37 protein-coding genes and 1 pseudogene are annotated in these 41,988 nt (G+C 68.0%); 24 read left to right on the top strand and 14 right to left on the bottom strand.

Going from position 1 to position 41,988, the window contains the following annotated elements:
• Positions 1–957, bottom strand: a 957-nt coding sequence (locus tag JL37_RS24305) for a tripartite tricarboxylate transporter substrate binding protein (RefSeq protein ID WP_043547550.1), incomplete at its 3' end; no start/stop codon positions are given.
• 127 nt (positions 958–1,084) lie between these two features.
• Between JL37_RS24305 and JL37_RS24310 the strand changes: the two genes are divergently transcribed.
• On the top strand, positions 1,085–1,786 hold the full coding sequence (locus JL37_RS24310; RefSeq protein ID WP_043547551.1) for a GntR family transcriptional regulator: 702 nt from the start codon (positions 1,085–1,087) through the stop codon (positions 1,784–1,786).
• Positions 1,787–1,806: 20 nt separating this feature from the next.
• On the opposite strand, the gene JL37_RS24315 is transcribed toward JL37_RS24310, so the two are convergent.
• The gene (locus JL37_RS24315) at positions 1,807–3,090 is read right to left on the bottom strand and encodes an MFS transporter (protein WP_043547552.1); all 1,284 of its coding nucleotides are present in this window, start codon (positions 3,088–3,090) and stop codon (positions 1,807–1,809) included.
• A 102-nt stretch (positions 3,091–3,192) separates the two neighbouring features.
• Here JL37_RS24315 and JL37_RS24320 point away from each other — a divergent pair, with 102 nt between their 5' ends.
• Both JL37_RS24320 and JL37_RS24325 read left to right on the top strand, forming a co-directional pair.
• Positions 3,193–3,834: a TetR/AcrR family transcriptional regulator gene (locus JL37_RS24320; protein ID WP_043547553.1), complete on the top strand. Its 642-nt coding sequence runs from the start codon at positions 3,193–3,195 to the stop codon at positions 3,832–3,834.
• A gap of 174 nt (positions 3,835–4,008) precedes the next feature.
• Positions 4,009–4,230, top strand: a complete 222-nt coding sequence (locus JL37_RS24325; RefSeq protein WP_043547554.1) for a hypothetical protein — start codon at positions 4,009–4,011, stop codon at positions 4,228–4,230.
• Positions 4,231–4,294: 64 nt separating this feature from the next.
• Here the strand turns inward: JL37_RS24325 and JL37_RS24330 are convergent, their stop codons facing one another.
• A complete protein-coding gene (locus tag JL37_RS24330; RefSeq protein ID WP_043547555.1) occupies positions 4,295–5,200 on the bottom strand; it encodes a LysR family transcriptional regulator in 906 nt (301 codons plus the stop codon).
• Positions 5,201–5,365: 165 nt separating this feature from the next.
• Here JL37_RS24330 and JL37_RS24335 point away from each other — a divergent pair, with 165 nt between their 5' ends.
• Positions 5,366–6,343 carry a LysR family transcriptional regulator gene (locus JL37_RS24335; RefSeq protein ID WP_081955193.1) on the top strand — a complete coding sequence of 326 codons (978 nt, stop codon included), beginning with the start codon at positions 5,366–5,368 and terminating at the stop codon, positions 6,341–6,343.
• Here JL37_RS24335 and JL37_RS24340 read toward each other — a convergent pair.
• Positions 6,316–7,605 (bottom strand): Nramp family divalent metal transporter, encoded by a 1,290-nt coding sequence (locus JL37_RS24340; RefSeq protein ID WP_043547557.1) that lies wholly within the window; start codon positions 7,603–7,605, stop codon positions 6,316–6,318. The two genes, JL37_RS24335 and JL37_RS24340, sit on opposite strands and share 28 nt — an antisense overlap.
• Positions 7,606–7,736: 131 nt before the next feature.
• Complete coding sequence (locus JL37_RS24345; RefSeq protein ID WP_043547559.1) at positions 7,737–8,162, bottom strand: OsmC family protein; 426 nt, start codon at positions 8,160–8,162, stop codon at positions 7,737–7,739.
• A 268-nt stretch (positions 8,163–8,430) separates the two neighbouring features.
• Here JL37_RS24345 and JL37_RS24350 point away from each other — a divergent pair, with 268 nt between their 5' ends.
• From JL37_RS24350 to JL37_RS24375, 6 genes are all read left to right on the top strand, one after another.
• Complete coding sequence (locus JL37_RS24350) at positions 8,431–9,585, top strand: ABC transporter substrate-binding protein (RefSeq protein WP_043547560.1); 1,155 nt, start codon at positions 8,431–8,433, stop codon at positions 9,583–9,585.
• A 188-nt stretch (positions 9,586–9,773) separates the two neighbouring features.
• Positions 9,774–10,697: an ectoine/hydroxyectoine ABC transporter substrate-binding protein EhuB gene (gene ehuB / locus JL37_RS24355; protein WP_052097582.1), complete on the top strand. Its 924-nt coding sequence runs from the start codon at positions 9,774–9,776 to the stop codon at positions 10,695–10,697.
• A 10-nt stretch (positions 10,698–10,707) separates the two neighbouring features.
• Positions 10,708–11,361 carry an ectoine/hydroxyectoine ABC transporter permease subunit EhuC gene (gene ehuC, locus JL37_RS24360; RefSeq protein ID WP_043547561.1) on the top strand — a complete coding sequence of 218 codons (654 nt, stop codon included), beginning with the start codon at positions 10,708–10,710 and terminating at the stop codon, positions 11,359–11,361.
• Positions 11,358–12,029: an ectoine/hydroxyectoine ABC transporter permease subunit EhuD gene (gene ehuD, locus JL37_RS24365; RefSeq protein ID WP_043547562.1), complete on the top strand. Its 672-nt coding sequence runs from the start codon at positions 11,358–11,360 to the stop codon at positions 12,027–12,029. Before ehuC ends, ehuD begins: the two co-directional genes overlap by 4 nt.
• The gene (gene ehuA / locus JL37_RS24370) at positions 12,026–12,796 is read left to right on the top strand and encodes an ectoine/hydroxyectoine ABC transporter ATP-binding protein EhuA (protein WP_043547563.1); all 771 of its coding nucleotides are present in this window, start codon (positions 12,026–12,028) and stop codon (positions 12,794–12,796) included. Before ehuD ends, ehuA begins: the two co-directional genes overlap by 4 nt.
• A gap of 112 nt (positions 12,797–12,908) precedes the next feature.
• A complete protein-coding gene (locus JL37_RS24375) occupies positions 12,909–14,021 on the top strand; it encodes an NADH:flavin oxidoreductase/NADH oxidase (protein WP_043548159.1) in 1,113 nt (370 codons plus the stop codon).
• 73 nt (positions 14,022–14,094) lie between these two features.
• On the opposite strand, the gene JL37_RS24380 is transcribed toward JL37_RS24375, so the two are convergent.
• The 3 genes from JL37_RS24380 to JL37_RS24390 form a co-directional block, all read right to left on the bottom strand.
• Positions 14,095–14,745, bottom strand: coding sequence for a dUTPase (locus JL37_RS24380; RefSeq protein ID WP_043547564.1), 651 nt, complete (start codon positions 14,743–14,745; stop codon positions 14,095–14,097).
• Positions 14,746–14,853: 108 nt separating this feature from the next.
• A complete protein-coding gene (locus tag JL37_RS24385; RefSeq protein WP_043547566.1) occupies positions 14,854–15,402 on the bottom strand; it encodes a hypothetical protein in 549 nt (182 codons plus the stop codon).
• A 13-nt stretch (positions 15,403–15,415) separates the two neighbouring features.
• The gene (locus JL37_RS24390) at positions 15,416–16,054 is read right to left on the bottom strand and encodes a DedA family protein (RefSeq protein ID WP_043547567.1); all 639 of its coding nucleotides are present in this window, start codon (positions 16,052–16,054) and stop codon (positions 15,416–15,418) included.
• A gap of 106 nt (positions 16,055–16,160) precedes the next feature.
• On the opposite strand from JL37_RS24390, the gene JL37_RS24395 reads away from it, so the two are divergent.
• From JL37_RS24395 to JL37_RS24420, 6 genes are all read left to right on the top strand, one after another.
• On the top strand, positions 16,161–17,201 hold the full coding sequence (locus tag JL37_RS24395; protein ID WP_043547568.1) for a metal-dependent hydrolase: 1,041 nt from the start codon (positions 16,161–16,163) through the stop codon (positions 17,199–17,201).
• Positions 17,202–17,607: 406 nt separating this feature from the next.
• The gene (locus JL37_RS24400) at positions 17,608–18,219 is read left to right on the top strand and encodes a fimbrial protein (RefSeq protein WP_043547569.1); all 612 of its coding nucleotides are present in this window, start codon (positions 17,608–17,610) and stop codon (positions 18,217–18,219) included.
• Between the two features lie 25 nt (positions 18,220–18,244).
• Positions 18,245–18,991: a fimbria/pilus periplasmic chaperone gene (locus JL37_RS24405; protein WP_043547570.1), complete on the top strand. Its 747-nt coding sequence runs from the start codon at positions 18,245–18,247 to the stop codon at positions 18,989–18,991.
• A gap of 44 nt (positions 18,992–19,035) precedes the next feature.
• The gene (locus JL37_RS24410; RefSeq protein ID WP_231570425.1) at positions 19,036–21,681 is read left to right on the top strand and encodes a fimbria/pilus outer membrane usher protein; all 2,646 of its coding nucleotides are present in this window, start codon (positions 19,036–19,038) and stop codon (positions 21,679–21,681) included.
• Positions 21,678–22,415 (top strand): molecular chaperone, encoded by a 738-nt coding sequence (locus JL37_RS24415; RefSeq protein ID WP_081955224.1) that lies wholly within the window; start codon positions 21,678–21,680, stop codon positions 22,413–22,415. The genes JL37_RS24410 and JL37_RS24415 overlap by 4 nt, the downstream gene beginning before the upstream one ends.
• 56 nt (positions 22,416–22,471) lie before the next feature.
• Entirely contained in the window at positions 22,472–23,692 is a 1,221-nt protein-coding gene (locus JL37_RS24420; RefSeq protein ID WP_043547571.1) for a fimbrial protein, read from the top strand.
• 267 nt (positions 23,693–23,959) lie between these two features.
• Here JL37_RS24420 and JL37_RS24425 read toward each other — a convergent pair whose 3' ends face one another.
• On the bottom strand, positions 23,960–27,217 hold the full coding sequence (locus JL37_RS24425; RefSeq protein ID WP_043547572.1) for a filamentous hemagglutinin N-terminal domain-containing protein: 3,258 nt from the start codon (positions 27,215–27,217) through the stop codon (positions 23,960–23,962).
• 71 nt (positions 27,218–27,288) lie between these two features.
• The gene (locus JL37_RS24430) at positions 27,289–29,043 is read right to left on the bottom strand and encodes a ShlB/FhaC/HecB family hemolysin secretion/activation protein (protein ID WP_231570426.1); all 1,755 of its coding nucleotides are present in this window, start codon (positions 29,041–29,043) and stop codon (positions 27,289–27,291) included.
• A 415-nt stretch (positions 29,044–29,458) separates the two neighbouring features.
• Between JL37_RS24430 and JL37_RS24435 the strand changes: the two genes are divergently transcribed.
• From JL37_RS24435 to JL37_RS24460, 6 genes are all read left to right on the top strand, one after another.
• Positions 29,459–30,115, top strand: a complete 657-nt coding sequence (locus tag JL37_RS24435) for a response regulator (protein ID WP_043547573.1) — start codon at positions 29,459–29,461, stop codon at positions 30,113–30,115.
• A gap of 140 nt (positions 30,116–30,255) precedes the next feature.
• Positions 30,256–31,023: an IclR family transcriptional regulator gene (locus JL37_RS24440; RefSeq protein WP_043547575.1), complete on the top strand. Its 768-nt coding sequence runs from the start codon at positions 30,256–30,258 to the stop codon at positions 31,021–31,023.
• A 31-nt stretch (positions 31,024–31,054) separates the two neighbouring features.
• Complete coding sequence (pepE, locus tag JL37_RS24445; RefSeq protein WP_043547576.1) at positions 31,055–31,759, top strand: dipeptidase PepE; 705 nt, start codon at positions 31,055–31,057, stop codon at positions 31,757–31,759.
• Entirely contained in the window at positions 31,756–32,685 is a 930-nt protein-coding gene (locus JL37_RS24450; RefSeq protein ID WP_043547577.1) for a DUF1177 domain-containing protein, read from the top strand. Before pepE ends, JL37_RS24450 begins: the two co-directional genes overlap by 4 nt.
• A complete protein-coding gene (locus JL37_RS24455; RefSeq protein WP_043547578.1) occupies positions 32,682–33,371 on the top strand; it encodes an AroM family protein in 690 nt (229 codons plus the stop codon). The genes JL37_RS24450 and JL37_RS24455 overlap by 4 nt, the downstream gene beginning before the upstream one ends.
• Before the next feature lie 119 nt (positions 33,372–33,490).
• Positions 33,491–34,477, top strand: coding sequence for a tripartite tricarboxylate transporter substrate binding protein (locus JL37_RS24460; RefSeq protein WP_043548170.1), 987 nt, complete (start codon positions 33,491–33,493; stop codon positions 34,475–34,477).
• Positions 34,478–35,114: 637 nt separating this feature from the next.
• Here the strand turns inward: JL37_RS24460 and coaBC are convergent.
• The 4 genes from coaBC to JL37_RS24480 all read right to left on the bottom strand — a co-directional run bounded on the left by coaBC (position 35,115) and on the right by JL37_RS24480 (position 40,817).
• Positions 35,115–36,314, bottom strand: coding sequence for a bifunctional phosphopantothenoylcysteine decarboxylase/phosphopantothenate--cysteine ligase CoaBC (gene coaBC / locus JL37_RS24465; RefSeq protein WP_043547579.1), 1,200 nt, complete (start codon positions 36,312–36,314; stop codon positions 35,115–35,117).
• Between the two features lie 156 nt (positions 36,315–36,470).
• Positions 36,471–36,998, bottom strand: a complete 528-nt coding sequence (lspA, locus tag JL37_RS24470) for a signal peptidase II (protein ID WP_043547580.1) — start codon at positions 36,996–36,998, stop codon at positions 36,471–36,473.
• A gap of 2 nt (positions 36,999–37,000) precedes the next feature.
• Positions 37,001–39,862: an isoleucine--tRNA ligase gene (ileS, locus tag JL37_RS24475; protein WP_043547581.1), complete on the bottom strand. Its 2,862-nt coding sequence runs from the start codon at positions 39,860–39,862 to the stop codon at positions 37,001–37,003.
• On the bottom strand, positions 39,852–40,817 hold the full coding sequence (locus tag JL37_RS24480; RefSeq protein WP_043547582.1) for a bifunctional riboflavin kinase/FAD synthetase: 966 nt from the start codon (positions 40,815–40,817) through the stop codon (positions 39,852–39,854). Before JL37_RS24480 ends, ileS begins: the two co-directional genes overlap by 11 nt.
• 124 nt (positions 40,818–40,941) lie before the next feature.
• Between JL37_RS24480 and purN the strand changes: the two genes are divergently transcribed.
• Together purN and JL37_RS30770 are read left to right on the top strand one after the other, a co-directional pair.
• Entirely contained in the window at positions 40,942–41,607 is a 666-nt protein-coding gene (gene purN / locus JL37_RS24485; RefSeq protein WP_043547583.1) for a phosphoribosylglycinamide formyltransferase, read from the top strand.
• Positions 41,608–41,662: 55 nt separating this feature from the next.
• Positions 41,663–41,988, top strand: a pseudogene (locus JL37_RS30770) (hypothetical protein); the annotation flags it as partial.

Raw genomic sequence — 41,988 nt, forward strand, 5'->3', positions numbered from 1 at the left:
GTACTTGCTCCATTCATCCCGCACGTAGCTGGCGAAGGCTGCCGGGGTCTGCGGGCCGCCTCCCAGATCCATGCCCTGGTCGGCCAGCTTGGCCGCGATCCCGGGGTCGGCCAGCGTCTGGCTCAGCGCGCGGTCGAGCTTGTCCAGCACGGGTTTGGGCAGCTTGGCGGGCGCGAGCACCGCATACCACTGCACGATGTCCAGGCCCTTGATGCCGGACTCGGCCAGCGTGGGCACATCGGGCAGCCGCTTGCTGCGTTCCGGGCTGGTGACCGCCAGGGGGCGCAGCTTGCCCGCCTGTATCTGGTTGATGGCGCCGGGCAGGGTGTCGAAGTTCATGTCGACGCTGCCGCCCAGCAGGTCGGTCATCGCCTGGCCGCTGCCCTTGTAGGGCACGTGCTCCATGCTGACCCCCGCGATCTGCGAAAAGCGGGCCGCGCTCAGGTGCTGCGGGCTGCCCATGCCGGAAGACGCGTACAGCAGCTGCTTGGGCTTGGCGCGGGCATCGTCCACCAGGTTCTGGACGGTGGCGTAGGAGTGCTTCGACGGGTTGACGACCAGCACGTTCGGCACCGAGCCGATGTAACGCACCGCCGTGAAATCCTTGATCGGGTCGATATTGGACTGCACGACGTACGGGGCGGCGACCGTGGACTGCATGTTCGCCAGCAGCAGGGTGTAGCCGTCCGGGTCGGCCTTGGCCACATAGTCGGCCGCGATCAGGCCGGATGCGCCGGGCTTGTTCTCGACCACGACCTGCTGGCCCAGCAGGGTGGACAGCCGGGCGGAAAGAATGCGGGCCGAGACGTCGGTGCCGCCGCCCGGCACGAAGCCGACGATGAGGCGTAGCGGCCGTTCCGGCCATTTGGTAGCGTCCTGCGCCAGGGCGGAGCTGGCGGCGGCCAGGCCGGCGGTCAGCGCCAGGGCGCCGGCCCAGGCGCGAGCGTGCTTGTTCATGAAGGTCTCCTTGGTGGTGGGTGCCTGCCCGCGTGTTGCTTGCTCTATGATTGGGTCAGGTTGGTATGCCTTTGGTGTCTGGTATACCAGATACAAAAATAGTCGAATTAGCGAGTGCGAACAACTCATGGCTAACCCTGAAGTCCTGGATCAATCCGTCCCCGATTTGGCCATCAATCACCCCACGCTGCCGGCGGTGGTCGCCGAGAGGCTGCGGCAGCTCATCATCGACGGCACGTTCAAGCCGGGCACCTGGCTGAACGAGCGTGACCTTTGCGAGCAACTGAAGATTTCGCGCACGCCCTTGCGCGAGGCCTACCGGATGCTGGCCTCGGACGGCCTGCTGGCCTTGCAGCCCAAGCGCGGCGCGATGGTGGTCGAGCTATCCGCGGACGACGTCGAGAACATTTTCGATGTGCTGTCGGTGCTGGAAGGGCTGGCGGTGCGCGCGGCGGCCGAGCGCGCGACGGATGCCGAGCTGGCGCACATCGCGCAGCTGCACGCGCAGATGCGCGAAAACTATGAAAAGCGGGATATCCGCGCGTATTTCGCCGCGAGCATGGGCACGCATATCGCGATCAACCGCGCCGCGCACAATCCGGCGCTCACGCACGCCTACGACAGGCTGAACCTGCAGGTGCAGGCGCTGCGCTACAAGTCCAATTTCGACAGCGACGAATGGACGGCGGCAGTGGCCGACCACGAGGCCTTCGTGCAGGCGCTGATGCAGCGCGACGGCGAGCGCGCCGAAGCGCTCATCCGCAAGCACGTGGGCAGCAAGAAAACCTACAACCTGCGCGTGCGGCACGCGGCGGCCCGCGGAAGCTGAGCTCCCCGCGGGCGCGCCGCTCAGGCGGGCTGGGGCGCCGCGCGCTTTCTGCCTATCATCAGCGCGATGACGGCGGCGGCCAGGCCGGTCGCGCCCGAGATGACGAAGGCCATCAGATAGCTGCCCTGCGCTTCGCGGATCGCGCCCGCCATCCAGGCGGCGCTCGCGGCGCCGAGCTGATGGCCCGCCACGATCCAGCCGAACACGATGGAGGCGTCGCGCTCGCCGAACGCCTCGGTGGTCAGGCGCAGGGTGGGCGGCACGGTGGCGATCCAGTCCAGGCCGAAGAAGATGGCGAAGATCGACAGGCTGTAGAACGAAAAATCGGAGTAGGGCAGGTAGATCAGCGACAGCCCGCGCAGCCCGTAGTAGACGAAGAGCAGCTTGCGCGGATCGTAGCGGTCCGTTAGCCAGCCCGAGGCCGTGGTGCCGATCAGGTCGAAAATTCCCATCAGCGCCAGCAGGCCCGCCGCCTGCACTTCGGGCATGCCGTGGTCTCCGCAAAGCGCGATGAGGTGCGTGCCGACCAGGCCGTTGGTGGTGAAGCCGCAGACGAAGAAGGTGGCGAACAGGAACCAGAACGTGCGGGTCCTGGAGGCTCGTGCCAGGGCGCCGAAAGTGGCGGCCAGCAGGCCGGTGCGCGGCGCGGCGGGCGCGGCCGGGGCATGCGGATCGCTGCCGAACGGCGTCAATCCCACGCTGGCCGGACGGTCGGGCACCAGCCACCAGGCCAGCGGCACCAGCGCGGCCGCCGCGGCGGCCACCGCCCACACCACCCGGGTCCAGTCGCCGGAAGAGGCCAGGGCCGCCAGCGCCGGCAGGAACACCAGCGTGCCGGTCGCGGAACTGGCGGTCAACAGCCCCATCATCACGCCGCGGTGACGGGTGAACCAGCGGTTGACGACGGTGGCGCCCAGCACCACGGCGACCGCGCCCGAGCCGATGCCCGAGAACACGCCCCATGTCATGAGCAGGTGCCAGGGCTCGGTCATGTAGGCGCTTGCCGCGCTGGACGCGGCCATCAGGGCAAGGGCGCTGATCAGCACGCGCCGCAGGCCGAAACGCTCCATCGCCGCGGCCGCGAACGGCCCGACCATGCCATAGAGGAAGATGCCGAGGGCGGCGGAGAACGAGATCGTGCTGCGGCTCCAGCCGAAGGCTTCTTCCAGCGGGACCAGCAGAACGCTGGGCGAAGAGCGCAGCCCGGCCGATACCAGGAGCGACAGGAAAACCACCGCGACGACCACAAAAGCGTACTTCTGGCCGGCGCGCCGGAACGGCATGGGAGGGTGGGGTATACTCATGTTACTGACCGGTACGTAATTGGGTTTGCGAATAGTACGTACCGGTCAGTAACGTCGTCAAGCGATTTCTTGCCGTTTTCGTCATCCGGAAAGGAGCCTCCTATGGCCAGCAAAATCTCTAGCGCGCAACGGCCGGCCTCCAAGCCGCCGCTGGCGGCCGAGCGCATCCGCAAGACCGCCCGGGAAATGTTCTACCGGGACGGCATCCGAGCGGTGGGGGTGGACGCCATCGTCAGCCAGGCGGGGGTGACCAAGCCCAGCCTGTACCGCAGTTTCTCGTCCAAGGACGAGCTGGCGGCGGCATATCTGCGCGACTACGACGCCGAGTTCTGGGCGCGCTTCGATGCCGCGTGCGAGGCGCATCCGGGCGACCCTCGCGCCCAAGTCCTCGACTACCTGTCCGGGCTGGGCGCGCGCGCGGTGCAAAACGGGTACCGCGGCTGCGGGCTGACCAATGCAGCGGTGGAGTATCCCGAAGCCGGGCATCCCGCCCGCGCCGTGGCGGTGGAGCACAAGGTGGAACTGCGGCGACGCCTGGCCGCCATGGCGGCGGAAATGGGGGCTGCGGACCCCGCGGCGCTGGGCGATGGCCTGCTGCTGCTGTTCGAGGGCGCCTTCGTCTCCAGCCAGCTTTTCGGCGAGGGCGGGCCCGCCGGCCGGGTTGCGCAGATGGCGGACAAGCTGATCCAGGCGCACCTGGATGCATCGGCCGGACCTGCCGCCACGGACTCGCAGCGGGACTGAGGCCCGGCCTGCACAAAGCCGGTGCGCGCCGCAGTGCGTGCCTGCACCATTTTTGGTGTTTGTACCCATTGCGCAACGCACAAAAAAATGCTTGAAGATTTTTATTGCGGCGCAGCAAGCACAGGTCTAAGATGGACTCGTGTTGTTCCACATCGCTTTCTCAAGGAGAGAACCATGAGCGATACCGCGCTGAAGAATGCCCGCATGTCGGATGAGCTGGAACGTACCCTGATCCGCGACGCGATCGTTGCGGAAAGCCTGTCCGGCCATGCAGCCGGTTCGCGCTGGCTGCGCCTGAAAGTGCGTCTGTCCGCTTTCGGCGGCGCGGTGGGCGAAGTGCTGCACGACATGGACGCCGGCCGCCGCCAGCATCCAGTGGTCTCGGCCTACCATTGAGGGGCCTTTCGGCGATGCGGACCGCATCGCGAGCAAAAGCGCCGGCCATGCAGCCGGCGCTTTTTCATTGCGCCGGCATTCTCTCGTCCAGGATTTCGCGCAGGCCGGCAATGAATTGGCGCGCCGCCGGCGTCAGGTCGCTGCCGCGGCGGTGTATGACGCATACCTGCAGGACCGGCAGCGCGTCTTCAGGGTAGAGCAGGCGGATGCCCAGCTTGCCGAACACCGCCTTTGCCAGCGGCTCGATGAACAGCCCGATGTGATCCGTCTGTGACACCAGGGCAAGCGCTGCGCTGAGCGAATCCCCCTGCACGACGCGGGGCGGCACCGGCAAGCCCAGCGACGCGAACAGCCGGGTCGTGGCCGACAGCGGATCGCCGCCATCGCCGGGCAGGGCCCATTCCGCATTGAGCAATTCACGGATCGAGCGCCGGTTGCGCAAAGGGTGTTGCTTGCGCATGCCGACCACCAGCCGCACGGGAAACAGCGGCAGGCAGACGAACTCGTCCCGCAGCACCTCCGGATCCGCGTGCATGACCGCGAAATCGACTTGCGGCTCGCGCAGGCGCGCAAGTATGCCGGCCGGGCCCGCTTCGCTCACATGCAGGGACACGCCGGGGCGCCGTTCACGCAGCCGTTGGAACGCGGGCACGAACAGCGTCTGCGCGAACGCCGCGCTGACCGCCATGCGAACCTGGCCGGCATTGCCGTCGCGCAACTGCGCGACCTCCTCGCGCGCGCGCCGCAGATCATCGAGCAATAGGCGCGCGCGGGGCAGCAGGGCTGCGCCGCAGTCGGTGAGCTGGATGCCTTTGACGCTGCGTTCCACCAGCGCCGCGTCCAGCTCGCGTTCCAGCTCCCGCACGATCTTGGTCACGGCAGGCGCCGAAATTCCCAGGCTGCGCGCGGCTGCCCGGATGCTGCGCTGGGTGGCGACGGCGACAAAGGCGTGCAATTGGTTCGGCTTCATGGTCGAGTGCGCTTCTTGTGTAAACCTAATGGAAACGATGATAAGAGAATTTTGTCTTTTTGGTTTACATGATCATCCCTAGAATGCGCTTGAGAGCGTATGCGCCGGCGCCGCGCGATTGGCGGCGCCGGCGGAACACGCGCCCGGTGGGATATTGGAATGGGTATGGATCTTTTGGCGGCGATGCGCATTTACGTCCGCGTCGTCGAACGCGAGACGATGTCGGGCGCCGCCCGCGACCTGGGCATGGGCCAGCCCGCGGTCAGCGAACGCATCGAGAAGCTGGAGCGCTTCCTGGGCGCCACCTTGCTGTTGCGCACGGGACGCACCCTCAAATGCACGGAAGCGGGCAGGGTGTTCTACGAGCGGAGCCAGGGCCTGCTGGCGGGCGCCGCCGAGGCCGCCGAGGCCGTCTGGTCCGCGAACCAGGAGATCGGCGGCACGTTGCGGATTGCCGCCGCCCACTGCTACGGCGAGAAGGTCGTGGTGCCTACGATCATCGCCGCGCGGGTCGAGCATCCGGGCCTGCTGGTGGAGCTGGTCCTCAACGACGATGTCATGGATCCGGCGGTGGAAGGCGTCGATCTCTCCATCCGGCTTGGCAGGGCCGGCGACGGGCGTTACCTCGCATTTCCGCTGGGCGCGGTGGACAGCGTGCTGGTCGCGGCGCCGGAGTATCTGGATCGGTGCGGCCCGGTAGCAACTGCGCAGGAGCTGGCCGGGCATTCGTTCATCCGCGTCAAGGACGCCTTCCCGAACGACGTCCTGCCCATGGTGGACGTCGCGACAGGGGGCAGCAGGCAGGCATCGATCCGTACAGCGGTCACCACCACGCATTGGCGCGCGATGTACGACATCATCCTGGGCGCGGGCGGGATAGGCGTCGTCCAGCAGCCGGCCTGCGCTGCCGAACTGGCGTCCGGCAGGCTGGTGCGGCTGCTGCCGGAGCACGGCCTGCTGCCATTGCCGGTAACCGCGCTGGCGCCGGCGCAACGGCCGCTGCCGCGCAAGACCCGGGCCATGATCGCCATGCTGCGCCAAGCCATCGCGCCACGCCCGGGCGGCGCGTCCGCCACGGCGCCGGGCCGCCGCAGCGCCGCCCGTCCGGCCAGGGGTCAGACCAACATGTCAGCCACCAGGTAGCCGTCCAGCAGCAGGATGCCGACCGTGGCCGCAACGGCGGCCCAGGCCCAGCCGCCGCGCAGCGCGTACTGGCCCATCAGGCTCTTGCGGCGGGCCAGCAGCACCAGCGGCCCCAGCGCGAAGGGCAGGGCCAGGCTCAGGATCACTTGGCTCAGCACCAGCAGCCCATCCGGGTCCTCCCCGCCCGTGAAGGCCAGCAGGCAGGCGGCCGCGCCGCCCGCGACCAGGCGCGTCATCAGCGCGCGCCGGCGGTCGGACCAGCCGCGGCGGACCTGGAACCCATTGGACAGAATGCGGCCCGCCAGCACGCCCGTAAGCGTGGAGCTTTGCCCCGCCGCGTACAGCGCCACCGCGAACACGATGGCCGCGCCGGCCCCCAGCGTGCGGCCGATCACCGCATGGGCGTCGTCCAGGCTGGACACGATCAGGCCGGAGCCCGACAGGGACGCCGCCGCCACGATCATGATCGCCGCGTTGATCAGCATGGCCACGCCCAGCGACACAATGGTGTCGTTGCGCGCCACCCGCATGGCGAGGCCGCGGGCGGCCGGCGGCAGTTGCCGCGCGCGCTGCGCGAGCGAGCCGGAATGCAGGTAAAGATTATGCGGCATGAGGGTTGCGCCCAGGATGCCCAGCGCGATCAGGAAGCCCTGCGGATCGCGCAGCGCGTGGCCCGTGCGCGTGACGCCGTGCGCCACCTCGGTCCAGGCCGGATTCGCCTTGAACAGCAGGAACACGAACGACATCGCGACAACGGACAGCAGCAGGGCGATGACGCGTTCGTGCCGGTCGGCGTTGCCGCGCGCGAGCGCTAGCACGGCGAAGGTGCCGACGCCGGTGACGGCGACGCCTGCGATCAGCGGCAGGCCGAATAGCAGCCTCAGCGCGATGGCGCCGCCGACGAGTTCGGCCAGCGCGGTGGCCAGGATGGCGGCTTCGCCGGCCAGCCAGGCCGCCTTCGACAGGCGGGGGGAGAGATGGCGCGCCGTGAGCGTGGCGAGGTCCTGGCCGGTGGCCAGCGCCAGGCGCGACACCAGGACCTGGAAACCGAGCGCCAGGAAGGCGGACACGATGACGACCATCAGCAGGCCATAGCCGAAGCCGCTGCCGCCCGCGATGTCCGTGGCCCAGTTGCCCGGATCGATATATCCCACGGCCACCAGCAGGCCGGATCCGATCATGCGGCGCAGGTTGGCCGACACCTGGACGTCTTGCGCCGGAACGGCATTGCCGCCCGATATCGCGTAGATGAAACGTGTCATGATCGCTCCTGAGAATGATTCGCATTGTCTAGAAGCGATCGACCCCCGTCAAATTGATTTTGGGCAAACAGGGGATAGCGCGGCCCAATGGCGCCGCCCTTGCCGGACGGGCCATGGGCCGGGAAGGGGGATCAGGACTTGAGCTTGGCGTCCATGGAGATCTTGGCGTTGAGCACCTTGGATACCGGGCAGCCCTTTTCCGCCTTGCGGGCGGCGTCCTCGAAGGCCTGGGCGCTGGCGCCGGGTATGACGGCTTCCACGGTCAGGTGGACGGCCGTGATCGAAAAGCCGTCTTCCACCTTGTCCAGCGTGACTTCGGCCTTGGTGTCCAGGCTCTGCGCGACCATGCCGGCTTCCGCCAGGATGTTGGACAGCGCCATGGTGAAGCAGCCGGCGTGCGCAGCGCCCAGCAGTTCCTCGGGATTGGTGCCGGGGGTGTCGCCGAAGCGGGTATTGAAACCGTAGGGCTGGTCCTTGAGCGCGCCGCTTTGCGTGGAGATCGTGCCCTTGCCGGTCTTCAGGTCGCCCGACCAGGCGGCGGTTGCGGTTTTCTTCATGCTTGACTCCTGTAGGGGCCCGCGCCCGTCGCGAGCGGGTCCGGTGGTGGGGGGAGCGGGCCGCGGGAGGAGCGGCCCGCATTGCCTTCGGGGGCATCGTCGATGATACGGCGGACGCGTGCCGCCAGCGAGGAAACCGCGCGCTCGTATCGGCAAGCCGATGTAACGGCAGGGCGGCGGGGCCTCCGATTGCGGCGCGTCCAAGAGTTGCGGCACGACATGAGGCAGAATATGGGCATCCCCTTCACATCCTCTGAGAACCGTAGTCATGTCTCTCGATCTTCTCCGCTGCGCCTGCGCTGTCGCGCTGGCCGTTCCCGTCTTTTCCGCCCAGGCCGAAGTCGTCATCGGCGTGGACGTGTCCACGACCGGTCCGGCCGCCTCGATCGGCATCCAGACCAACAACGCGATCCGCCTGTGGCCCGCGACGCTGGGCGGCGAGCCGGCCCGCTATGTGGTGCTGGACGACGGCACCGACGTCAGCCGCGCGGTGAAGAACATGCGCAAGCTCACCTCCGAGGACAAGGTCGACGCCATCGTCGGGCCCAACACGACCGCCGCCGCGCTGGCCGGCCTGGACGTGCTGGCCGAGACCAAGACGCCCATGATCGCGCTGGCGGCTTCCAGCGTCATCGTCGAGCCGCTGTCGGATCCGAAGCGCGCCTGGGCGTTCAAGATGCCGCAGAACGATTCCCTGATGGCGACCGTCCTGGTCGAAGACATGAAGAAGAAGGGCCTGAAGAACGTGGCCTTCATCGGCTTTGCGGATTCCTACGGCGACAGCTGGTGGAAGGAGTTCAGCGCCGCCGCCGGATCCGAACTGAAGATCGTCGCGCAGGAGCGCTTCCAGCGTACCGATGCCTCCGTGGTGGGGCAGGTGCTGAAGGTCATCGCAGCCAAGCCGGACGCGGTGCTGATCGCGGGCTCGGGCACGCCCTCGGCGCTGCCGCAGAAAACATTGCTGGAGCGCGGCTATACCGGCGCCGTCTACCAGACCCACGGCATCGGCACGCTGGAATTCCTGCAGGTGGGCGGCGCGGACGTGGAAGGCACGTTGTTCCCCACGGGGCCCGGCGTGGTCGCCCGCGAGCTGCCTGACGACAACCCGGTCAAGAAGGTTGCCGTGGCGTTCGCCGACAAGTACGAAGCCCAGTACGGCAAGCACACGCTGACGCAGTTCGCGGGGGATGCCTATGGCGCCTGGATGCTGCTGGACTCGGCCGTGGCCCGCGCGCTGAAAACGGGCGCCAAGCCGGGCACCCCGGAATTCCGCGCCGCGTTGCGCGACGCGCTGGAGAACACCCGGGACCTGGTCGTGCCCAATGGGGTGTTGAACATCTCCAAGGACAACCACCAGGGTTTCGATGAGCGCGCCCGCGTCATGGGCATTGTCAAGAATGGGCGGTTCTCGTACGCCCAATGAAGGCGCGAAGGCGGGGTCATGCCCGCCAACCCTTGGTAACGTGTCTTAACGCCCCATAGGGCCGGACGAACGGAAAGCAGGCCGCGGCCTGCTTTTTTTCGGTCATATCATTAGTGCCGAAATGATTTATTGTCGTATCATTTTTAGTGAATCCATGTACCTAGAAATAAATTAGGGAGAAATAATCCATGAATCCGTCCTTGACCCTGACCCGATCCCGACGCTTCCTGCTGGCGCTGAGCCTGGGCGTGCTGGCCGCATGTTCCGATTCGGGATCGGACAAGCCCGCCCCGGCCGCGGCCAACGCGCCGGCGGGCGATTCCACCCTGGAAGCCGCCAAGGCGGCGGGCAAGATACGCATCGGCTACGCCAACGAGGCGCCATTCGCCTACATGGACAGCAAGGAAGCCAAGGTCACGGGCGAATCCGTGGAGATTGCCCGCGTCGTGCTCAAGCGCATGGGCATCAACGAGGTGGAGGGCGTCCTGACCGAGTTCGGCTCCCTCATCCCAGGCCTGCAGGCCAAGCGTTTCGACATCATTGCGGCGGGCATGTACGTCACGCCCGAACGCTGCCAGCAGGTCGCGTTCTCCGATCCCACCTATGGCGTGGGCCAGTCGTTCCTGGTCAAGCAGGGCAATCCCAAGAACCTGCACAGCTATGAAGACGTGGTGAAGAATCCCGAGGCCAAGCTGGGCGTGGTGGTGGGCGCGATCGAGGCCGAGTACGCCTCCAAATCCAAGGTGCCGGCAGGCCAGGTGGTGGTGTTTCCGGACGCGGTCAGCGCCTTGTCCGGCGTGCAGGCCGGGCGCGCCGATGCGTATGCGGCCACCGCCCTCACGGTCAACGACCTGATGGGCAAGACCAGCCAGGCCAGCGGCCTGGAGAAGGCCGAGCCGTTCACCGATCCGGTCATCGACGGCAAGAGCGTGCGCGGCTACGGCGCCTACGCGTTCCGCTCCGATGACAAGGCCTTCGCCGACGCGTTCAACGCCGAGCTCGCCAAGTTCATCGGCACGGAAGAACACCAGAAGCTGGTGGCGCCGTTCGGCTTCACGCCGCAGGAACTGCCCAAGGGAGTCACCGCCGCCCAGCTGTGCGCCGGCAAGTAAGGGGGCGCGGATGCAGCTGATATCGGAGCATTTCGCCGAGCTGGCGCCGCCGCTGCTCGAAGGCCTGGGCGTTACGCTGCAGGTCCTGGCGGGCGCGGTGGTGCTGGCCGTTCCGCTGGCGCTGGCGGCGGGCATCTGCCGCCTGTCCTCGGTGCGTCCCGTGCGCTGGATCGCGTCGATCTATGTGGAGGTGTTCCGCGGCACGTCGGCGCTGGTGCAGCTTTTCTGGTTCTATTTCGTGCTGCCGCTGTTCGGGGTGCAATTGCCGGCCATGCTGGTGGGTATCGTGGTGCTGGCGCTGAATGCGGGCGCCTACGGCGCCGAAGTGGTGCGCGGCGCGATCCGCGCGGTGCCGTCCGGCCAGCGCGAGGCGGGTGTCGCCCTGAATCTCACGCGTGGGCAGATCATGCGCCGCATTATCGTGCCGCAGGCCGTGCCGGCCATGCTGCCGCCCGCCGGCAACCTGCTGATCGAATTGCTGAAGAACACCGCGCTGGTGTCTCTGGTCACGATTACCGACCTGACGTTCCGGGGCCAGCTGCTGCGCAGCGAGACCCTGCGCACCACCGAGATCTTCACCCTGATGCTGCTGCTCTACTTCGCGGTGGCCTTGCTGATCACCGCCGGCGTGCGGCTGCTCGAACGGAGGGTCAGGGTCCGATGACGCCGATATTCGATTGGTCTTTCGCCCTGGAAATCCTGCCCACGCTGGGCGCCGCGCTTGTCGTCACGATCCAGGCCACGCTGCTGGGCATGCTGGTCGCGGTCACCCTGGGCCTGGTGCTGGCGATGCTGCGGCGTTCGCGGCTGGGCATCGTATCGCTGCCCACCGCTTTCGTGATCGAGTTCGTGCGCAGCACCCCTTTGCTGGTGCAGATGTATTTCCTGTTCTACGTCTTGCCGCTGACCGGCGTGCGCATGTCTCCGCTGGCCACCGGCATCATCGCCCTGGGTCTGCACTACGCGACCTACTGCGCGGAGGTCTACCGCGCGGGCATCGAGGCGGTGCCGCGCGGCCAATGGGAGGCCGCCACCGCGTTGAACCTGTCGCGCTGGCGCACGGCTGTCGACATCGTGCTGCCGCAGGCCATCCCGCCCGTGGTGCCGGCGCTGGGCAACTACCTGGTGGCCATGTTCAAGGACACGCCCCTGCTGTCCGCGATCACCGTGGTGGAACTGCTGCAGCAAAGCAAGATGATCGGGTCCACGACATTCCGCTACACCGAGCCCCTCACCCTCGTGGGCCTGCTGTTCCTGGCGCTGAGCCTGGTGGCGGCCTGGGGAGTGCGTGGCCTGGAGGGCCGCCTGCAACGATATGGAGGAAAACGATGAGCGCCAGCGTAAGCATCAAGAACCTGCGCAAGCAGTACGGCGAACTGGAGGTGCTGCGTGGCATCAACCTGGAAATACCCGCTGGCCAGACCGTGGCCGTGATCGGCCCATCGGGCTCGGGCAAGTCCACCTTGCTGCGCGTGCTGATGACGTTGGACCGTCCCAGCAGCGGCGATATCGAGATCGACGGCGTGCCGATGTGGACCGACGCGCAGGGCCGGCCCGCCGGACCCAATTCCGAGCACCTGCGCAAGGTGCGCGGCAAGATCGGCATGGTGTTCCAGCACTTCAACCTGTTTCCCCACATGACTGCGCTCGCCAACGCCATGGAAGCGCCGATGCGCGTGCTGGGCATGTCGCGCGCCCAGGCCCGGGAACGGGCCGTGGAATACCTGGAGATGGTCGGCCTGGGCGACAAGCTGGACGTCTACCCGGCGCAGCTGTCCGGCGGCCAGAAGCAGCGCGTGGGCATTGCGCGGGCGCTGGCCATGTGCCCGGACATTATGCTGTTCGACGAGGTGACCTCGGCGCTGGACCCGGAACTGGTGGGCGGGATCCTGCAGATCCTGCGCGATCTGTCGGCGCGGCGCAGCATGACGATGATCATCGTGACCCACCAGATGAAGTTCGCAGAGCGCAGCTCGGACCGCACCCTGTTCTTCGATGAGGGCAATATCGTCGAGGACGCCGAATCGTCCGTGCTGTTCAGCCAGCCCAAGGAGGCGCGCACGCGCCAGTTCCTGGACTCCGTGATAGAAGGCCAATAGGCCGCTGCCGCTCCCCCGGCGGGCTTTGACCCTGCCGGGGGCGTTGGGATTCGCGCCGCGCGCGCGGCCCGGGCGCTATGCTGTGGCATCCAATGCCATGGAGGCTTCCAGCATGACCCATCTTTTCAGTCCCATCTCGATCGGCGCTCTCGAACTGGCCAACCGCATCGTCATCGCGCCCATGTGCGAATACTCGGCGGAAGAGGGCCGGGCCACCGATTGGCACATGATCCACCTGGGACACCTGGCGCTGTCGGGCGCCGGGCTGCTGTTCACCGAGGCCACTGCGGTGGAGGCCGACGGGCGCATTTCACCGGGAGACCTGGGCCTGTGGTCCGATGAGACCGAACGGGCGCTGGGCCGCGTGGTGCAGGCCGTGCGCCGCTATTCCCCCATCAAGCTGGGCATCCAGCTTGGCCATGCGGGCCGCAAGGCCTCCAGCGACGCGCCCTGGAACGGCGGCCAATTGGTGCCGGCCAGCGAAGGCGGCTGGCAGGGCTGGGCGCCTTCGGCGGTGCCGCACAACGATTCCGAGCCTGCGCCCCACGCGCTGGACGAGGACGGTCTGGCGCGGGTGCGCGACGCCTTTGCCGATAGCGCCCGCCGCGCGGTCCGCCTGGGTTTCGACGCGATCGAGCTGCATGCCGCGCACGGCTACCTGCTGCACCAGTTCCTGTCGCCGCTGGCGAACCGGCGCGAGGATGCCTATGGCGGCTCGCTGGAGAACCGCATGCGCTTCCCGCTGGAAGTGTTCCAGGCGCTGCGCGAAGTCGCGCCGCCGTCGGTCGCGCTGGGAGTGCGCGTGTCCGCGACCGACTGGGTCGAGGGCGGCTGGGACCTGGCGCAGACGCTGGTTTTCGCGCAGGCCCTGAAAGACCGCGGCTGCGAGTTCATCGACGTGTCCAGCGGCGGCGTGTCGTCGCAGCAGAAGATTCCCGTCGGCCCGAACTACCAGGTGCCTTTCGCCGACGAGATCAAGCGCAAGGTGGGCATGCCCACCATCGCCGTGGGGCTGATCACCGAGGCGCAGCAGGCCGAGGACATCCTGGCTCGGGGCGAGGCGGACATGATCGCGCTGGCGCGAGGCATGCTGTACGACCCGCGCTGGCCCTGGCACGCCGCGGCGCAGCTGGGCGGGCAGGTGGCCGCGCCGCGCCAGTATTGGCGCTCGCAGCCGCGCGAGCACAAGGCCCTGTTCGGCGAAACCCGCTTCGGCCAGCGCTAGGGTCCGGGCAAGAAAAAGCGCCGCCCGAAGGCGGCGCTTTGCCGGTGACGCGCGGGGGCGGCGCGCCCGCCGCCTACAGCCGGCCGTAGGCTTCTTCGAGCTGTGCCTGAAGCTGGTCGGCGAAGCCGGCATGCGCAGGATCCAGCGCAGACATCAGGCGGGCCAGCACGACGTTGTCTTCCTCGCCGTTCCAGATCTTGATGTACGTGCCTTCCTTGTAGCCATGCCGCTGGCGGAAGATGTTCAGCACGTTCTTGGAGACGTACTGGGTATAGGCGTCGTTCCAGCTCATTTCGCAGGCCGTCATGGTGCGTTCCAGCACCTTGAAGCTGGCGCGGCCGCATACCGCCAGGCCGCCGATCAGTTCCAGCAGCTCGGGCACGCTCAGCGAGTCCAGCGCGTAGGCCTTGCCGTCCAGCGTAACCGAGGCGGGCGTCGCCAGGTCGGCGACCAGCGCCTCGGCGGCGCCGCTGGTGCTGCCGCCGGCCGCGACGATCGTGTGCGACAGGTAGAAGTGCAGGATGTCCACCAGTTCCATCTGCACCTGGGGCAGGTCGATGGTCTGCTTCTTCCACCATTTCCAGCCATGGTGTTCCAGCGCCTCGGCGGATTCGACGAAGGCGGCGCGCAGGAACCGGGCCCCGCCATTGACCCAGTCCGGATTGATCATGGTGTTCAAGTGGTCCTGCAACTTGAGCATCGTGGCCGCCTGGGCCTGGTTCAATCCGACAACGTTATTCACTTTCACTCCGGGGTTCGTGGGGGGGGCTTTGCGACTGCGGCGGAAATGTTAGCACCATTGCCCGCCGGCGCCGGGCGGCCCGGGGCGGCCTCAGGCGCCGCCGTCCTTGCGATAGGACGATGGTTTCAGCGGAGGCAGTTTTTCCAGCGGCGTCTTGCGCGGATTGCGGGCGCTGCCGGCCGCCTTGAACAGCATGAACGCGAAGAACGCCAGGAAAACGGCGGGCATCAGTTCGTCCATGTCGAACCGGGGGTTGCGCAGGACTTCGAAGACGATGCGCGCCGCGGCCCAGCCGGCCAGCGCGCCGGCCACCGTCAGGATGATGCCGATCTTGCGCCGCCGGGCCCGGTCCGCCAGCGACGCCGCGGCAGGGTCTTCCTGGCCCGGGGCCGGCGCGGCGGGGGCCGCGGCGTCGGACCGGGAGGGCAGGGGCTGCGGCGCGGACTTGCCCCAGGGGGCGGTGGACAGCGACTCGGAAGAGGGAGCCGGCGCCGGGACAGAGGGGGGGACGGGCTCGGCCGCCCGCCGCGAGGCCTGGCGCTTGGGAGGGACCCTGCCGGGCGTTGCCCCGCCCGCGCGCGTCAGGTTTTCGATATAGCGCGCGAAATCGCCGTCTTTCGGTTCCGCATCTATGGCCATTCCCTTCTCCGGTTCAGTTGCCGCGGCGTTGCCTTGCCGGCATGCGGCGCTTGCGCAGCATGGCTATCAGCAGACCGCATCCTAGCAGCACCGAGAGCCCGGCGCCGATCATCATGGCGATCTGTTGCGCATTGTCCGCCGCGCCCAGGCTGCGCGCGGTGACGTAGCCCGGCGCCAGCATCAGGGGCAGCCACAGGATGGCGGATGCGACGTTGGCCAGCTGGAAGCGGCCGTGCGCCATGCCCATGACCCCGGCGACGGTGGGAATGGTGGAGCGGATGGGGCCCAGGAAGCGGCCGATCAGCACGGACGCGAAGCCATAGCGGTAGAAGAACAGGCGCGCGCGCGCCACGCCGGTGCGCTGCTGCTTGAGCGGCCAGCGGCGCAGCACGCCCGGCCCGGCCCAGCGGCCCAGCCAGTAGGACAGCGCATCGCCGATGATGGCGCCAGCGATGCCCCAGACCAGGACGCTCCAGGGGCTGAGCGTGCCGGCGCCGATCAATCCTCCGGTCAGAAGCATCAAGGCCGTGGCCGGGATGAACAGGCCTACCAGCACCATGGATTCGCCCAGGGTCAGCAGAAAGGTGATCGGCCCCGCCCATGCCTGGTTGGTTTCGATGAACAAGGCGATCTTGTCGACGTATTGGTCCATAAGCGGAAAGTTGAAAATCAGCTGAATGCAATCGGGTATCTTAACGCCTGCGTGGACGGCCGCGCGGGGCGTAGTCCGTCTGGTTGAAGCTTATCGTCGGGGAATTATGGATTCGGTTACGCAGGCGGTGCTGGGGGCGGGGATACAGGGGGCGCTGATGGGCCGCTTCCAGGGGCGGCGGGCGCTGATCTACGGGGCGGCGCTGGCCACGGTGCCGGACCTGGACGTATTGATGAGCTACCCGGATCCGGTGTCGCTCATGACTTACCACCGCGGGTTTTCGCATTCGGTCTTCGTCCTGACCGGCCTGGCGGCCCTGCTGACATGGCTGATCCGCAAATATTGGCCGCAGGCGCCCTATGGCGGGCGGCGGTTGTTCCTGACCTTGTGGCTGGTGCTCGTGACCCATCCCGTGCTGGATGCCTTCACGGTCTACGGCACGCAGCTCTTCTGGCCGCTGGCCCGCATTCCTGAAAGCTGGTCGGCCATCTTCATCATCGACCCGGTGTACACCGTGCCGCTCCTGGCGGCGATGCTGTACGCCATCGCCCGCGGAATGACCGCGGCCGCGCGCCGCCTGCTGGCCGCCGCCTTGGTCTTCAGCACGGCCTACCTGGGCTTCGGGCTGGCGGGAAGGGTGGCCGCCGAACACCGGGTGCGCGACGCGATGCAGGCGCAGGGGATCGCGGTCACGGAATTGCGGGCGGTGTCCATGCCCTTCAATACATTGGTATGGCGCGTCATCGCCAAGACGGCGGACGGCCATTATTACGAATCGGTCAGCAGCCTGTTCGACCGGGACCCGCCGGAATGGCTGCGCCAGCCGCTGAACCTGGACGTGGGCCGGGCGCTGGCGGGCGTGCCCCTGCATGAACGGCTGCGCTGGTTCACGGATGACTGGCTGCGCTATGACGCGATCGGCGACGCGCTGGTGGTGACGGACCTGCGCATGGGCCTGGCCGGGCACTACACCTTCCGCTTCAAGATGGCCGAGCGCGCGGCCGGCGGCGCCTGGACGCCGGTGACTCCGTCGACCTGGCCCACCGAGCGTGGCGGATGGGCCGAGTTCAAGCTGGTGCTGGCCCGCATCCTGCACGAGCAGCCTCCGCTGCCGCTCGCGCAATGGTCGGAAGAGGCGCTGCGCTAGCGCCCGGACCGTCCGGCAGCATCCCGCGATTGCCCAAGCGGCGCCTCACAGGCGCCGTTTTTTTTGCTGCAGCTCAATCGCGATGCGGCTGCGCGGGCCGGCTCAGGGCCGGCATTTGAGCGGCGGGGAGCGATACGGACGTTTCAATGCGGCCGAGCAATTTACAAAGATTTATCAATTGTCGAACTACTACTAATGTGATTTGGTCGCCTTCCTAAAGACCCGGCCAGGGTGCGGCCCATACAGTATCGACACCTCTGGAACCCGCATATGGCAAGCGCGCCGTGGGCGTATTCCAGAGCCGCGGCGTTTCTCCGTCCGGTCCTCCGTTCGCTCGCCGCGGGCACGTGGTCCGGCCCCGCACTGCCGGGGCCGACCCTACCAACTCCAACTCAGGAATCGCAATATGAAACGCAGTATCCTCGCCTCCTTCATTTCCTCGGGCGCGCTCATCGCCGCCCTGGCGCCGTCGATTTCGCATGCCCAGGCGTTCGACGGCCAGGTCCGCTTCATCGGCAAGGTTTCTGCCGTCACGTGCAAGGTCAACGGCAAAGACGCGGGCCTGGGCAACATCAAGGACGTCAACCTCGGTCCCCACGACCCCACCGCGTTCGCCGCACTGGAAAAGGGCGCCGTGCTCGCGGCCAGCGAAAAACCGTTCAGCATCGAACTGAGCGATTGCAGCGCCAAGGGCACGGCCGCCATTGCGTTCGACCAGGTGTCCACCACCATCAACAAGGCATCCGGCAACCTGCAGATCAACACCACGCTGCCGGCTAGCGGCATCGAGATCGGCATCTGGAACGCGGGCAACAACAAGACCAACAAGGTCGAGCTGGGCAAGGCGCAGGCTGTCGGCGACGTGCAGACCGTCTCGTGGGATCCGGCCGCCGCAACGCCTACCAATGGCGGTTCCCTGGACTTCAAGGCCGCCTATATCAAGATGGTGGACAAGGCAATCACGGTCGGCTCGGGTAGCGCCGGTTCCGACATCGGCTTCATCGTCGCCTACCAGTAACCCGGACCGGTAAGGAGCTGATGGCATGACGCCCATGGTGCGTATTGTTGTTCGTTTGCTGGCCATGGGCGTCATGGCTTGGGCCGCAGGCGCCGGAACGGCCCAGGCGGCCCTGGTGCTGGAAGGCACGCGCATTGTGTTTCCCGGCGACGCCAAGGACGTCTCCATCCGGGCGCGCAACAGTGGCGACGTTCCCCTGTTGCTGCAGGCCTGGCTGGATGACGGCCGACCGGACGAATCCCCCGAAACGCTGGTGGTGCCCTTTCTCGTGTCGCCGGCGGTTTCACGCATAGAACCCGGTTCCAGCGCCGTGCTGCGGGTGTTCCATACCCGGCACGCGCTGCCGCCCGACCGCGAATCGGTCTTCTATTTCAACGCCCTGGAAACGCCCCCAAGCACTGGCAAGGACAACGCCGTGGGCCTGAGGTTCCGCACGCGCATCAAGCTGTTTTTCCGTCCTTCCGGCCTTGCCGGCAAGGTCGAGAATGCGCCCGCCAGCCTGAGCTGGGCCGCCGCGGACGGCGGCGCCGCGCTGGACGTGCGCAATCCGACGCCGTATTTCGTGTCGTTCCTGTCCGTCGAGCTGTCGGGCGCCGACGGCCGCCGCCGCACCGCCATGGGCGGAGGCATGGTGGCGCCGTTTTCCACCGAGCGGTTCCGCCTGCCTGCCGGCGCGCGCGCCGCCCAGGGCGCGGGCGCGGCCGTGCACTACACGGTGATCAATGACTTCGGCGGCGCCCAGGATTTCGAACGCGCGCTGGAGCCCCAATGACGGCGGCATTTTCTCTTTCGCTGTTTCTGCACGGACGCCGAAGCATGCGCCTATCGACGCAAGGCGGAATGCGCCGGGGCGGCCGCCGCGCGCGGGCGCAACTGGGCTTGCGCTGGGCGCCGGGCCTGGCCATGTTCGCCATGATGGCGGCGGCGGCCGGCGGCAGCGCCCCGCAAGAGGTCCATTTCGATGCGAAGATGCTGGTGCGCGGCATGGGCGGCGAGTCCGTCGACCTCTCCCGCTTCGAGCGGCCCAACGTCGTGACGCCGGGCCAGTACCGGGTCGACGTGCTGGTGAACACGCGGTGGCGCGGAACGCTGACCATGGATTTCCATGGCGCAGGGCCCGAGGGCGCCAGGCCGTGCTATACCGCCGAGCTGCTGCGCAGCATGGGCCTGGACATGCGCAAGATCGAACGCCAGGGGCCCGAGCTGGGCGTCAAGGCGCTGGGGGAAGCGCCTTCGTGCGGAGACCTGTCCGATTACGTGCCGGGCGCACAGGCCAAGTTCGACATGGCCGAGCAAAAACTGTCCCTGACCGTGCCCGCCTATTACCTGGCGACGGGGCGCGCCGGCACCTACGTGGACTCTGCCTACTGGGACCGAGGCATCCCCGCGGCGCGGCTGAATTACTCGGCCAATCTCTATACCCAGGACACCGACGGCCGGCGCAACAGCAGGGGATACGTCAACTTGAACGGGGTGGTCAACGCGGGCGCCTGGCGTCTGAAGCATGACGGCTTCCTGCGGTGGTCTTCGCGCGGCGGCGCGCGCTACAGCCGCGGGCAGCTGTACGCCGTCACCGACCTGCCGGCTTGGCGATCGCAGCTGTTGCTGGGCGAAACCTCGACCGACGGCCGCTACTTCGACGCCGTGTCTTTCCGCGGCGTGCGGCTGAGCAGCGACGAACGCATGCTGCCCGACGACCGTCGCGGTTATGTGCCCACCATACGCGGCACCGCGCGCACCAACGCCGCGGTCAGCGTCTACCAGCGCGGCTTCCTCGTCTACGAGACCACGGTGGCGCCGGGCCCGTTCGCCATCGAGGACCTGGGCGCGGCCAGTTTCGGCGGCGACCTGACGGTGCGCGTCACCGAAGCGAATGGCGAAACATGGAGCTTCATCGTGCCCTTCGCCACCACGGTGGAACTGTTGCGGCGCGGAGAAACGCGCTATTCCGTCGCGGTGGGCCAGGCCACGTCCTCCGGCTACCGCAGCAGCGGCCAGCGCGTCTTCGAGGGCCTGGTGCGCTCGGGGGTGAGCGATCGGGTCACCGCGTACGGCGGCCTCGCGTTCAGCGATTACTACGGTTCCGTATTGGGGGGCGCCGCGCTGAATACGCAATTGGGCGCCTTTTCCGGAGACGTCACCCTCGCCAGCGCCAACCTGCCGGGCGAGCGCACATCGGGCTCCAGCTACCGCGTGTCCTATAGCAAGAACCTGCCGAACTCCGGCACCAACTTTTCCTTGCTGGCCTATCGCTATTCGACCAGCGGCTTCGTGGGGCTGAACGAGGCCATCGCGTTGCGGGACGTTCCCCACTCGTATCGCTACGCCGACCTGGGCCGGCTGCGCAACCGGCTCGACGTCAACATCAACCAGGATCTGGGCGCAAGAGGCGGGTCTTTCTACCTGAACGGATCGGCGCTGCAGTACTGGCGCCGGTCCGGCACCGCGTTCAACTACGGCATGGGTTATCGCAACAACTGGGGCAACGTGTCCTATGCGCTGGCGCTGCAGCGCGTGCAAGACTTGTCCTCGGGCGGCGAACTGTACATGCCGGGCCGTGGCCGCAGCACCGTCGCCACGTTGAACCTGTCCTTCCCGCTGGGCAGCGGCAGGTCGATCAACACGCCCATGTTCAGCAGCTACACCAGCCACAGCAGCGTCGGCGGCACCGATGCCGCGGCCTCCGTGGCGGGCGGGCTGGGCGACGATGGCCGGCTCAGCTATTCGCTGTCGGCGTCCCGCAACAGCCGTTCGGACACCGCCGCGGCCAGCGGCAGCCTGGACTATCGCGCCGCGGTCGCCAATATGGGCGTAAACGTGTCGCAGGGTTCCGGCTACCGCCAGGCCGGGCTGCGGGCCCAAGGCAGCGTGCTGGCCCATGCGGGCGGGGTGACCCTGTCGTCCACGCTGGGCGAGACCGTCGGCCTGGTGCACGCGCCGGACGCGGAGGATGCGCGCATCGGTTTCGACCGCAGCCGCGTGGACGGCCGGGGCTACGGTCTGGCGACCAGCCTGGCGCCATACCGCCTCAACACCGTGGAGCTTGACCCCTCGGACATGGCGGACGACGTCGAACTGCTGGCCAGTTCCCGCACCGTGGCGCCGCGCGCCGGGGCGGTGGTGCTCTTGCGCTATCCGACTCGCCGGGCGCGACCGGTGCTGGTCAATGTGCGGCGGCCGGACGGCGGCGTGCTGCCGTTCGGCGCCGAGGTCTTCGACCTTGCCAGCGGCGAGTCCGTGGGCGCGGTGGGGCAGGGCAGCCGCATCATCATGCGGGTCAGCCAGGATCACGGCGACATCCGCGTGCAGTGGGGGGCGGATACCGAGCAGCGTTGCCGCGTCGGCTATCGCCTACCGCCGCGCCAAGGCCGGCAGGATGGTTTCGACACCCTGGACGCGGTTTGCCAGCCCGAGCCCGCGGCGCCGGCCATCGCCTCGCCGGTGGCGGCGATATGGCCATGAGCGCCGGCACCGCGCGCCGCTGGTCGGCGCTGGCCTGCGCCTGCGTGTTGTCCGCGGGCGCCGCGGGCGCGCGCGCCGATCTTTCCGTGGACGGCACGCGCTTCATCTATCCGGCGCAAGACAAGTCCATCACGCTGCGCACCGGCAATCCCGGCAGCGCGCCCATCCTGGTGCAGATATGGCTGGACCAGGGCGAGGGCCAGGACGACCTCTCCCGCCTGGCGGCGCCTTTCGTGCCGATGCCGCCGTTGTTCCGGCTGAACCCCGGCGAGCGCAAGGCGATCCAGCTGCGCTACACGGGCGAGCCGCTGCCCCAGGACCGCGAGTCGCAATTCTGGATCAACTTCATGGAAGTGCCCACGGCGGGCGAGCGCCGCGACGGACTGAAGCTGCAGATCAATCTCTCGATGAAGCTGCTATTCCGGCCGAAGGGCCTGCCGGGCGACCCGCGCAAGGCGCCCGGTGAATTGCGTTGGGCCTATCACCCCGCCGGCGCGGTGCTGGCGGCGGAAAACCCGACTCCCTACAGCGTGACGCTGCGGACGCTGCGCGTGCGCGGCGCGCCGGATGCGGGCCTGGAAGGTGTGACCGTGCCGCCTTATTCCTCTGCGCGCCTGGCCTGGCCCGGCCCGTTGCCGCGCGCGCAAGAGCTCACGCTGGACTACGAAGCCGTGGACGACCTGGGCTTGGCCGCGGCGGGAACCGCCCGGGCGCGGGCCGCGGCCGGCAGTTGATGGCACCCGATATTACGCAGCGGACGCCCGCGTCCGCGTCTTCTAGGAGAAATACCATGATCTTGCGGTTGCCCTCGATGCGGGCCGCAATGAGCCGCCCGCGCCGCAAGGCCCTGGCTGGCGCTGTCCTGGCGGCCTGCCTGGCCGTGCCGGGCGCGGAGTCCTACGCAGCGCCCAGAACGGCGGGCGAATGCAAAGTGCAAAAATTCGCCGAGGGCGTCAGCGGCAGCAGCGGCTGGAACCCGCCGCAGGTAGGCAATGTGGGCAGCGGCGTGCCCGTGGGCACGGTGCTGGCCACGCGCCAGCTGACAATATATTCCAGCTTCACGTACAAGGACAAGACGACGCCTATGGTCTACGTCGCGCATGGCGCCTATTGGCGCGGGGTGCCCAACGACCTTCCCGCCATCGTGCCGACGAACGTTCCCGGCGTGGGGCTGCGCGTCAAGCCTGGCGGGCGGCAGGAGCTCAAGTTCGAAAACGCGATCAGGGCCTATGCCAGCCTTGGATTGGACTTCCCCGATGCGGGGAAGAGGGACAGCTTTGGCAGCGGCATCGTGGTGGAGCTGATCGTGACGGGAACCGTGCCCTCGGGCAGCCACCAGGTTACGGACCAGGATCCGAGCTTTCCCGCCGCGCGGATGCACATAAGAATGGCGCAGATGCGTCCGCAGCCCGCGGCCGGCGACGATATCACGCGTGTGGACGGCAAGATCCCGGGGTCGGGGGCGACCTGCCTCGATGATGCCTGGTTCGACGTCAAGGAGCTGATCACCATCGGGGGAGCAACGCCGCCCCTGGTCACGGCCGTGTGCGAGGTGGATGCCCGCTACCTGGGGTTCGGGCACGAAGTGCCGATGGGCAAGGTGGCGGCGGATGATTTCCCATCACCGGGATCGCGCGCCGGCGCCGCGAGGTTTTCCATTTCCTTGAGCCACTGCGCCGCCGAGGCCAAGCCCAGGCTGGCGTTCTATGCGGGCGGGCCGGGACGGGTGCCGGGCATGCAGGCTTTGCGTCTCGATCCGCAGCCCGGTTATGCCAGGAACCTGGGCATCGTGCTGACCCGGCAGGGTGACGCCGCGCCGCTTGTCATCGGCGCCGGCGCAGCGGATCTCACTTTTTATTCGTTTCCCGGCCTGCCCATCGCTCCGGGGGCGACCGCCAATTTCGACCTGGAGGCGCACTACCAGCGCACGGACCACGATACGCCGGGCCAGCCCGGCGTCACGCCCGGGCCGGCGAATTCCAGCGCGCGTTTCCAGGTGCGCTACGACTGATGCCGCCGCAACGGCGCACGCAAAGGCCCGGCGCCATGTGGCGCCGGGCCTTTTTGCCGCTGGGCCGCCCCAAGGCAGAAACGCCCCCTTTGGGGGGCAGCAAGCGGGCGAAGCCCGCGCGGCGTGGGGGGTGTTTCTTGCCGCTGGGCCGCCCCAAGGCAGAAACGCCCCCTTTGGGGGGCAGCAAGCGGGCGAAGCCCGCGCGGCGTGGGGGCATGTCTTGCGGTGATGGAGCCGGCCCAACGGGCCGGCCCCGCCTTCCTCCTGTTAGAAGTAGTAGTAGGGCGGATCCATCACTCCGTAGTTGATGCCTGCCGCCGGAATCAGCGCGGCTTGGCCTTGCGTGAAGTTGCCCTGCATGACGCCGTAGTTCACGCCGACCAGGCCGCCGTAGGTCTGGCCCGCGTTATTGCGGTAGTCGATCTTGCTGGCGGCGGTGGAGTAGTTGATCTTGCCGTAGTTGATGCCGGCCAGTCCGCCCAGTGTGGATCCCGTGGCCGTGTAGCAATAGCTGCCGTTGGCCGAGCAGTTGTACGCGCCGATGACGGGGCCGCTGGCGGTAGAGGTATCGATCGTGCCGGTCGAGTGGTTCACGCCGGTGATGCCGCCCAGGTTGGAGTAGTTGCCGGCGGCGACGCTGCCCCAAGCCATGCCGGTGTTGATGGCGCCCGAGTTCTGCCCGGCTATGCCGCCTACATTGCTGTAGGCGCCCCCCTGCGCGCGGCTGCTCGAGCCGGAAGCGAGGATCGAGCCCTGGTTGAAGCCGACCAGCCCGCCCACCGAGGAGTTATTGCCGGCGCGGACGTCCAGTACGCGCGAGGTGCTGTACGAGATCGAGCCGCTGTTCTGGCCCACCAGTCCGCCGGCGCGGGTGGCTGAGTTGCTGTAGGCCGCGCTGACCAGCGTTCCGCTGGCTTCGCCGTTGTCAATGGAGGCGCCGAGGCCGTTGGTGCCGACCAGGCCGCCGATGCTGGAGGCCGTGCCGGTGTCGCGGACGGTACCGCTGGCCTTTACGTCGGCCAGCGTGCCGCCAGTGCCGTTCAGGCCCACCAGGCCGCCGGCGGAGGCGCCGTTGTACGCCACGACTTCGCCCGAGGCTTCGGACTGGCCGATCGACCCGGTGTTCTCGCCGACCAGCCCGCCGGTGTTGCTGCCGGCGCCGCTGGAAACGCGGCCGGTGCTCGTGCCGTCGAGGATCGTGCCGCCCATGCTCTTGCCAACCAAGCCGCCCACGCTGCCCTGGCTGCCGCCCGAGACCGCGCCCGTGTTGCGCATGCGCTCGAGCGTTCCATCGAGGTTCAGGCCGACGGCGCCGCCGGTGTTCAGGTAAGCGCTGCCCGCCGTGACGGACGCCGTGTTCAGCGAGTCGGTGATGGTCCCGCCGCCGTTGGCGCCGGCCAGGCCGCCGATGCCGCCGAATTCGTGGCGCAGCAGCGAACCGCTGACGATGCCTTCGCTACGGCCGCCCGTGATGACGCCGCCGCCTCCGCCGTTCTTGGCGTTGACCCCGACCAGCCCGCCCAGCGCGTAGGTCTGCGAACCGCCGTAGACGCGGCCGGAGAAGCTGGAGTCTTCGATCGTGCCGCCCTGGTTGGTGCCCACCAGGCCGCCGGTGGCATTGGAATGGTAGCTATTGCCGTACAGCGTGCTGTTGGCGACCTTGACGTTGGAGATGCGGCCCGTGTTGTAGCCCACCAGGGTGCCGATGGACATGGGGCCGAGGTTGGGCTGGCCGGAATTCACGCCGATGGCGTCCAGGCTGAGGTCGCGGATCACGCCAGCCGACGCCGCGAACAGGCCGACGTTGGCGCCGCTGCCGATGACGCTGAAGTTGCTGAGCTTGTGGCCCAGGCCTTCGAAGCTGCCGTTGAAGATGCCGCGCTGGCCGCCGATGGACTGGAATGTGCCCGAACCGCGCAGATCCGTGCCCAGCACGTAGTAGCCATAGAGGTTGTTGTTGACGGCCTGCATCTGCGCCAGGTTCTGGATGACCGTGTATTGCACGCCGTTGGACGAGAAGCCGGCGTCGGCGCCGGACAGCGTGATCACGGCCTGGCCCGGGGCGCCGCCGAGCACGTAGTTGGCGGTGGCCGCCATGTGCGGGCCGGCATTGGGCGCGGCCTTGGTCGTGTCCAGCGACAGGCGGTTGCCGGGACCGCCGAGCGTGATCTTGTTGTTGATGTCGATGCGCTCGTCGGCCGCCAGATTGAGCGCGGCCCGGCCGCCGGTGGCGGTAAGCGCGCCGTTGACGATCACCTTGCCGGCGCCGCCGTGCTGCGCATTCAGGCCAAGCGAATTGCCGCTGGTCCACGTGATCGGCGCGTTCACCGCCACGTCGCCGGCGGTGCTGCGCAGCTCGACGTTGGTGGTGGCGAGGTTGCGCGTCAGCGTATCGGCGTGGATCGTGGGCAGGGCCATGGCGGCCGTGTTCTCCACATTGACTTCGCCGCTGCGGATGCGGAACGTGCCGGTGCCGCCATTGGTGGCGCGGGTGTCGACTTCGGTGGCCAGGCGCACGCTCACGTGCTTGCCCGCTACGTCGACGGTGCCGCCGTTGCCGTAGGTGCCCAGGGCGCTGGCGTTCAGGCTGCCGGCCACTTGCACCAGCCCGTTGTCGCCGCCGTCGAGGACGATCTTGCCGGTGCGGTTGCTCAGCGTCTTGGCTTCGATGACGCCGTTGTTGTTGACCACCGCCTCGTACGGGCTGGCGGGCGCGGAGCGGCGGGCCTGCATCGCCACCTGGCCGGCGTTGGCGCGGATCATGCCGGTGTTGCTGGCCAGGGCATAGGCGGCGGGAGCGCTGACTTCCAGGCTGAGCGGGCCGTTGCCCATGCGCAGCGTGAAGGCCTGGCCGGCGCCCAGCGCGACCGAGCCGCCATCGGCCTGCAGCGTGCCGTGGTTGATGGCGTGAGTGCCGAGCAGCGCGATGTCGCCGCCCGAGTTGGCGCGGATGGTGCCGTTGTTCTCGACCTTGTTGGTGGACGGGGCTCCCGCATCGAAGGCGAACACGCCGCTGGCGTTGCTCATGAACGCGGCGGGATCGATGGCCCGGGTGGACGCGACCAGCCCGCCCACGTTGACCTGGGCGCCCGCGCTGAACACGATGCCGTTGGGGTTCACCAGGAACACCTTACCGAGGGCGTTGACCGAGCCGTCGATCCGGCTCAGAGGGCCCCCGCTAACGTAGTTCAGCGTCATGTCGTTGGCGGTCCTCTGATTGAACGTCACGCGCTCATTGCGGTCGACGTTGAAGGAATGCCAATCGATGACGGCTTTCGAGGAGTTCTGGCTGATGACCGTGTCGGTGGCGTTCTGCCACACCGTGGCGTCGCCGTGCGTCACCTTGTTGAGCGACGGGCCCGCGAGGGCGGACGGGGCCAATGCCGTCAGGCCCGCCGCGGCCAGGGCCGCCGCGACCAGGCGGGCGCCCGTCACGCCGGACTTGCCGCGCCGGCGCGCGCATTCGCTGGCCACCGTCCAGCACGCCTTGCTGGCGTTCCATATCACTGCATGGGTCTTGTTCATGATCTTCCTTGTGGGTTGAATGACGCGCCTGGGGGCCGGGCGCGGTGCGACAGCACTCGGGGAACGGCCGATCAGAAATACTGCGTGGCGCGCAGCCAGAGTCGCGGTTCTGCCCGTGGGCCGCTGTGTTCGGTTTCTTTCTGGATGGGCCACGCGGCGGCAACCATGACTTGATGGCGCGGGCCGGACTGGGTGAGGCTTACGCCGGCCGCGGACAGGCGCCGGGCGTTGCGGTCATCGTTCCAGGGGCGCCGGTTGACGGTGATGCGGCCGGCGTCCGCGAACGCCGCCAGTTGCAGGCCGGGCAACGGCAGATAGCGCAGTTCCAGCGTGGCCTGCCAGCCCTGGTCGCCGCTGGCTTCGCCATTGGCGAATGCGCGCACGCCATACGGGCCGCCCAGGCTGAATTCCTCGGAGCCGTCCAGGTTCTTGCTGGCCAGTTGGGCATTGAATTGCGCGTACAGCGCGAAGGGGCCCGGCAGGTTCTGCTGCCGCAACAGCGTCAGGCTGGCCTTGCCGAAATCCCCGGCGCTGCGGGCATAGGCCTGGTCGCGGGCGCGCATGCGCTCCGTGTCCAGCCGCAGCCGGCCCAGCCCGTAGGACAGGAATCCGGCGCTGCGCCCGCCGCCGAACAGGCCGTCTTCGCCGGTGATCGACACGGAGGCGGTGGCGAGCTGCACCCGTTTGCCGTCAGCGAGCGAGAACAGGCCCATGTGTTCGCTCAGGCGCTTGTCTTCGTAGGTGAATTGCGCGCGCGCGCTGAAATGAGGGCCGTAGGCCAGCGGCTGCTCGACGAAGAAGCCCGTCGTGCGGGCTGTGCCGCCGGCCTCCAGGACGTCGAAGTCGCGGCCGATCGTATAGCGCATGTGCGAGAAGTTCAGGCCTACGCGGGTCAGCGCGGGGCCGACGGGGATCCGGTAGGAAGCCTGGTAGTAGCGCTGGCGGCGGTCGCTGGAGAGCAGGCGCAGGCCGAGCTGGTCGCCCAGGCGCAGCGGGCTGTCCACGTCCAGGTTGCCGCTGAGGCGGAATTCGCCCGTGTAGTAGCCGCCGAAGTTGTCGGCGTCCAGGCTGCCTGTGGCCAACGGCGTGGGCGCAGCGTCCACGCGCAGCGCGGTCGAGCCTGGAGCAGTGCCGGGCCGCAACGTGCCCCGCACGGCGGCCCCGGGCAAGTCGTCCAGGCCTTGCAGGCGGCTTTCCAGCTGCTGGATGTGGACGGCGCCGCCGGGCTGCAGCGACGAGAGCCCGCGGCGCAACACGGCGTCGTCGACGCGGGAGCGGTTGTCGAGCTCGATCTCGCCGTACACGCCTTCCTGGATCGCGATCGTGACCTCGCCGTCGGCGATTTCCTGGGCAGGCAGATAGGCGCGGGCCAGCAGGTAGCCCTGTTCCTGGTAGTGGCGCGTAATGCGGTCGGCCGCTGCGCGCAGGCCGTCCAGATCCTGTTCGGTGCCGGCTAGATCCGCCAGCAGCGCCTGCAGCACCTCATCGCCATAGACGCGGTTGCCGGTCAGGATGAAGCGCCGCAGAAGCAGCCGGGGGCCGGCCGCCAGGCCGGTGGCCGAAGGTTCGGCCGCAGGCGTGGCGGAATCATCCAGCGCCGGCCGGGGAGGGCGCGGCGCCATGGACGGCAAGGTGTTTTCGATATCGCGCATGGACCTGCCGGCGTCGGGAATCTGCGCCAGGGCGGGGGGCGCCGAGGCGGCCAGCAGCGCGCAGGCGAGGCCTGCGCCCAACAGCCGGGCGGCCAGGGCAGGCGGACGGAGCGCGCAGTCAGGCGAGGGGTGAAGAAGGCCGGGGCGCGCCGCGGCATCCGTTTGGAACAGCATGGGTCGGCTTGCTACCGTCCGCTTGGACGGTTCCCTTTGGGCCCATCAACCCGTGCCGAGAGGCCGGGCCGAAGCGGCGTGTTATGCACGATTGCAGATCGGGAAACTATAGGTAGCGGGCCGCGAAGAAGATCTAGTATTAGTCTGAATTAACTAGTTAACTTCTACTAAAACGAAAAGCGGTGAATGTCGAACGCGCGCGATGCGGGCGGCGGCGCATCCTTTGCCAGCATTGGACTTATGCGATTCCGCCTTGTCGTTCGTACGGAATCGGCGCTTTTTGGGGGGGCGGACCGTGCCGTTTTCAGCCCTTTGGGCCTCGGACCGTCGTTTAGAATTTCCTACGCATTGCCCAATGGCAGGCACAACAAAACAAGGCGCCGTGCGCCATGGCGTCCGATCTGTGGGAGTAGCGGTGTCCGATCTCAGCATACGTCTGGCGATTGCCGATGATCATCCGGTGGTGCTGTTGGGCCTTGCTGCCGAACTGGAGCGAAATCCCGCGATGCGGGTCGTGGGGCAGGCCACGGATTCAACCGCGCTGGTCGAGCTGCTGGACAAGCATCCCTGCGACGTTCTGGTGCTGGATTACGCAATGCCCGGCGGCAAATACGGCGACGGCCTGGTGCTGATTTCCTACCTGCGCCGCCGCTGGCTCGACATGCGCCTCGTGCTGTACACGATGGTCGACAATCCGGCGCTGCTGCTGGCCATCGTCAAGCACGGCGTCAAGGCGGTGGTCAGCAAATCCGACCCTCTGCCCCGGCTGGTCGACGGCGTCTACGCCGCCCACGGCGGCCGCCAGTATTACTCGCCGCTCATCAAGGACATGCTGCTGGACACCATGATGGTGGCCGAAGCCGACAGGCTGACGCCGCGCGAGGCAGAGATCGTCCGGTTGTTCTGTGCCGGCGGCACCATTACCGAGATTGCCGAGCGTCTGCACCGCAGCGTCCAGACCGTCAGCACCCAGAAGCGCAGCGCCATGCGCAAGCTGGGCGTGAACCGGGACGTCGATCTCATCAAGTTGCTCAGCGACTTTCCCCCCAAGGCTTTCACCGCGCAGGGCTGACCCCGCGGCAATCCGATCCCTTTCACAGGCCCGGCGCGTAATTTGCCGGAGCCTGCGTACGTCCGTATTGACCCTGGCTCCGGGCCTGCATTATTCTTGTTCTTTAATCAGGAACAGTAGTTCCTTTTAATGGAACTTGCATGAGCATATTGGATGGCGTCCAGCGCGTGCTGGAGCTGTACGCGGACGGCGCGGCGGATCTGAGCTTCACGGATGTGGCGGGTCGCCTGGCCTTGCCCAAGAGCACGGCGTCGCGTCTGCTCAACCAGATGCAGAACTACGGCCTGCTCGACCAGGACGCCGCCACGCGGCGCTATCGGCCGGGCGCGCTGCTCGCCCAGGCGGTGCGGGCCGGCATGGCGGCCACGCCGCTGGACGACGCCTGCCGCGCCGTGCTGGCCCGGCTGTCCGACGACAGCGGCATGACCGCCTACCTGTCCACCCTCAACCAGCGCGAAACCGTGGTGCTGCAACGCCTCAATGGCTCGAATCCGGTGCAGGTGCTGTCGCCGCCCGGCTCCCGTCGCCCCGCGTCGGGCACGGCCATGGGGCGGGCCCTGCTGTCGCGCCTGAGCGAAGCCGAATTCCAGGCGCTTTACGGCGCCGACGCGGACGGGCCGTTGCCCGTGGAAGGGCGGGACTGCCCGGCCACCGTGGGCGAGCTTGCCGGGCTGGTCGCGCGGACCCGCGCCGACCGCTGCGGCGTGGCCATCGACCAGGCCATGCCCGGCATCGGCGCGGTGGCGGCGGCGGTGCGCGATCCCGCCACCGGCGAGCTGCGCGGCTTGTGCCTGTCCTTCGTGTCCTTCCAGGCTGATGCCGAGCGCGTCGCGCGTCTGCGCGAATCCGTGCTGCAGCAGGTGGGGGCGCTTGGCCGCGAATTGAACGATCCCTATTGGCTTGCCTGAATCTCCATACTCCCTTACGGAAATCCCCCCAATGAATCTCCTGCTCCTCAGCAATTCCAGCAGTGACGCCGGCTATCTGGTGCACGCGCTGTCCGACATCCGGGAATTGACCGCCGCGCTGCCGCAAGGCGCGCCGGCCGTCTTCGTGCCGTATGCCGGCGTGACCCGCGACTGGGACGATTACACGGCGCTGGTGGCGTCGGCGCTGGCCGGCACCGGCCTGGACATCCAGGGCCTGCACCGGGCCGAAGATCCCGTGGCCGCGCTGGAAAGCGCCGCCGTCATCATCGTGGGCGGCGGCAACACCTTCAACCTGCTGGGGCAGTTGCGCCGCCAGGGCCTGCTGGAAGTCATCGTCCGTTGCGTGCGCCAGGGCGCCGCCTATCTGGGGTGGAGCGCCGGATCCAACCTGACCTGCCCCAGCATTTGCACCACGAACGACATGCCCATCACGGACCCGCAAGGCTTCGACGCCCTGGGCCTGTTGTCCTTCCAGATCAATCCGCACTACACCAATGCCCATCCGCCGGGCCATCGCGGCGAAACCCGCGCCCAGCGTCTGGCGGAATTCTGCGCGCTGAATCCCCGGATGCCCGTCCTGGGCTTGCCGGAAGGTTCCGGGCTGCGCATCCGCGGCGGCGACATCTCCCTTATCGGACCGCACGACGCGCCGCTGTTCCTCGGCAAGGAAGAACCCCGCACGTTCCGGCCGGGTCCGGTGGAGATCACGGCATGAAACAGGTCATCGATACGATCGAGCTTCTTTCTTCCGCCCACGTGACGGGCGAGATCGTCGCGCAGCAGCTGCGCGAAGCCGGCAACTGCGAAGTGGAAGTGACCCGGCTGGAGCGCGACGGCGCGGCCACGGATTTTCTTTCCATCGTGATTCCCGGCGCCGACGCCGCCGCTCCGCAGATGGGCATCGTGGGCCGCCTGGGCGGGATTGGCGCGCGCCCCGCGGTCACGGGCCTGGTGTCCGACAGCGACGGCGCGGTGGTCGCCATTGCGGCGGCGTTCAAGCTGATGGCCATGGCTCGGCAGGGCGACGTCCTGCCCGGAACGGTGCGCATCCGCACGCACGTCTGCCCGCGTGCCGGCACGCGTCCGCATCACCCCGTGCCGATGATGCGCTCGCCGTTCCCCATGCGCGAGATGATGTCGCACGAAGTGGATCCGCGCATGGACGCGATCCTGTCCGTCGACACCACGCGCGGCAATCGCCTCGTCAACAAGCGCGGCGTGGCGCTGACGCCCGTGGCGCGCCAAGGCTATCTGCTGCGCATTCCCGAAACCATGCTGGACGTGATGGGCTGGGTCAGCGGCGAATTGCCGATTACCTTGCCGCTGACCACGCAAGACATCACGCCCTATGAAAACGGCCTGTGGCACGTGAATTCGCTGATGCAGCCCGCGATCGTCACGGACGCGCCCGTGGTGGGCGTGGCGCTTACCGCGCAGACGACCGTGCCGGGCTGCGCGACGGGCGTCACGAACGCCGTGGACGCCGACGTCGCCATGCGTTTCTGCATCGAAATCGCCAAGCTGTTCGGCCAGGGCGCCATGTCCTTCTCGGACGAGTCCGAATGGGCCGCGCTGCAGGCTCGCTACGGCTCGATGGCGCATCTGCAGACCGTGGGCCGCGAAGACGGAGGCGCGGCATGAACGCGGCTCCGCAGCGGCGCGTGGCGTTCTTCACCATCGGGCAATCGCCGCGCAGCGACGTCGTGCCCGAAATGGCGGCGCTTTTGGGCGCGCGTGTGCGCATCGACGAATTCGGCGCGCTCGACGGCCTGGACGCGGCGGCGTTAGCCGCCCTGGCTCCCAGGGCGGGTGAGTACCGGTTCGCGACGCGCATGCGCGACGGAACGCAGATCGAGCTGGACGCTGCGGCGGCCGAGGCCCGGCTGGCGCAGGTCATGGGCGAAGCCGACGCCGCGGGCTATGACGTCCTGGTGCCGCTGTGCACGGGCACGGCCATCGCGCCGATGCGCACGCTCGTGGTCGAACCGCAGCAGGTGGTGGACCACCTGGTCGCCGGCCTGGCGGAGCATTGCCGCAAGGTGGGGCTGGTGGTGCCGCTGGAAGCGCAGGTCGACGCCTTTCACATGGTCGTGCCGCTGTCCTGCGAAACCCAGGTCGTCCACGCTTCGCCCTATGAGGCGGACGCCGGGCAGGCCGCGCTCAACTTCGAGCGCGCGGGCCGCGAACTGGCGTCCTGCGACCTGATCGTCATGCACTGCATGGGCTATGCCGAGCGCATGCGCCAGGTGGTGGCGCAGGCCTCGGGACGCCCGGTGCTGCTGTCGAACCGCTTGGTCGCGCAGACGCTCGCGCAAATACTGGAATAAAGCCGCCGCAACCCGCCCGCGACCCTGGCGCGCCCATCGGAATCCGGCGCGGCAGGGGCGGGCGAGCGGCAAGAGGAGACGAAGCGATCTTCGTCAGTCAATTGTTGGGAGTGTTTTTCATGTTTAGCCGTACCCTGCACCGCGCCGCTGGCGCACTGTTCGCCGTCTCGGTCCTGGCGGCCACGCCCGCGCTGGCGGCCGACGCCTGGAAACCCGCCAAGCCCGTGCGGCTGCTGGTGGGCTTCGCGCCCGGCGGCTCCGCCGACACGCTCGCGCGCCTGCTCGCCGACCCCTTGTCGCAGCGCCTGGGCCAGCCGGTCGTGGTTGAAAACCTGGCCGGCGCCGGCGGCAACATCATGGCCTACCGCCTGAGCCAGTCGCCCGCCGACGGCTACACCATCGGCATCGCCGCGGCCGGCTCCATGGCCATCACCCACGTCCTGAACCCCAAGGGCACGAACTACAAGCCCGCCGACTTCACCCCGATCACGCTGGCCGCCGTGCAGCCCAACGTGGTGATCGTGAACAAAGACGTGCCGGCCGACAACCTGGCCGAGCTGAAGGAATACTTCCAGAAGACGCCGACCGCCACCTACGGCACCGCGGGCGTGGGCATTTCCAACCACCTGATCGCCGAAACCATGCTGTACAAGCTGGGCGTGAAGGTGCCTCATGCAGCATACCGCGGCGCCGCGCCCGTCATCACCGACCTCCTTGGCGGCCACATCGCGATGACGATGGACAACATCTCCACCGCCGCGCCGCTCGCCTCGCAGGGCAAGGTCAAGGCCATCGCCGTCGCGTCGCTCAAGCGCGCGCCGCAGCTGCCCAACGTGCCCACGCTGGACGAACAGGGCCTGAAGGGATTCGACATGCCGACGTGGCAGGGCGTGTTCGCGCCCGCCGGCCTGCCCGCCGACGTGCTGGCCGCCTACTACGCCGCCCTGCAGGACGTGTTGAAGCAGCCGGCCCTGATCGAGAAAATGGCCGGCCTGGGCTCCGAGCCCGTCACCGGCATGACGCCCGAGCAGTTCGGCCAGTTCCTGGAAAAAGACCGCCAGCAATGGGCAGACATCGTCAAGGCCGCGAACATCAGCCTGGAATGAGCGGCGCTGGTGTCAGACACAGCATCAGTGTCTGACACCCGGGAAGCATTTCTTTAAGCCTGGCCGTCATTGCGTAAGGGTGTCAGACACTGAGGTGCCGCATTGATCAGTGTCTGACACCCGTACGAGATCCTCGTCCGGCTGAAGCGGATTTTCCTGGGTGTCAGACACCAAGGTGCTCGCAGCGCCGGAATGGCGGCGCCGGTGTCTGCCACTGCATCAGTGTCTGACACCCGTACGAGAATCCCGTCCGGCTGAAGCAGGTTTTCCCGGGTGTCAGACACCAACAAGAGCAAGTCGCGCTTTGGCGTCACACACCAATTCGGGGCACCGGTATTCCTTTCCCGGTGTCTGACACCCGGGAAGCATTCCTTCAAGCCTGGCCGTCATCGCGTAAGGGTGTCAGACACAGAGGTGCTCGCAGCGCCGGTGTCTGCCACTGCATCGGTGTCTGACACCCGGGAAGCATTTCTTCAAGCCTGGCCGTCATTGCGTAAGGGTGTCAGACACAGAGGTGCTCGCAGCGCCGGTGTCTGCCACTGCATCGGTGTCTGACACCCGTACGAGATCCCCGTCCGGCTGAAGCAGGTTTTCCCGGGTGTCAGACACTAGAACCCACGCGTCAGACACCCAAAAACTACTTCCCCGGCACCCGTGCGGCGATCTCGGCGATCAGGCGCCGCGCCGCGTCCAGTTTGCCGGCGGCGGGCAGGGGGTGCACGCCCTGTTCGTCGAACAGCACCAGTTCGGTGGTGTCCGCATCCATGACTTTGTGCGCCAGGTTGCCCACCAAGAGCGGAATGCCCTTGCGCGCGCGCTTGGCTTCGGCGTGCTCGGCCAGCTTTTCGGTTTCGGCGGCGAAGCCCACGCACCACGGGCCGTTGGCCAGCTTGGCCACTTCGGCCAGGATGTCCGGATTGGGTTCGAATTCCATGGCGGGGGCGCCGCCGCCCTCGCTGGTCTTTTTCAACTTCTGGGTGCTGACGTTCTTCACGCGCCAGTCCGCCACGGCGGCCACGGCGATGAAGATGTCTGCGTCGGCCGCGCTGGCCATCACGGCGTCGTGCATCTGGCGCGCGGTGGTGACCGACAGGGCGGTGACGCCGCGCGGCACCGGCAGGAAGGTTGCGCCGGAGATCAGTGTGACGCGGGCGCCGGCCTCGCGGGCGGCGCGAGCCAGCGCGTAGCCGGTCTTGCCGGACGAGCGGTTGCTGAGGACGCGCACCGGGTCCACGGGCTCGGACGTGGGGCCGGCGGTCAGCAGCACGTGGCGGCCCGCCAGCAGCTTGGGCTGGAAAAAGGCGATCAGGTCGGTCAGCAGCTCATGCGCTTCCAGCATCCGGCCGTCGCCGGTTTCGCCGCAAGCCTGCTCTCCGGCCGCGGGCCCAAGAATGCTGATGCCGTCGGCGCGCAGCTGCTCGACATTGCGTTGGGTGGCGGGATTGGCCCACATCTCGCGGTTCATGGCGGGCGCGACCAGCAGCGGACAGGCCCGCGCGAGGCACAGCGTGGACAGCAGGTCGTCCGCCATGCCGTGCGCCAGCTTGGCCATGAAATCGGCGCTGGCGGGCGCGATCAGCACGGCGTCCGCGCCCCGCGTGAGATCGATGTGCGCCATGTTGTTGGGCACGCGCGCGTCCCATGCATCCACGAACACCGGGCGGCCGGACAGGGCCTGCATGGTGACGGGGGTGATGAAGTGCGTGGCCGCTTCAGTCATGACCACGTCGACCGTGGCGCCTTGTTCGGTCATGCGCCGCACCAGCTCGGCGATTTTGTAGCAGGCGATGCCCCCGGTCAGGCCGAGGACGATGCGTTTGCGGGCGAGATCGAGCATGAGGACGGGGCGGCGGGTTCAGCGCCGTGAAAACGAGGAATGGAAAGTGATTTTATTCTGCATTGCGGCATCGCGCCGTTCGCCATGCATTCAGGGGGCATCAAACGGGACGAAAACTGGCAGGGCGGGCCGGGGCGCGTGCCCCGGCCGGGCCGTTCAGGCACTCGGCGGCTTGCGCGCCCGCAGCAGTTCGTCCAGCACCAGCAGCACGGCGCCGCAGGTGATGCCGACGTCGGCCAGGTTGAAGGCCGGGAATTGCCAGTCGTTCCAGTAGAACAGCAGGAAGTCCACCACGTGGCCATAGACGACGCGGTCGATGACATTGCCGATGGCGCCGCCCAGGATCAGCGTCAGGGCCAGGCAGAAACGGGGCTGGCCGTGGGTGCGCCGCAGGATGACGGTGATCACCACGGCGGCCACGCAGCCCAGGCCGGTAAACAGCCACCGCTGCCAGCCTTCCTCGGATGCCAGGAAGCTGAAAGCCGCGCCCCGGTTGTACACCAGGGTGAAATCGAAGAAGGGCAGCAGGTGGACCCGCTGGCCGTACTGGAATTCCGTGTTGAAGTAGACCTTGGTCAACTGGTCCAGCACGATGATCGCCAGCGCGAGGGCCAGCCAGCGCCCCACGCGCGCGGGCGCGGGGCGGGAGCCGGATTGGAGGCCGGTGTCGGCGGGCCCGGCCATGCTCAGGCCTTGTCGCGGGCTTCGCCCGAGCCGAACAGGTTGGACACGCAGCGGCCGCAGATCTCGGGATGGTCCGCGTCCTGGCCCACGTCCAGGCGCCAGTGCCAGCAGCGCTCGCACTTCTTGTGCGCCGAGGGCGTGACCTCGATGCGGGTATCGCCTTCGGCCGCGTGCACGGTGGCGCGCGAAACGATCAGCACGAAGCGCAGATCGTCGCCCAGGCTGGCCAGCAGTTCGTGGTCGGCGCCGTTGGCGTAGAGATCGACCTCGGCCTGCAGCGACGAGCCGATGTCGCCGGCCGTGCGCACTTCCTCCAGCTTGCGCTGGACTTCAGCGCGGATGGCGCGCAGGCGCGTCCATTTGGCCGACAGCGCGTCGGCGTCGGCAAACGGCGGCAGCACGTGGTAGACCTCGGTGAAGATCGTCGTGCGGGCGGCGTCGGCCTGGTTCTTCAGCGCGGAGCCGACCAGTTCCTTCCAGGCCTCTTCGGCGGTGAAGGAGAGGATCGGCGCCATCAGCTTGAGCAGCGTCTGCGTCACGTCGAGCAGGGCCGTCTGGGCCGACCGGCGGGCGCGGCTGTCCACGGCGGACGTGTACAGGCGGTCTTTCAGGATGTCCAGGTAGAACGCGCCCAGGTCTTCCGAGCAGAAGGTCTGCAGGCGGGAGACGGCCGGGTGGAAGTCGTAGCGTTCATAGTGGGCCTGGACTTCCGCCTGCATCTGCGCTGTCATCGCCAGCGCGTAACGGTCGATTTCCAGCAGCTCGCCGTAAGGCACAGCCTGGGACACGGCGTCGAAGTCGGCCAGGTTGGCCAGCAGGAAGCGCAGCGTGTTGCGGATGCGGCGGTAGCCTTCGACCACGCGCTTGAGGATTTCATCCGAGATCGACAGCTCGCCGGAATAATCGGTGGAAGCCACCCACAGGCGCAGGATTTCCGCGCCCAGCGAGTCGGACACCTTTTGCGGGGCGATCACGTTGCCCACCGATTTGCTCATCTTGCGGCCCTGGCCGTCCACCACGAAGCCGTGCGTCAGCAGGGCCTTGTAGGGAGGCTGGCCGTAGAGCATGCAGCCCGTCAGCAGCGAGGAATGGAACCAGCCGCGGTGTTGGTCGGAGCCTTCCAGGTAGAGATCGGCGGGCCAGGCGAGTTCGGCGCCATGCGAACCGGCGAAGGCGCCGTCCTTGCCGCCCAGCACGGTGGCATGGGTGCTGCCGGAGTCGAACCACACGTCCAGCGTGTCGCGGTTCTTTTCGTATTGATCGGCCTCGTCGCCCAGCAGCTCGCGCGGGTCCAGCGACTGCCAGGCTTCGATGCCGCCTTGCTCGACGCGCTGCGCCACCTGTTCCAGCAGCTCGGAGGTGCGCGGATGCAGCTCGCCGGTTTCCTTGTGCACGAAGAAGGCCATCGGCGTGCCCCACTGGCGCTGGCGCGACAGGGTCCAGTCCGGACGGTTGGCGATCATGGCGTGCAGGCGGGCGCGGCCCCAGGCCGGGTAGAAGGCCGTGGCGTCGATGCCGGCCAGCGCCGATTCGCGCAGGGTCGGGCCGCCGTCGTTCGGGGCCACGTCCATGCCCGCGAACCACTGGCTGGTGGCGCGGTAGATGATGGGCGTCTTGTGGCGCCAGCAGTGCATGTAGCTGTGCTTGTGCTTTTCGACGTGCATCAGCGCGCCGGCTTCCTTCAGGGCTTCGACGATCTTGGGGTTCGCGTCCCAGATCGACAGGCCGCCGAACAGGGCCAGACTGTCCGCGTACTTGCCGTCGCCCATCACGGGGCTGATGAAGTCGGTGTCCTTCATGCCGTGCTCCTTGCACGACATGAAGTCTTCGATACCGTAGGCGGGGGCCGAGTGCACCACGCCCGTGCCGGAATCGGCCGTTACGTAGTCGCCCAGGTAGATGGGCGCCTTGCGGTCGTAGGCGGCGTTGAACTGCGCCAGCGGGTGGCGGAACTGGATGCCCGACAGCGCGGCGCCCGGCGCGGTGGCGATGACTTCGCCTTCCAGGCCCCAGGCCTTCAGGCAATCCTCGACGCGTTCCTTGGCGATCAGGAGCAGGGGGCCGAACTTCGGCGCGGGCGACACGCGCACCAGCGCGTACTCGATCTCGGGGTGCAGGTTCAGCGCCTGGTTGGACGGGATGGTCCAGGGCGTGGTGGTCCAGATGACGATGGCGCCATCGTCCACCGAATCCAGGCCGAAGGCGCTGGCAAGCCTGGCGTGCTCGGCAAACGGGAAGGCCACGTCCACCGCAGGGTCGACGCGGTCCGCGTATTCCACTTCGGCCTCGGCCAGCGCCGAGCCGCAGTCGAAACACCAGTTCACGGGCTTCAGGCCGCGGAACACGTAGCCCTTGTCCAGGATGCGGCCCAGGGCGCGGATTTCGTCGGCTTCATTGCTGAAGTTCATCGTCATGTAGGGACGATCCCACTCGCCCAGCACGCCCAGCCGCTTGAAGTCCTTGCGCTGGCGGTCGATCTGCTCCAGCGCGTAGGCGCGGGCCTTGGCCTGCACTTCGGCCACGGGCAGGTGCTTGCCGTACTTCTTTTCGATCTGGATCTCGATCGGCATGCCGTGGCAGTCCCAGCCCGGCACGTAGTGCGCGTCATAGCCGGCCATGTTGCGGCTCTTGACGATGATGTCCTTCAGGATCTTGTTGACCGCATGGCCGATATGGATGTCGCCGTTCGCGTAGGGCGGACCGTCGTGCAGCACGAAGCGCGGCCGGCCGCGGCTGGCGGCTCGGATCGCCTGGTAGACGTGGTTTTCCTCCCATTGCGAAATCCAGGCGGGCTCGCGGCGGGCGAGGTCGCCCCGCATGGGGAAGGGAGTATCGGGGAGGTTGAGGGTCTTTTTATAGTCCATGAACGGCAAAATAGGCGCGCGCGTTTCGCGCGTCTTCGGCGATGGCGGCAGTCAGGGAAGGGAGGTCAGGAAATTTTTCTTCGTCCCGCAGCTTTTGCAGGAACTCGACGCGTACGAGTTTACCGTAAGCGTTGATGGTCTCGTCGAGCAGGTGCGCCTCCAGCAGCACGCGGCCGCGGTCCTCGACCGTGGGGCGCACGCCCAGGCTGGCGACGGCGGGCAGGGCGCGCTCGGCCAGGCCGTGGACCTGGACCACGTAGATGCCGGAGCGCGCGGCGCAGCGTTCGGCCACCCTGAGGTTCATCGTGGGAAAGCCCAGCGTGCGGCCCAGCTTCTGGCCGTGGATCACGTGGCCGCTGATGTGGAAAGGGTGCCCCAGCAGGTGGCGGGCGCGTTCCAGGTCGCCCACGGCCAGCGCGGTGCGGACCTCGGAACTGGAGATGCGGTGGCCGTGCTGGTCGGTCACGTCGGCCAGGGTCTGCACCTCGAAGCCATGGCGCAGGCCGGCTTCGCGCAACAGGTCGATGTCCCCGCTGCGCTTGTGGCCGAAGCGGAAATCCTCGCCCACGAGCAGCCACTTGGCGTGCAGGCCCTCGACAAGCAGATGCTCGATGAAGGCATTGGCCGACATCTCGGCCAGGCGGGCATTGAAGCGCTCCACCACGACCTGCGAGATGCCGTAGCGCGCCAGCGCGGCGAGCTTGTCGCGCAACCCGGAGATGCGGGTGGGCGCCAGCTCGGGGCGCTGGTTCAGCGTGGCGAAATATTCCCGCGGATGCGGCTCGAAGGTCATGACGGCGGGCACCAGGGCGCGTTCGCGCGCCACCTGGCAGACGCGCGCCAGCATGGCCTGGTGTCCGCGGTGGACGCCGTCGAAATTGCCGATCGTCAGCGCGCAAGGGGCGCGCCGGTCGGGCGGGGGCAGGGATCGGTAGATGCGCAGCGATGGTTTCACGAGCGAGAGTTTACAATTTTGGATTCCGGGTTTGTTCCCATTCCTTCCCGCCCCGCGCCCTGGCCGTTCCAGCGCGCGGGGCCGCAAGGGCGGACGGGCCCGATTTCCCTTGGAATTCCTTATCTTGCCGGAAACATCTACCACCAAGCGCCGCCTGGTCATCCTGATCTCGGGGCGGGGCAGCAACATGCGGGCGCTGACCGAAGCCTGCCGCAACGAGGGCTGGCCGGCCGAAGTCGCCGCCGTCATCGCCAGCCGGCCGGACGCCGGCGGGCTGGAGTGGGCGGCCCACCAGGGCATCCCCACCGCCGCCCTGTACCACAAGGACTACGCCAGCCGTGAGGCGTTCGACGCCACGCTGGCCTCCGAAATCGACCGTTTCGAGCCCGATTACGTCATCCTGGCGGGCTTCATGCGCGTCCTGACCCCGGGTTTCGTCAACCACTACGCCGGCCGGCTGGTCAACATCCATCCCTCGCTGCTGCCCGCGTTCCCCGGCCTGCACACCCACGCCCAGGCGCTGGCCACCGGAGTCCGCGTGCATGGCTGCACGGTGCATTTCGTCACCCCGGTGCTGGACCATGGCCCCATCATCGCCCAGGGCTGCGTGCCCGTCCTGGCGGGCGACACGCCCGAAACGCTGGCTGGCCGCGTGCTGACCGTCGAGCACCAGGCCTTCCCGGCGGCGGTGCGCTGGCTGGCCGAAGGCCGGGTTACCCTGACGAGCGACCAGCGGGTAAACGTCGAAGGCGATCCCGAACGCCTGTTCACCTGGTCGCCGGCCGCCTGAGCGGCCCCGAATCGCTTTTACCGGGCGGAATGCCTCCGCCTCACTGGAATACGCCATGACTAAATCCCAATCTCCGCGCTCCCGTCCCGCAGGCGCCCAGCGGGCAGCCTCCGAGGGGCGTGACGGCCGGAGCTTCTTCTCGCGCCCCAAGGGCGAGGCCCGGCAAGCGCTCGAGCGTGGCCGTGATGGCCGGCCCGCCGGCAAGCGCGACGAACGGCCTGAAGGCCGTTCGTCCTCCGACGCCCCGCGCGGCGGCGACCGGGGCGGCGAACGCGCCTCCTACGGCTCCGAGCGCCGCGAGGGCCGCCCGGGCCCGCGCCCGTCCTACGACGCCCCGCGCGGCGGCGACCGGGGCGGCGAACGCGCCTCCTACGGCTCCGA

The organism is Achromobacter sp. RTa (assembly GCF_000757485.1).
Classification (GTDB): Bacteria; Pseudomonadota; Gammaproteobacteria; order Burkholderiales; family Burkholderiaceae_B; genus Achromobacter.

Coding starts and splice junctions, on each gene's coding strand:
- JL37_RS24345 (WP_043547559.1), bottom strand. CDS start 8,162: ATGAAGAAAACCGCAACCGCCGCCTGGTCGGGCGACCTGAAGACCGGC.
- ehuD (WP_043547562.1), top strand. CDS start 11,358: ATGACGCCGATATTCGATTGGTCTTTCGCCCTGGAAATCCTGCCCACG.
- ehuA (WP_043547563.1), top strand. CDS start 12,026: ATGAGCGCCAGCGTAAGCATCAAGAACCTGCGCAAGCAGTACGGCGAA.
- JL37_RS24310 (WP_043547551.1), top strand. CDS start 1,085: ATGGCTAACCCTGAAGTCCTGGATCAATCCGTCCCCGATTTGGCCATC.
- ileS (WP_043547581.1), bottom strand. CDS start 39,862: ATGGACTATAAAAAGACCCTCAACCTCCCCGATACTCCCTTCCCCATG.
- JL37_RS24440 (WP_043547575.1), top strand. CDS start 30,256: ATGAGCATATTGGATGGCGTCCAGCGCGTGCTGGAGCTGTACGCGGAC.
- JL37_RS24450 (WP_043547577.1), top strand. CDS start 31,756: ATGAAACAGGTCATCGATACGATCGAGCTTCTTTCTTCCGCCCACGTG.
- JL37_RS24350 (WP_043547560.1), top strand. CDS start 8,431: ATGTCTCTCGATCTTCTCCGCTGCGCCTGCGCTGTCGCGCTGGCCGTT.
- JL37_RS24375 (WP_043548159.1), top strand. CDS start 12,909: ATGACCCATCTTTTCAGTCCCATCTCGATCGGCGCTCTCGAACTGGCC.
- JL37_RS24395 (WP_043547568.1), top strand. CDS start 16,161: ATGGATTCGGTTACGCAGGCGGTGCTGGGGGCGGGGATACAGGGGGCG.
- JL37_RS24335 (WP_081955193.1), top strand. CDS start 5,366: ATGGATCTTTTGGCGGCGATGCGCATTTACGTCCGCGTCGTCGAACGC.
- JL37_RS24460 (WP_043548170.1), top strand. CDS start 33,491: ATGTTTAGCCGTACCCTGCACCGCGCCGCTGGCGCACTGTTCGCCGTC.
- JL37_RS24455 (WP_043547578.1), top strand. CDS start 32,682: ATGAACGCGGCTCCGCAGCGGCGCGTGGCGTTCTTCACCATCGGGCAA.
- JL37_RS24320 (WP_043547553.1), top strand. CDS start 3,193: ATGGCCAGCAAAATCTCTAGCGCGCAACGGCCGGCCTCCAAGCCGCCG.
- JL37_RS24405 (WP_043547570.1), top strand. CDS start 18,245: ATGACGCCCATGGTGCGTATTGTTGTTCGTTTGCTGGCCATGGGCGTC.
- pepE (WP_043547576.1), top strand. CDS start 31,055: ATGAATCTCCTGCTCCTCAGCAATTCCAGCAGTGACGCCGGCTATCTG.
- JL37_RS24385 (WP_043547566.1), bottom strand. CDS start 15,402: ATGGCCATAGATGCGGAACCGAAAGACGGCGATTTCGCGCGCTATATC.
- lspA (WP_043547580.1), bottom strand. CDS start 36,998: ATGGCCGGGCCCGCCGACACCGGCCTCCAATCCGGCTCCCGCCCCGCG.
- JL37_RS24425 (WP_043547572.1), bottom strand. CDS start 27,217: ATGAACAAGACCCATGCAGTGATATGGAACGCCAGCAAGGCGTGCTGG.
- coaBC (WP_043547579.1), bottom strand. CDS start 36,314: ATGCTCGATCTCGCCCGCAAACGCATCGTCCTCGGCCTGACCGGGGGC.
- JL37_RS24330 (WP_043547555.1), bottom strand. CDS start 5,200: ATGAAGCCGAACCAATTGCACGCCTTTGTCGCCGTCGCCACCCAGCGC.
- JL37_RS24340 (WP_043547557.1), bottom strand. CDS start 7,605: ATGACACGTTTCATCTACGCGATATCGGGCGGCAATGCCGTTCCGGCG.
- ehuB (WP_052097582.1), top strand. CDS start 9,774: ATGAATCCGTCCTTGACCCTGACCCGATCCCGACGCTTCCTGCTGGCG.
- JL37_RS24420 (WP_043547571.1), top strand. CDS start 22,472: ATGATCTTGCGGTTGCCCTCGATGCGGGCCGCAATGAGCCGCCCGCGC.
- JL37_RS24400 (WP_043547569.1), top strand. CDS start 17,608: ATGAAACGCAGTATCCTCGCCTCCTTCATTTCCTCGGGCGCGCTCATC.
- JL37_RS24410 (WP_231570425.1), top strand. CDS start 19,036: ATGCGCCTATCGACGCAAGGCGGAATGCGCCGGGGCGGCCGCCGCGCG.
- ehuC (WP_043547561.1), top strand. CDS start 10,708: ATGCAGCTGATATCGGAGCATTTCGCCGAGCTGGCGCCGCCGCTGCTC.
- JL37_RS24315 (WP_043547552.1), bottom strand. CDS start 3,090: ATGAGTATACCCCACCCTCCCATGCCGTTCCGGCGCGCCGGCCAGAAG.
- JL37_RS24415 (WP_081955224.1), top strand. CDS start 21,678: ATGAGCGCCGGCACCGCGCGCCGCTGGTCGGCGCTGGCCTGCGCCTGC.
- JL37_RS24390 (WP_043547567.1), bottom strand. CDS start 16,054: ATGGACCAATACGTCGACAAGATCGCCTTGTTCATCGAAACCAACCAG.
- JL37_RS24430 (WP_231570426.1), bottom strand. CDS start 29,043: ATGCTGTTCCAAACGGATGCCGCGGCGCGCCCCGGCCTTCTTCACCCC.
- JL37_RS24325 (WP_043547554.1), top strand. CDS start 4,009: ATGAGCGATACCGCGCTGAAGAATGCCCGCATGTCGGATGAGCTGGAA.